General features: G+C 64.1%; 43 protein-coding genes and 1 pseudogene (2 of these 44 running past the window's edge). 9 read left to right on the top strand and 35 right to left on the bottom strand.

From position 1 onward, the window contains the following. From ilvC to HUN39_RS08280, 5 genes are all read right to left on the bottom strand, one after another. Nucleotides 1-784, bottom strand: partial view of a ketol-acid reductoisomerase gene (gene ilvC / locus HUN39_RS08300; protein ID WP_175093980.1) — the 5' portion only. The gene continues 236 nt to the left of window position 1, outside the view; only the first 784 of its 1020 coding nucleotides appear in the window; the start codon lies at nucleotides 782-784; its stop codon lies off the left edge, out of view. Nucleotides 785-901: 117 nt separating this feature from the next. Beyond that, a complete protein-coding gene (gene ilvN, locus HUN39_RS08295; protein ID WP_123174283.1) occupies nucleotides 902-1453 on the bottom strand; it encodes an acetolactate synthase small subunit in 552 nt (183 codons plus the stop codon). An 81-nt stretch (nucleotides 1454-1534) separates the two neighbouring features. Then, nucleotides 1535-3307, bottom strand: coding sequence for an acetolactate synthase 3 large subunit (locus HUN39_RS08290; protein ID WP_175093979.1), 1773 nt, complete (start codon nucleotides 3305-3307; stop codon nucleotides 1535-1537). A gap of 236 nt (nucleotides 3308-3543) precedes the next feature. Beyond that, nucleotides 3544-4308, bottom strand: coding sequence for a glucose 1-dehydrogenase (locus HUN39_RS08285; RefSeq protein WP_175093978.1), 765 nt, complete (start codon nucleotides 4306-4308; stop codon nucleotides 3544-3546). A gap of 92 nt (nucleotides 4309-4400) precedes the next feature. Further along, complete coding sequence (locus HUN39_RS08280) at nucleotides 4401-5201, bottom strand: DUF5765 domain-containing protein (RefSeq protein ID WP_210266888.1); 801 nt, start codon at nucleotides 5199-5201, stop codon at nucleotides 4401-4403. Nucleotides 5202-5363: 162 nt separating this feature from the next. On the opposite strand from HUN39_RS08280, the pseudogene HUN39_RS08275 reads away from it, so the two are divergent. Then, nucleotides 5364-5536, top strand: a pseudogene (locus HUN39_RS08275) (IS5/IS1182 family transposase); the annotation flags it as partial. A 53-nt stretch (nucleotides 5537-5589) separates the two neighbouring features. Here HUN39_RS08275 and HUN39_RS08270 read toward each other — a convergent pair. From HUN39_RS08270 to HUN39_RS08255, 4 genes are all read right to left on the bottom strand, one after another. After that, nucleotides 5590-6207, bottom strand: a complete 618-nt coding sequence (locus HUN39_RS08270; protein ID WP_175093977.1) for a glutathione S-transferase family protein — start codon at nucleotides 6205-6207, stop codon at nucleotides 5590-5592. 62 nt (nucleotides 6208-6269) lie between these two features. Next, nucleotides 6270-6701: a hypothetical protein gene (locus HUN39_RS08265; RefSeq protein ID WP_175093976.1), complete on the bottom strand. Its 432-nt coding sequence runs from the start codon at nucleotides 6699-6701 to the stop codon at nucleotides 6270-6272. Nucleotides 6702-7154: 453 nt separating this feature from the next. Next, nucleotides 7155-7406, bottom strand: coding sequence for a DUF2442 domain-containing protein (locus HUN39_RS08260; RefSeq protein ID WP_175093975.1), 252 nt, complete (start codon nucleotides 7404-7406; stop codon nucleotides 7155-7157). A 40-nt stretch (nucleotides 7407-7446) separates the two neighbouring features. Then, complete coding sequence (locus HUN39_RS08255) at nucleotides 7447-9120, bottom strand: acyl-CoA dehydrogenase family protein (protein ID WP_175093974.1); 1674 nt, start codon at nucleotides 9118-9120, stop codon at nucleotides 7447-7449. A 587-nt stretch (nucleotides 9121-9707) separates the two neighbouring features. Between HUN39_RS08255 and HUN39_RS08250 the strand changes: the two genes are divergently transcribed. Further along, nucleotides 9708-10859, top strand: a complete 1152-nt coding sequence (locus HUN39_RS08250; RefSeq protein WP_232365984.1) for a DUF1835 domain-containing protein — start codon at nucleotides 9708-9710, stop codon at nucleotides 10857-10859. 125 nt (nucleotides 10860-10984) lie between these two features. On the opposite strand, the gene HUN39_RS08245 is transcribed toward HUN39_RS08250, so the two are convergent. The 5 genes from HUN39_RS08245 to ccrA form a co-directional block, all read right to left on the bottom strand. Then, nucleotides 10985-12343, bottom strand: a complete 1359-nt coding sequence (locus tag HUN39_RS08245; RefSeq protein ID WP_175093972.1) for a cytochrome P450 — start codon at nucleotides 12341-12343, stop codon at nucleotides 10985-10987. A gap of 95 nt (nucleotides 12344-12438) precedes the next feature. Further along, nucleotides 12439-13890: a DUF3526 domain-containing protein gene (locus HUN39_RS08240; RefSeq protein ID WP_232365983.1), complete on the bottom strand. Its 1452-nt coding sequence runs from the start codon at nucleotides 13888-13890 to the stop codon at nucleotides 12439-12441. 8 nt (nucleotides 13891-13898) lie between these two features. Beyond that, nucleotides 13899-15377, bottom strand: a complete 1479-nt coding sequence (locus HUN39_RS08235) for an ABC transporter permease subunit (protein WP_175093970.1) — start codon at nucleotides 15375-15377, stop codon at nucleotides 13899-13901. After that, on the bottom strand, nucleotides 15374-16090 hold the full coding sequence (locus HUN39_RS08230) for an ABC transporter ATP-binding protein (protein ID WP_175093969.1): 717 nt from the start codon (nucleotides 16088-16090) through the stop codon (nucleotides 15374-15376). The genes HUN39_RS08235 and HUN39_RS08230 overlap by 4 nt, the downstream gene beginning before the upstream one ends. 107 nt (nucleotides 16091-16197) lie before the next feature. Continuing rightward, nucleotides 16198-17451, bottom strand: a complete 1254-nt coding sequence (gene ccrA, locus HUN39_RS08225) for a crotonyl-CoA carboxylase/reductase (protein ID WP_175093968.1) — start codon at nucleotides 17449-17451, stop codon at nucleotides 16198-16200. Nucleotides 17452-17633: 182 nt separating this feature from the next. Between ccrA and HUN39_RS19570 the strand changes: the two genes are divergently transcribed. The 3 genes from HUN39_RS19570 to HUN39_RS08210 all read left to right on the top strand — a co-directional run bounded on the left by HUN39_RS19570 (nucleotide 17634) and on the right by HUN39_RS08210 (nucleotide 22258). Next, nucleotides 17634-18212 carry an HPF/RaiA family ribosome-associated protein gene (locus HUN39_RS19570; protein ID WP_175093967.1) on the top strand — a complete coding sequence of 193 codons (579 nt, stop codon included), beginning with the start codon at nucleotides 17634-17636 and terminating at the stop codon, nucleotides 18210-18212. A 125-nt stretch (nucleotides 18213-18337) separates the two neighbouring features. Then, the gene (locus HUN39_RS08215; RefSeq protein ID WP_175093966.1) at nucleotides 18338-20311 is read left to right on the top strand and encodes a protein meaA; all 1974 of its coding nucleotides are present in this window, start codon (nucleotides 18338-18340) and stop codon (nucleotides 20309-20311) included. A gap of 222 nt (nucleotides 20312-20533) precedes the next feature. Next, on the top strand, nucleotides 20534-22258 hold the full coding sequence (locus HUN39_RS08210) for an OFA family MFS transporter (protein ID WP_175093965.1): 1725 nt from the start codon (nucleotides 20534-20536) through the stop codon (nucleotides 22256-22258). A gap of 37 nt (nucleotides 22259-22295) precedes the next feature. Here the strand turns inward: HUN39_RS08210 and HUN39_RS08205 are convergent, their stop codons facing one another. Further along, a complete protein-coding gene (locus tag HUN39_RS08205) occupies nucleotides 22296-24107 on the bottom strand; it encodes an autotransporter outer membrane beta-barrel domain-containing protein (protein ID WP_175093964.1) in 1812 nt (603 codons plus the stop codon). A 374-nt stretch (nucleotides 24108-24481) separates the two neighbouring features. On the opposite strand from HUN39_RS08205, the gene uppP reads away from it, so the two are divergent. Next, nucleotides 24482-25354, top strand: a complete 873-nt coding sequence (uppP, locus tag HUN39_RS08200) for an undecaprenyl-diphosphatase UppP (protein WP_175093963.1) — start codon at nucleotides 24482-24484, stop codon at nucleotides 25352-25354. A gap of 93 nt (nucleotides 25355-25447) precedes the next feature. Here the strand turns inward: uppP and HUN39_RS08195 are convergent, their stop codons facing one another. The 5 genes from HUN39_RS08195 to HUN39_RS08175 form a co-directional block, all read right to left on the bottom strand. After that, nucleotides 25448-26620 (bottom strand): site-specific DNA-methyltransferase, encoded by a 1173-nt coding sequence (locus tag HUN39_RS08195; protein ID WP_269750312.1) that lies wholly within the window; start codon nucleotides 26618-26620, stop codon nucleotides 25448-25450. Nucleotides 26621-26766: 146 nt separating this feature from the next. Beyond that, entirely contained in the window at nucleotides 26767-27507 is a 741-nt protein-coding gene (locus HUN39_RS08190) for a ribonuclease HII (RefSeq protein ID WP_175094032.1), read from the bottom strand. Nucleotides 27508-27563: 56 nt separating this feature from the next. Next, entirely contained in the window at nucleotides 27564-28688 is a 1125-nt protein-coding gene (locus tag HUN39_RS08185) for a PA0069 family radical SAM protein (protein WP_175093962.1), read from the bottom strand. 171 nt (nucleotides 28689-28859) lie between these two features. Beyond that, complete coding sequence (locus HUN39_RS08180; RefSeq protein ID WP_175093961.1) at nucleotides 28860-30293, bottom strand: homospermidine synthase; 1434 nt, start codon at nucleotides 30291-30293, stop codon at nucleotides 28860-28862. A 442-nt stretch (nucleotides 30294-30735) separates the two neighbouring features. Next, the gene (locus HUN39_RS08175; protein WP_175093960.1) at nucleotides 30736-34194 is read right to left on the bottom strand and encodes an acyl-[ACP]--phospholipid O-acyltransferase; all 3459 of its coding nucleotides are present in this window, start codon (nucleotides 34192-34194) and stop codon (nucleotides 30736-30738) included. 201 nt (nucleotides 34195-34395) lie between these two features. On the opposite strand from HUN39_RS08175, the gene HUN39_RS08170 reads away from it, so the two are divergent. Then, nucleotides 34396-35022 (top strand): TetR/AcrR family transcriptional regulator, encoded by a 627-nt coding sequence (locus tag HUN39_RS08170; protein WP_232365982.1) that lies wholly within the window; start codon nucleotides 34396-34398, stop codon nucleotides 35020-35022. Between the two features lie 25 nt (nucleotides 35023-35047). Further along, entirely contained in the window at nucleotides 35048-35788 is a 741-nt protein-coding gene (locus HUN39_RS08165) for a sulfite exporter TauE/SafE family protein (RefSeq protein ID WP_175093958.1), read from the top strand. Nucleotides 35789-35806: 18 nt separating this feature from the next. On the opposite strand, the gene HUN39_RS08160 is transcribed toward HUN39_RS08165, so the two are convergent. From HUN39_RS08160 to HUN39_RS08095, 14 genes are all read right to left on the bottom strand, one after another. Next, on the bottom strand, nucleotides 35807-36403 hold the full coding sequence (locus tag HUN39_RS08160) for a DsbE family thiol:disulfide interchange protein (RefSeq protein WP_175093957.1): 597 nt from the start codon (nucleotides 36401-36403) through the stop codon (nucleotides 35807-35809). After that, entirely contained in the window at nucleotides 36400-36558 is a 159-nt protein-coding gene (gene ccmD, locus HUN39_RS08155; protein WP_175093956.1) for a heme exporter protein CcmD, read from the bottom strand. The genes HUN39_RS08160 and ccmD overlap by 4 nt, the downstream gene beginning before the upstream one ends. After that, nucleotides 36555-37319, bottom strand: coding sequence for a heme ABC transporter permease (locus HUN39_RS08150; RefSeq protein ID WP_175093955.1), 765 nt, complete (start codon nucleotides 37317-37319; stop codon nucleotides 36555-36557). The genes ccmD and HUN39_RS08150 overlap by 4 nt, the downstream gene beginning before the upstream one ends. A 49-nt stretch (nucleotides 37320-37368) precedes the next feature. Beyond that, nucleotides 37369-38733, bottom strand: a complete 1365-nt coding sequence (locus HUN39_RS08145; RefSeq protein WP_175093954.1) for a S41 family peptidase — start codon at nucleotides 38731-38733, stop codon at nucleotides 37369-37371. Next, nucleotides 38730-40082: a murein hydrolase activator EnvC family protein gene (locus HUN39_RS08140; protein ID WP_232365981.1), complete on the bottom strand. Its 1353-nt coding sequence runs from the start codon at nucleotides 40080-40082 to the stop codon at nucleotides 38730-38732. The genes HUN39_RS08145 and HUN39_RS08140 overlap by 4 nt, the downstream gene beginning before the upstream one ends. After that, nucleotides 40057-44274, bottom strand: coding sequence for a glycogen debranching protein GlgX (glgX, locus tag HUN39_RS08135; protein ID WP_175093952.1), 4218 nt, complete (start codon nucleotides 44272-44274; stop codon nucleotides 40057-40059). The genes HUN39_RS08140 and glgX overlap by 26 nt, the downstream gene beginning before the upstream one ends. Before the next feature lie 154 nt (nucleotides 44275-44428). Continuing rightward, complete coding sequence (glgA, locus tag HUN39_RS08130; protein WP_175093951.1) at nucleotides 44429-45886, bottom strand: glycogen synthase GlgA; 1458 nt, start codon at nucleotides 45884-45886, stop codon at nucleotides 44429-44431. After that, nucleotides 45883-47145: a glucose-1-phosphate adenylyltransferase gene (glgC, locus tag HUN39_RS08125; protein ID WP_175093950.1), complete on the bottom strand. Its 1263-nt coding sequence runs from the start codon at nucleotides 47143-47145 to the stop codon at nucleotides 45883-45885. The genes glgA and glgC overlap by 4 nt, the downstream gene beginning before the upstream one ends. A 35-nt stretch (nucleotides 47146-47180) precedes the next feature. Further along, on the bottom strand, nucleotides 47181-49388 hold the full coding sequence (glgB, locus tag HUN39_RS08120; protein ID WP_175093949.1) for a 1,4-alpha-glucan branching protein GlgB: 2208 nt from the start codon (nucleotides 49386-49388) through the stop codon (nucleotides 47181-47183). Between the two features lie 113 nt (nucleotides 49389-49501). Further along, nucleotides 49502-51955 (bottom strand): glycogen/starch/alpha-glucan phosphorylase, encoded by a 2454-nt coding sequence (locus tag HUN39_RS08115; RefSeq protein ID WP_210266887.1) that lies wholly within the window; start codon nucleotides 51953-51955, stop codon nucleotides 49502-49504. Nucleotides 51956-52114: 159 nt separating this feature from the next. Next, nucleotides 52115-52966 carry an OmpA family protein gene (locus HUN39_RS19565; protein ID WP_175093948.1) on the bottom strand — a complete coding sequence of 284 codons (852 nt, stop codon included), beginning with the start codon at nucleotides 52964-52966 and terminating at the stop codon, nucleotides 52115-52117. A 59-nt stretch (nucleotides 52967-53025) separates the two neighbouring features. Next, complete coding sequence (dnaN, locus tag HUN39_RS08105) at nucleotides 53026-54144, bottom strand: DNA polymerase III subunit beta (RefSeq protein WP_175094030.1); 1119 nt, start codon at nucleotides 54142-54144, stop codon at nucleotides 53026-53028. A gap of 258 nt (nucleotides 54145-54402) precedes the next feature. Continuing rightward, nucleotides 54403-54573, bottom strand: coding sequence for a type II toxin-antitoxin system RelE/ParE family toxin (locus HUN39_RS19220; protein WP_332310734.1), 171 nt, complete (start codon nucleotides 54571-54573; stop codon nucleotides 54403-54405). After that, complete coding sequence (locus HUN39_RS08095) at nucleotides 54566-54817, bottom strand: type II toxin-antitoxin system ParD family antitoxin (RefSeq protein ID WP_332310735.1); 252 nt, start codon at nucleotides 54815-54817, stop codon at nucleotides 54566-54568. Before HUN39_RS08095 ends, HUN39_RS19220 begins: the two co-directional genes overlap by 8 nt. A 163-nt stretch (nucleotides 54818-54980) precedes the next feature. On the opposite strand from HUN39_RS08095, the gene HUN39_RS08090 reads away from it, so the two are divergent. Next, complete coding sequence (locus HUN39_RS08090) at nucleotides 54981-57236, top strand: transglycosylase domain-containing protein (RefSeq protein WP_175093946.1); 2256 nt, start codon at nucleotides 54981-54983, stop codon at nucleotides 57234-57236. 38 nt (nucleotides 57237-57274) lie between these two features. Here HUN39_RS08090 and HUN39_RS08085 read toward each other — a convergent pair whose 3' ends face one another. Further along, nucleotides 57275-57671, bottom strand: the end of a protein-coding gene (locus HUN39_RS08085) for an FTR1 family iron permease (protein ID WP_175093945.1). The gene runs 437 nt beyond the window's last position; the window shows 397 of its 834 coding nt (coding positions 438-834); its start codon lies beyond the right edge, outside the window; its stop codon occupies nucleotides 57275-57277.

Below are 57671 nucleotides of genomic sequence, written 5' to 3'. Positions count from 1 at the left end.
TGACATATTCGCCGTACTCGGCGGTGTTCGACACCGAATAGTTCATATTGGCGATGCCGCCCTCATAGATGAGGTCGACGATCAGCTTCACTTCATGAAGACATTCAAAATACGCCATTTCCGGCGCATAGCCGGCTTCGACCAGCGTCTCGAATCCGGCGCGGATCAATTCCACGAGACCGCCGCAGAGCACGACCTGCTCGCCGAAAAGATCCGTTTCGCATTCTTCGCGAAAGGTCGTTTCGATGATGCCGGCGCGGCCGCCGCCGATCGCCGCAGCATAGGACAGCGCAATCTGCTTGGCGTTGCCGGAAGCGTCCTGATGCACCGCGATCAGGCAGGGCACGCCGCCGCCCTTGAGATATTCGCCGCGCACCGTATGGCCCGGGCCTTTCGGCGCGATCATGGCGACGTCGATATCCTTGCGCGGCTCGATCAGGTTGAAATGGATGTTGAGGCCGTGGGCGAAGAGCAGCAGCGCGCCCGGCTTCAAGTTCGGCGCCATCTCATTGGCGTAGATCTCGCCCTGCAGCTCGTCGGGCGTCAGCATCATGATGACGTCCGCCCATTTGGAGGCCTCGGCGACGGTCATGACCTTAAGGCCAGCGCCTTCCGCTTTGGCGGCCGAGGCGGAGCCGGGGCGCAGCGCGACCGCCACTACCTGGACGCCGGACTCCTTGAGATTGAGCGCATGCGCGAAGCCCTGGCTGCCGTAGCCGACGATGGCGACTTTCTTGCCTTTGATCAGATTGATGTCGGCGTCCCGATCGTAATAAACGCGCATGTGCTCTGCTTCCTTGATGTGCGTGCGCTCTTGGGGGAACGGCGCGCCTCGCGCCGTCGAATTCGCTGGCGGGCTCCTTCTACGCGGGCCGCCCGGCCAGGTCAAAATTCTCGCGCCTTAGATCGGATCTGGCCCGCGCGAGATGGCGGCGACGCCCGTGCGGGAGACCTCGACGAGCCCGATCGGACGCATCAGGTCGATGAATTCATCGATCTTGTGCGGTTTGCCGGTCAATTCGAAAATGAAGCTCTCCGTGGTCGCATCGACAATGCGGGCGCGAAAGGCTTCGGCGAGCTGTAGCGCGAAGGTGCGGTGGTCGCCGCGACCTTTGACTTTGACCATGGCGAGTTCGCGTTCGAGCGAGCGCATCGACATGGTGAGGTCGGTCACCTGATGCACGGGGACGAGTCGCTCGAGCTGGTGATGGATCTGGTCGATCGTCTCCGGCGCGCCGGAGGTCAATATGGTGATGCGCGAGAGATGTTCGGCGTGGGCGACTTCGGCGACCGTGAGGCTCTCGATATTGTAGCCGCGGCCGGAAAACAGGCCGACGACGCGCGCCAAGACGCCCGGCTCATTGTCGACGAGCACGGAGAGCGTATGCGACTCGACCTTGGAGTTCGTCGTCGCGGCGGCGTAGGGCGATGGCGGAGAAGCGGGAGCGTTCATCTTTTTTCCTGGGCGGTCGGCAAATCGGCAGTCGGCAGTCGATTGCAGCGCCACGACTGCCGATCGCCGAAACCCGACCGCCTAAACAAGCATCTTGCCTTTTTCGTCGATGATCGCGCCGATCTCTATCCCAGCGTCGTCGGAAAGATCGGCGAGCAGCATGTCGTTGTGCGCCTTGCCGGAGGGGATCATCGGGAAGCAATTTTCGACCTTGTCGACGACGCAGTCGAAGATCACCGGCCCGTCATAATCGATCATCTCCTGGATCGCGGCGTCGAGCGACGCGGGATCAGAGCAGCGGATGCCCTTGGCGCCGAAGGCTTCAGCGAGCTTGACGAAATCGGGAAGCGCCTCGGAATAGCTATGGGAATAGCGCCCGCCATGCAGCAACTCCTGCCACTGGCGCACCATGCCCATATATTCATTGTTGAGGATGAAGATCTTCACCGGCAGGCGATATTGGATCGCCGTCGACATTTCCTGAATGCACATCAGGATCGAGGCTTCGCCGGCGATGTCGATCACGAGTGAACCGGGGTGCGCGAGCTGCGCGCCGATCGCCGCCGGCAGGCCATAGCCCATGGTGCCGAGTCCGCCCGAGGTCATCCAGCGGTTCGGCTCTTCAAAATGATAATGCTGGGCGGCCCACATCTGATGCTGCCCGACTTCGGTGGTGACATAGACGTCACGATCCTTGGTCAGCGCATAGAGCCGCTGCACCGCATGCTGTGGCTTGATCGCCGTTTCCGAATTGCGGAAGGCCAGCGATCTGCGCGCCCGCCACTCGTTGATCTTCGCCCACCAATCGTCGAGCGGCTGCTTGTCGGCGCTCATCGCCTCGGCGCGCCACAGGCGCACCATGGCTTCGAGCACATGGGCGCAATCGCCGACGATGGCGAGATCGACCTTGACGTTCTTGTTGATGGACGAACGATCGATATCGATGTGGATCTTTTTCGAGCCCGGCGAAAAGGCGTCGAGACGTCCGGTGATGCGGTCGTCGAAACGCGCGCCGACCGCGATCATCAGATCGCAGTCATGCATGGCGTGATTGGCTTCCCAGGTGCCGTGCATGCCGAGCATGCCGAGCCAGTTTTCGCCCGACCCCGGATAGGCGCCGAGCCCCATCAGCGTCGAGGTGATGGGAAAGCCCGTCAGGCCGACGAGTTCGCGCAGCAGCGTCGACGCCGCGGGTCCGGAATTGATGACGCCGCCGCCCGTGTAAAAGATCGGACGCTTCGCCGCCGCCATCATCCGCACGGCCTGCTGCATCGCCTCCATGTCGGCGTCGAGCTTGGGATGATAGGTCTTGTGCGCGGCGCTGCGCGGCGGGGCGTAGACGCCGCGCGCAAACTGCACGTCCTTGGGAATGTCGATGACCACGGGTCCGGGCCGGCCGGACGAAGCCACATAAAAGGCTTCATGCAGCACGCGCGGCAGATCGGCGATGTTCTTGACGAGATAATTATGCTTCGTGCAGTGGCGGGTGATGCCGACCGTGTCGCATTCCTGGAAGGCGTCGGAGCCGATGAGATGCGTCGGCACCTGCCCGGTGATGCAGACGATCGGGATCGAATCCATCAGCGCGTCGGTGAGGCCCGTCACCGTATTGGTGGCGCCAGGTCCCGAGGTGACGAGCAGCACGCCGACCTTGCCCGAGGAGCGCGCATAACCCTCCGCGGCATGGGCGGCCCCCTGCTCATGGCGCACGAGAATGTGCTGCACCTTCTCCTGCTGGAAGAGCACGTCATAGATCGGAAGGACGGCGCCGCCCGGATAGCCGAAAAGAATCTCCACGCCCTGGTCGTTCAGGGCTTCGACCACCATTTCGGCGCCGGACATTTCCTTCGACATCATCATTTTCCGTCTTGCTTCTCGCGGCGGGCGACTAGGATGTTTTTCGTCTTCGGGCAACAAAAAAGGCCCTCTTGGGGCCTTGGGTCAAGCGCCATTGGCGGAGGCCGGGCCTAGCCCAGCTCCATCCTTGGCGCTTCAAATACGAGAATTGCGCGCATTCCGCGTTCCGCCCTTTTGTTCACAGCCGACGTTACGGGAGGCGCGGCGGAGAATCAAGGGCGGAGAGCGAAACTTCAGCGGGCGATCCATCCGCCGTCGACGACGAGGAGGTGGCCCACGATGAAGCGCGCCTGTTCGGAGCACAGGAACAGCACGGCCTCCGTCAGCTCCTCGGCCTTGCCCATCCGCCCGATCGGAAAAAGCTTCCCCGCCTGCTCAGGGCTGATGTGCTCCTTCTCCATCCATTGATGGAAGACGTCGCCAGGGGCGTCGATGCCGCAGGCGCAAATGGCGTTGACGCTGATATTGTCCTTGGCGACCTCGAGCGCGACCGTCTTTGTCAAACCGTCGACGCCGCCCTTGGAGGCTGCATAAGCGCCTTCCGCGGGGTTGCCGGTGAGGCTGCCGGTGATCGACGACTGATTGACGATGGCGCCGCCGCCGTTTTGGCGCATCTGGCGGATCTCATGCTTCATGCAGAAGAACACGCCGCGCAGATTCACATCGATGTGGAAATTGAAGCCCTCCTCGCTCTCCTCGGCGATGGGCTTGAAGCGCACGACGCCGGCGTTGTTCACCGCGCAGTCGAGGCGACCATAGGCCTTGACCGTCTCCGCGACCATGGCTTCGACGTCCCGCTCGATCCGCATGTCGGCGCGCGTGAAGACCCCCTCGCCGCCCGCCGCGTGGATCATGTCGAGAGTCTCGCGCCCGCCAGCCTCGTCGATATCGGCGAGCGCAACGCTCGCCCCCTCGCGGGCGAAGGCGAGCGCCGTCACCCGGCCGAGACCTCTCGCCGCGCCGGTGACGAGCGCAACTTTTCCATCAAACCGAGCCATGAGCTTATCCTAAACCCGAACGCTCGCTTAGGGCGCATCCGCGACGCAGTCGCATCAGAAGCCGGGGGCGAGTTCGCTCCCAATAGGGCGAATTACCTTCGACAATGTCCTGTAGTTCCCTGCTGAGGAGCGACGCCAATACACTCAGCCTCGATTTCAGACGATTGTCTTGGCCATAACCACCAAGACTTCACAAACATGAACTGTCTTATCGGTGTTTCAACGACAAGAAGCAGAATTCCTATCGACAACAGGCACCAGATTGCAGCCACTTCATTAGGGTTGCTGGTCAGCAACATGGCCAATCGTGGTCCAACCAGGAAGTGGTACACGGTAAATCGCCAAGAGCCGTAAACAAATGGCAACAAAATCCCGACGACGAAATAGCTGGGATACAGGCTCAGGAAAGAGGCCCAGGAATCGACTGTTATAAAGTTCAGCATACCGTTTGTCGGCACTTCCCAAGCTATATGCCATTCTCCGGACACTGAGCATAGTCGGTGAGCACACAGTCCGTATCCCAGCGGACATGACCCGGCCCATTCAAACGGATAAATCTGCACAAGCATGACTACTGCCGAAATAAAACACACTGTATAAACCGGCCACTGAATTTTCTCACGCACATAGCTCGGTATAAAGTACATAGACAACATATTGATAAAGAATGGTTGGAACGAGATATGCAAGTAACCAAGGAGAGTGGCGATTTGATTGGAAGGCAGCGAGCATTGATCAATTACCGAGTACGTAAAAGCCTGCAAAAGCTCCATTGAAGAGAAATAACCGAGGGCCATCCACAACGGCGCTGGTTCTTTCTTGTAAGCTGCGTAAGCTGTTGTCCCTATTACTACCACTGCCAGTACTGCCGACGCTTCACCACTCCAACACATTAAATCTCCTCTTGATATGCAAAATGATTAAACTGACATTACACTTTCTGATGGCCCTTGGCGGCCCTATGCGCTTCGCCGATCAAGCACCGAGGTCAGCCCCCTCTTTTCGTCTGTGGTGCAGATAGGGTTTTTAGGACGGACGGCCAGCACAAAACGTATGGCCCTCCCGCGCAAATCCTCATCGACAGTTCGGCCGTAACGGCGCATCGCTGCGCGTCGGGGGGCTAAAAGGGGGGAGCAACATATGAGGCGAACAGCGCTCGCGCGACGGGCGCACCACAAAAATCTACGCCCTGACCGACGCCGAGCGTCGTCCGATCGCGTTCTTGCTGTTCTAGCCCGGTCAGTGTCGCAGTCACGGCAAGAGGCGATTGTCTGCGGTGATTCACGCCCCTTCGGCGGCGAGCACGCGCTTGACCGCTTCGTCCGCCGCCATCATGTCGTGGTGTTTCTGAACATTGGGGTATTTCGACAGCCCGTCCTCCAGCAACGACGCGCCCCAGCGCTCCATCGGAAAGATATAGGCATCGAGATAGCTGCGCTTCTCGCCGACCATGAAGCGACGACCGGCAAGATGCGCTTCGACAATATCGAATTTCTTGCGCACGAGCGCCTTGGCGGCTTCGCGCACATTGTCGAACGCCTCCTTTTCCCGGGCGCGGGTATAACGATTGGGCGAGAAAAGCGGGAAAAAAGCCGGGTGGAGATCGCCGGTGATGAAGGAGGACCAGCGGTCGGCCTCGGCCTCGTCGCGCGGCGAACCGTCGGGGGCGATCCCCGCCTGCGGGAAGCGGTCGGCGAGATAGCGCAACACGGCCGCGGCCTGAGTCAGGATCCAGCCTTCGCCGGTGTCGAGCGCCGGCACCGCCCCCGCGGGATTGATCTTCAAATATTCCTTATCGCCGAACTCGACCGCCTTAGTTTCGTAAGGCTCGCCAATCCATTCGAGCGCGATATGCGGCGCAAGCGAGCACGCGCCTGTATGATAATAGAGCGTGAGCATGAAGGCCTCCGGTTGAGAACGTCGCTCTTAGAATAGGGCGGCGGCCTGCGGGAGGGTCTCGTCTACCCCTCGCCGCAGTCCAGAATCCAGGTCTTGTCGCAGAAGGCGACATAGAGGCGCTCCTGCCCGAGCGCCGCGCCGAGTTCGCCGGCGAGTTCGTTCAGCATCGCTTCGATTTGCGCGTCGGGAAGCCCGCCGAGATAGGCGTGCACCGCTTCGCCGGTGAGGATCGCGACCGGCTCGCGGTCCGAACCGACCGTGCCGTCGTCCCTGGGCCAGGCGTAGGTCACCTCGCCGCGGGTGAACATGCCGGAGAGCGCGGGCTGGCCCGCTTCGACGCGGCGGCGCATCCAGGCGTGCGCGCAGCGCACCGCTTCGGAAAGATCATAGACGCGGCCCTCCGCCTCCCAGCCCTCGCGCAGCCCGACGGTGATGCGGAAATCCCGCCGCGGCCCGCGCGAGCCGTCAACGAGGCGATAGACGCGCTTGCTCATGAGCGGAAGGTAAGGCGCCGGACGCCCGCGAGAAAGGCTGTGAACCGAGATAGCGGCGCGCAGCCTACGGATCTTCGAGCGCGCCCGTGGCGATGTCGAATGCGCTTTACCCTTCGTCGAGGTCGCGCGGGCGCGATGGCTTGGTCAGCGCTTGCCCGTCCATGTGGACGCGAGCTTTTGCAGCGCCTTATCCGCTTCCTGCTCAGCTTCGCGCTTGGTTGCGTAGGAATGCGGGGAGCGCAGATGAATCTGTGACCCCTCGCAGACAGTCCAACGGAACCGCCCCGCGTAGAGAGGGTCAGGCTCAATTCTGGATGTAAACAGATCTGTTTCGCGCATGGCTACACTATGCGCGCGGACGCCGGTTTATTCCAGAGCGCTCACGAATGCGCGATGAAAAGCTTCAGTCGTTGAGCCGACAGCTCATGAGAGCGCGTCAGTGCTGCTCGCGCCCTACTGCGCCGCGACCGGCGTGTGTCGCGTCTCGTCGCCGCGGCCGGCGAGCAGCCCTTCGATGGAGATGTCCTCGTCGAGTTCGTCCCAATGCAGCCCTTTGCGGCTGATCTCGTAAGCGAGTCGCTGCGCCCGTGTCGCATGCAGAAGACGCGGGAACCAAACGAGCGGCACGCCGAGCATGCGTCCGTCGGACAGTTCGACCCACATGCTGTCGTCGTCAAAGCGCAGGGACTTAGCCGAAATGCTCATGCCAGGCCCTTTCTATGAAGGTTGCGCGATCCTGTCGCCTCTACCCCTCCAGCAACCGCCGCGCGATCACCTGCGCCTGAATCTCAGCCGCGCCCTCGAAAATATTGAGGATGCGCGCGTCGCAGAGCACGCGCGAGACCGGATATTCGAGCGCGAAGCCGTTGCCGCCGTGGATCTGCAGCGCATTGTCCGCCGCCGCCCAGGCGACGCGGGCGCCGAGCAGCTTGGCCATGCCCGCTTCGAGGTCGCAGCGCTTGCCCTCGTCCTTCTCGCGCGCGGCGAAATAGGTGATCTGGCGGGCGACATGGATCTCGATCGCCATCGAGACGATCTTGTTGAAGACGCGCGGGAAGGAGAACAGCGGCTTGCCGAACTGAATGCGCTCCTTGGCGTATTTCAGTCCGAGATCGAGGGCGCATTGGGCGACGCCGAGCGCGCGCGCCGCCGTCTGGATGCGGGCGGATTCGAAGGTCTCCATGAGCTGCTTGAAGCCCTTGCCCTCCTCGCCGCCGAGAAGATTTTCGGCCGGCACTTCGAAATTGTCGAAGCCGATCTCGAACTCCTTCATGCCGCGATAGCCGAGCACTTCGATCTCGCCGCCGGTCATGCCCTTGGCGGGGAAAGGATCGCTGTCGGTGCCGCGCGGCTTTTCGGCGAGCAGCATCGAGAGGCCCTTGTAGCCCTTCTCATTCGGGTTGGTGCGCACGAGCAGCGTCATCACATCGGCGCGGACCGGATGGGTGATCCAGGTCTTGTTGCCGAAGACCTTGTAGACGCCGCCCTCCAGCGTCGCACGGGTGCGCAGCCCCGCGAGGTCGGAGCCGTTGTTGGGCTCGGTGAAGACAGCGGTTGGAAGGATTTCGCCAGAGGCGATCTTGGGGAGATATTTCTCCTTCTGCGCCTCTGTCCCGCCGACCAGGATCAGTTCGGCCGCGATTTCCGAGCGCGTGCCGAGCGAGCCGACGCCGATATAGGCGCGCGACAATTCCTCGGAGACGACGCACATGGCGATCTTGCCCATGCCGGAGCCGCCATATTCCTCCGGAATCGTCAGGCCGAAGACGCCGAGTTCGGCGAGGCCGGAGATGACGTCGAGCGGGATGTAGTCATTCTTCGAATGCCAGTCGTGCGCATAGGGCGTGACATTGGCGGAAGCGAATTTGCGCATTTCGCTGCGGATGGCCTCGAGAGTATCGTCGAGGCCCGACGCGCCGATGGTCTCCGCCGCCGCGTGATGGTCGATGAGTTCGGCGAGTCGGGCGCGGTTCGTGGGCGTGTTGCCGGTAAGGATCAGCCGGTCGACGCAAGCGGGACGTCGCGCGGCGATCTGCTGGGAGGTGAGGCCGAAATCCGAGAGCCGGACGATCTCGCCCTGGCTCATCGGAATGCCGCCATAGACTTGCGCGAGGAATTCGGCGAAGCCGATCTGGTTCAAAAGCTCTTCGGTCTCGCCATAGGCGCCCTCGGCGGCGAGGCGCTCGGCGTAGTCGATGAGTTCGCGAAGCCCCTGCACATAGGTCGCGAGCCAGGCGAGCCCGTGCGCGGCGTGCTGGTCGGCCTCGATCAGTTCGCTGGAAAGCTTGCCGTCTTTCGTGACGCGGGCGCGCACGCTCGCGAGCGCATCCTTGTAAAGCGCCTCGACGGCGGCGAGCGCCTCTTTCGCGTCACTCGTCCAATCGGCGGCTTCAAGTTTCGTCGCGACGGCTGCGGTCATTCTCTCTTTCCGGAATGTGAGTCCCTAGGAGGCTGGCGCCACCCTCCCCTTCAGGGAGAGGTGTTTGCGCCTACATGCCGACATTTGGCCTGAGACGCAACCGGTCCCCAAGTGGGGTAGCGTTTAAATTGCATCTCAGCTTCGGGTGAACAACAAAACCTTTCTCGACCAGGTGGGATAGCCGTTTCGCGCTACTTGCAGACATTTCACAGGCTCGAATGTGAAAGGCCAGGCCGACCAACAGCCGCCATTCTTGACGGATTTGAAGCTTTTTGTTTGAGTGCGGACACGGCTTGATCGGAGCCTCCGTGTCCGCGGAAAGGGCTGCGCCCACGATCGCTTGAGAGTGGCATCATCGATCACCCACCCTTTCCTGTCTGATCGGCGGACGCAGACGCGAGGAAGGGGTTCCCATGTCCCGCAATCCACGGGCCGCACATGCTGCCGCTGTCAGCCGTGCCGCATCGCCATTTCGTCTGAATCTAGAACAACAGAGCAAGCGCGCCAAAGAGCTGCTGAAGGGCATGCGCGCCGGTGACGGCGAAGCCGTTGCCCGATTTCGGCTCCATCACCCACAGGCGTCGGGATTGCGCGACGCCGTACTGCCGGAGCCGCTCACCCAGCTGAGCGAGGCGCAACTCGTTGTCGCGCGCGAGCTCGGGCTGCCAAGTTGGCCCAAGCTGAAAGCTCACATAGAGGCCATGGACCGAAGCTGGCGTCGCATCGTGCGAGGTGACGCCGCGCCAGACCGCGATATGGCGACGCTGCACATCCGCTGTGGCGAAGACATCGCGTCGACCCTGCAGGAAGCCGGGTTCGTCGGCGACTTCCTCGAATATTCCGATCCCCTGTGCCAAGGCCCGGTGCTCGACGAGCCAGAATGGCTGACGCGGCGCGCTTCTTTCCTCGCGAAAAACTATGGAGCCGGAACGGGACAGAGTTACGAACAGATCGCCGCCAAACTGTTCCTCGCGGAGGAGCGATTGCGCTCGGCGGCGTCGCGCTACGAGCGCATTGTGCTGTGGTTCGAGCACGACACCTACGACCAGCTCATTCTCGCGCGATGCCTAGCGCAGTTTGCCGAGACGCCTGCGCCGCGGCTCGAGCTGATCTCGCCAGCACGCTATCCGGGCGGCATGCGCTTCATCGGTCTGGGGCAACTGCCCCCGGAGGCGCTACGTCTTCTGTGGGCCGAACGGACGCTTGTTTCCGAGGAGGCGCTACAAGCCGGGCGGTCGGTCTGGGAGATGTTGCGCTCATCAGACCCACGGCCGCTCGCAGAACTCAGCAGAGCGGGTACGCCCGCCCTTCCTCAACTCGGAAGAGCGGTTCAGCGTCATTGTCAGGAATTGCCCTGGAGGGGAAACGGCCTGAGCCTGACCGAGCAACTGATCCTGCAACTTCTGGCAGAGCATCCGCGAACGGTCGCCGAAATGTACAGTCGACTGATGATGGAGCGAGAGCCGCTTCCATGGCTCACCGATCTGATGATCCTGTTCATGGTAGAGCGCATGAAGCGCGTGACGGAGCCCGTGTTCACAGGCGCTTTCGAAGGCGAGGAGCGACGCTGGCCGAAGGAGCGCCTTACCATCACCCCCTTGGGTCGCGCTGTCCTGACCGGGAGCGTCGATTGGCTGTCGCTGCGGCCGCCGGCGCGATGGCTCGGAGGCGTCTTCGTCCCGGGCTCCTCGCCCTGCTGGCGTTGGAGCCATGCCGCGGCCTCAGTCGTGAACCGTTGAGCGGCCCAGCGCCGTCATGGCTACGACGGGTCAAATCGAGCCGTTCATCATCCACTCTGCGGGCGACTGCTAAAGGTGAGCCGAAATTCAAACTGAGGACAATATCGATGGCGCAAGCAGCGCCTTTATAGCGGCTGGACGTGAAGCGGCAGCCCGCCCTTGGGCCGCGTCGTGAAATCGGGGGCAAGCTCCAGCCGATGGCCCTCGACCGGCGTGAACCGGAAGTCGCGAACGAGCGTCGCAAGAATCGCGATCATCTCCAGCATCGCGAACCCCATGCCGATGCAAATGCGCGGGCCGGCGCCGAACGGCAGGTAAGCGCAGCGATGGCGCGCCTTGGCTTTTTCCGGCGCGAAGCGGTCGGGGTCGAAAGAGTTGGGCGCGTCCCATAATTTCTCGTGACGATGCAGCGCCCAGAGCGCCGCATAGACCGGTTCGTCCTTCGAAATTTCATGCGGGCCGAGCGTCATGTCTTCGCGCGGCTGTCGCCCGATCGCGGCGGCCGGCGGAAAGAGACGCATCGATTCCTGTATCGCCTGCTTTGTAAATTGCAGTTTTTCAATTGTGTCGCCGCTGATGTCGGCGTCGCCGGCGATCGCGCGCACCTCGTCGCGCAGGCGCGCCTGCGACGCCTGATCCTTGGCCAGCAGCCATAGGCTCCAGCCGAGCGCGACAGCCGATGTTTCATGCCCCGCGACCAGAAAGCCGTAGAGATTGGCGATGAGTTCGGCGTCGGTCATGGACCGGCCGCTTTCGGGGTCCTTGGCGGCCAGCAGTCGATCGATGATCGCCTGCCTTTGCCCGCCCGATGCGCGTCGCGCCGCCAGCAGGCGCGCGGTCTCGTCATAGAGGTAGCGCATGTCGCGATTGATTTTCGAAGACCCCGGAAACGGCAGCCATGTCGGCAGTCGAAGCAGGGTGAAGATCCGCGACCAGGAGATAGCGGCGAAACTCTCCTGCAAGGCGGCGACAAACTTTCCGCGATCGAACGCGCCTGTGACGCCCAGGACGGCGTTCTCGATGACCGCGAAAGTGATGTTCGACGTCGCGTTCATCACATCGATTGGCGCAGCGTGAGACGAGGCGCGCCACGCCTCCGCCTGGGCTTTGGCGCAATCGACGAATGTCGGCGTGAGGGCCAGAAGATTGTCGTGTCGGAAGGCGGGCGCCAAAGCGCGCCGCTGCCATTTCCAATCCGCGCCTTCAACAAAGAACAGCGCATCGCGGTTGATGACGGACGACAGCGCGCCGACCGTGATGAAGTCGCGCGTAAAACTGTCCGCGCGCGTGATCAGCATGTCTTCGATGAGTTCGGGGTCGGTGAGATAATGCGTGCGCCTGACAAACGGCCAGACGCCGTCGAGTGCGAAATAGTGTTCGCGATAGGCGACAGGCGGCCAGTTTTCGAGAAAATTGCGCTTGGCCGCGCTCCAGGACGGGCGCTCATTGGGCGCAAAGGGCGTGAAATCCGGATCATGAAACATGGCGGCTCCTGGCCGGGCAATAGGATTTCATCTCAATGACGAGGTCGAACCAGCGGCAACGAAATCGCCGCAGAAAAAGAAGTCGGCAGCGCCGGTCAAATCCTGCAACGGCGGAAGCCGCGCCAAGCAAAAATAGCAAGAATCAGCATCGGCAGCGCGACGCCAATGAGCGGGCCGCCGAGTCCGGCCGGCGTTCGCGCCATCAGCTCTTCATCCGCCTGGGTGAATTTCGGCATTGCCGCGTAATCCTGCGCGGTCAGCGATGCGCCGGCCCTGGCGCGGGACAGGAAGAATTCGCGCCAGACGACGTGAAAGGCGCGGATGCGGTCGAGAAAGGCGCGATAGCGCTTCTCCCCGGCGCCGGCGACATCCGCCATCGCCTGATAGGTCAGATAGGCGGGCGAGAGATAGCCGAGCCTCTCCGCCATGTCGCGCTGGCGCGCAAGCTGCGCGTCATGCTCGGCGACGATCGCTTCGACGCGCTGAAACGCCGCCTCCTGCGTCGCCAGACGCCGCAGCGTCATCTCCTGCGGACCGCTGGCTGGCTTTTCCGCGTCGCCATGTTCCTGGGCGTAGCGCGCGAGCGAGGCGTCGCGGGCGCGATCGGCGTCGGTCGAGGCGGCGCGCGCCGCCAGCACCATGTCGATGCGCGACGGCGCGGGATGCGCGAAAGCGGCGAGGCTGTTGATCGCGGCCGGCAGGATCATGGTGATCGCCACCCATGCCCCGATCAGCGTCAGCGCGTTGAAGGCCGAGCCGCGGCCGAGCCCGTCGACGGCGGCCGCGAGCGCCGCCCAGAACAGACCATAGAGCAGCACCACGATGAGCAATGCGCCAAAGCCCGGCGAGGCGAGCCGCTCCCAGCCGGCGAAGATCCAGACGCCCGCGGCGACGGCCAGCAGCGTCGCGGCGATCGGCGCCGCGACGCGCGCCGTCAGCTTGCCGGCGAGCGCGGCGGCGGGCCGGCGCGCCGAGGCCAGCGTCATCGCCAACGTGCCCTGCTCGCGCTCGCCGGCGAGCAGATTGAAGGCCATCGCCAGAACGACGAGCGGATAGACGAAGACCACGACGAAGGCGAGATCGGTCGCGCCCGACATCAGATTGGCCGGATTGTCGATCTCGTCGGCGAAGAGAAAACTGTCTTTCGAGCCCGTCGTCACCCGGACCGCAGGCGGAAGCAGGTCGCTCTGCCCGGTCGCGACGAGCGCCAAGGGCGCGGGCTGCAGCGCCGCGACCGCCGCGGCGGGGCCTCCGCCCATGAAGGCGGCGTTGCGCGGATCGCGATAGGGCGGCGGCTCCGGCGCGGGCTTTCCCTGCGTCTCGCCCTGCTGCAATTGCGCCAGCGTCTTCTGAAGGTTCGACAGGCGCTGCGTCTCATCGGCGCGGGCGCCCGCGATCGCCGCCTGTTGCGCCGCGACGCGCGACGCCCCCATCGCGAGGGCGAAAAGCGTCACGCCCGCCAAAGCCAGCAGCGCGAACCAGATCGCGCCGTCACGGCGCATCATGCGCGCCTCGAACCGCACGCCCGCGAGGAACGTGGAAGACATGGGCGCGCTCATACCGGCCGCAGACGCCGCGCCGCGAAGAGCGCGAAAGCGCAAGCGAGCGCGAGCCAAGCGAACAGGCCGATCATCGGGAGGGCGCTGTAGCCGAGGGCGAAGACCGCGCCGGGCGCCCGATAGGCGAAGGCGGCGATCTTTCGCCACAGCTCGGGGCCCGCGACGTAATGGTTGTCGTGGGCGAAATGGATGAGGTTGTCGCTGACCTGGTTTTGGATATCGCGCCGATGCGCCTCGGCGGCGGTCGCGAAATCGAACTGACTGCGGCTGTCGACCCCCGCGAAGGCCATCGAGATCGGCCGCAGCGCCAGCAGCGGAAACAGGAATCCGGGCGCGGCGCGCAGCGCGTCCTGCCGGTCGAAGGCCGACTGCAGCGCGCCAAAGTGGCGATCGAAGATCGCATAGCCGGCTTCGTCGTCCTTGCGGAGCGCAAGCCCGCGGAAGCTGACCGGCAGATCCGCGATCCGCGACACGCCGTATGTCTTGAGCGTCTCATCGCGGAAGGCGACGAAGGCGGGGTGGCTCTCGTCATGGCCGAATGTCTTCGCCTTGTCCTGCGCGACGCCGGCCCGAAACTCCTGCCATGTCGGCGTCGGCGCGAAGGCGCGCGCGGCGTCCGTGGCGAGGCGCGGCGCGAGAAAGGAATTGGCGAGCCAGAAGGCGAGCAGCGTCACGAGCGCGGCGCGCGAGCTTCTGGCGAGCGCCGAAACCCCGAGCGCCAGAAAGGCGAAGCCCGCCAGATAGGCCGCATAGGCGGCGCCAAGCGCGCCGAGACGAATCAATTGATCGACGAGCGACAGGCGTTCGCGATCGACGAAGAAGAAGAGGGCGAGCGCCGCGCCGACGAAGGCCGGCGCGAGCAGCGCGAAGATTGCGCCGATGAGCGCCATCGCCTTGCCGGCGAGAATGTCGCGCGGCCGCGCGCCGACGCTGAGCAGCTGTTTCAGCGTGCCGCTTTCGCGCTCGCCCGAGAAGCTTGCGAAGCCCATCAGGATGACGATGAGCGGCGCGATCGTCTGCAGGATGAAGGCGAGCGACAGCGAACCGAGCCGCGCGCCGACGCCGCCGTCGCGCGCCTGTTTGAACTGGGTCTCGTTCTGCTTATGCGCCTCGAGCCACACGGCCGAGCCGACATAGGCGTCAACGCCGGGATCGGCGAGCGCCAGCGGGCTCAACGGCTTGAAGGCGTATTGGCCAAAATGCGCGGCGGCGTGCGGATTCTTGGCGCTCTGTCCCACCCAAAGCTCGCGATCGGCTTGCGCCGCCGCGTCGCGCGCGCGCAGAACACGGGCGTTCTCGACATAGCCAAAGGCGAGCGCGGCGAGCATCAGCGCCATAATGAAGGCGCAGAGCCAGACGAGGCGCCGGTCGCGGAAAAGCTCCAGCCATTCCTTGCCGGCGACGGCGCGCACGACGCGCCAGCGGCTCTTCGCCGGCGCAGTCGTGGCGAGCGGGGCGAGAGCGAGATCGCTCACGCCGCCGCGCTCGCGAAGAGATCGAGATAGGCGCGCTCCAGCCCCAGATGATCGACGTCGTCGGCGCCGAAGACCGATGCGAGACGCCCCTGCGCCATGATGCCGATCTTCGTGCCGCATTGCTTGGCGAGGAAGAGGTCGTGCGTGACCATGAGCACCGCCATGCCCTCCTTGCGCAGCCGCTCGATCAGCGCCGCGAACTCATTGGCCGCGAGAGGATCGAGGCCCGAGGTCGGCTCATCGAGCACAAGCGCCTGCGCCCGCCTTGCGAGGGCGATGGCGACGCCGACCTTCTGGCGCATGCCCTTGGAATAGAAGCTCACGGGACGTTCGAAGGCGTCGCGCGGCAGGCCGGCGGCGGCGAGCAGCGAGAGCAGCGTCTCGCGCGGCGCCTCGGCGCCGGAGATTTCGGTAAAATATTGCAGATTCTCGAGACCGGTGAGCGCGCCATAGAGCATCACCTGTTCGGGGATATAGGCGAGACGCGCGCGCGCTGCGGAGGGATCAACCGCGGCGTCGATCCCGCAGACGAGCGCCTGGCCTGCGGTCGGCTGGATAAAATTCAGGAAGAGATTGACGGTTGTCGTTTTGCCGGCGCCGTTCGGGCCGAGCAGGCAAAACACCTCGCCCGCCGGCACGGTCAGATTGAGACGGTCGAGCGCCGGCGCGTCGGCGCCGTCATAACGCTTGGTGAGATTACGCGCTTCGAGCATGGCCGCATCCGCCTTACGGCTCGCAGCCGGCGCGCGTGGCCCGCGCCGGCTTTGATGTTCACGCAAGACTGCCTTCTAACGCGCCGACGGTCAAGCGAACGGCGGCGCTACTTCTGCTTATAGGCGTCCGTCACATCCTCGACCGTGCGCAAGCCGGGTTTCGGCGCCATCACCAGCACCGCCATATTGCCGGGCGCATGCTCGTTCTTCCACATTTTCGTGTGCGCTACCGGGATTTTCTCCCAGGCGAACACTTCCGACATGCAGGGGTCGACGCGTCGGTCCAGCACGAAGCGATTGGCGGCGGACGCCTGCTTCAGATGCGCGAAATGCGAACCCTGGATGCGCTTCTGGCGCATCCACACATAGCGGGCGTCAAAGGTGAGGTTGAAGCCGGTGGTGCCGGCGCAGAACACCACCATGCCGCCGCGCTTCACCACGAGGCAGGAGACCGGGAAGGTCGCTTCGCCCGGATGTTCAAAGACGATGTCGACGTCCTTTTTGCCGGTGATGTCCCAGATCGCCTTGCCGAAGGCGCGCGCGTTCTTGGTCCATTCGACATATTCGGGCGTGTTGACCTTCGGCAGCTGCCCCCAGCACTTGAAATCCTTGCGGTTGATGACGCCCTTGGCGCCAAGCGAGAGCACGTAGTCGCGCTTGCTCTCATCCGAGATCACGCCGATGGCGTTGGCGCCCGAGGCGGCGCAGAGCTGCACGGCGAAGACGCCGAGGCCGCCGGAGGCGCCCCACACCAGCACATTGTCGCCCGGCTTCAATTGGTGCGGCGCATGGCCGAAGAGCATGCGATAGGCGGTCGCGAGCGTTAAGGTGTAGCAGGCCGCCTCTTCCCAGCTCAGGTGCTTCGGGCGCTCCATCAGCTGGCGGTCCTGGACGCGGCAGAACTGGGCGAAGGATCCGTCCGGCGTCTCATAGCCCCAGATGCGCTGCGAGGGCGAGAACATCGGGTCGCCGCCGTTGCACTCCTCGTCGTCCCCGTCGTCCTGGTTGCAGTGGACGACCACCTCGTCGCCGACCTTCCAGCGCTTCACCTTGGAGCCGACCGCCCAGACGATGCCGGAAGCGTCGGAGCCGGCGATGTGAAAGGGATTCTTGTGCGCATCGAGCACGGAGATGGGCTCGCCCAGCGAGGCCCAGACGCCATTGTAATTGACGCCCGCCGCCATCACGAGCACCAGCACGTCGTGGCTGTCGAGCTCCCAGGTCGGCAAGACCTCGAGCTGCATGGCGGTTTCCGGCGGCCCATGCCGCTCCTTGCGGATCGCCCAGGCGTACATGTTCTTGGGAACATGCCCGAGCGGCGGAATCTCGCCCATCTCATAGAGGTCTTTCTTCTCACTCAAGGTTTCGCTCCCTCCGGCTTTGAATCTCGCGCCGATAAAGTTTTGGCGGAGCTTATAATAGGCCGACGACGCGCTTCATAGCGCGAAATTCCTATGGATCGGCAAGTGTTTCTCTATAGCTGCAGGAAGCCTTTCGGCGCCCGCGCATTATTTATCTGCGCTTGGGGGCAGAAAGAGACCCGATGGAAACCGCGCCCGAGATCGATTTCATCGATATGGAGCCGCGCCCGGAGTTGGGCGCCAAGATCGTCGCCAAGCTGGCTCAGCTGGAGAAGGTTTATGGGCGCATGACCGCCTGTCGCGTCGTCGCCAAGGGGCCGAGCGGCCATCATCGGACGGGCGGCCAACATCATTTCACGATCTACATCGCTCTCCCCGACGGTCGCGAAGTGTCAGTGGAGCGCACGCCCGACGCAGACGAGCGCTTCATGGACGCTGAGTTTGCGCTCAACGACGCCTTCAGGCGGGCGCGGCGGCAATTGCGCGACCAGTCCCGCCAGATACGCGGCAAGATCAAGCATCACGAGACGGCGCCCACGGCCGTGGTGAAAAGCGTCTTTCGCGCCGACGGCTTCGGCTTCCTCGAAAGCGAGGATGGACGCGAGATCTATTTTCACCGCAACAGCGTGGCCGAACCAGGCTTTGACGCGCTCGAAATCGGCGAGCGGGTGGAGTTTCTGGAAGGCCAAGGCCGGGAGGGGCCTCAGGCCAGGCGCGTGCAGTCGCTGAACGAAATCGCGCCGCGCCCCGCCTCGGGATAGGTCGCGAAGTCCAAGGCCGGGTTTGTGGCCGGGCGGCGTCGTCAACGCCACGCTGCGGCCGGGCGTCCGTCCGTCTTCCGCCTGCGCCCACCCCATGCTAAGCGCAACGGCGGAGGAGAGGCTATATGAACGACATGTCCGCCCCGCGCCGCGACAAGCCCTGGATGTTTCGCACCTACGCCGGCCATTCGACCGCCAGCGAGTCCAACAAGCTCTATCGCTCCAATCTCGCCAAGGGCCAGACGGGTCTCTCCATCGCCTTCGATCTGCCGACGCAGACTGGCTACGACTGCGACCATATTCTCTCGCGCGGCGAGGTCGGCAAGGTGGGCGTGCCGGTCTCGCATCTTGGCGACATGCGCGCGCTCTTTGATGGCATTCCGATCGGCGAGATGAACACGTCGATGACCATCAACGCCACCGCCGTGTGGCTGATGGCGCTCTATATCGCCGCCGCCGAGGAACAGGGCGCGCCGCGCGCAAAACTGCAGGGCACGACGCAAAACGACATCATCAAGGAATATCTCTCGCGCGGCTCCTATGTCTTTCCGCCGACGCAGTCGCTGCGCCTCACGCAGGACCTCATTCTCTTCACCACGAAGGAATGCCCCAAGTTCAATCCGATGAACGTCTGCTCCTACCATCTGCAGGAAGCCGGCGCGACGCCGTCGCAGGAGCTCGCCTACGCGCTCGCGACCGCCGTCGCCATTCTCGACGGCGTGAAAGCCGCGGGAATGCCTGAGGAAGACTTCGCTCAGGTCGTCGGCCGCATCTCCTTCTTCGTCAACGCCGGCATGCGCTTCGTCACTGAGCTCTGCAAAATGCGGGCGTTCGCGGAGCTTTGGGAAGAGATCACGCGCGAGCGCTACGGGGTGAAGGACGAAAAGCTCCGCCGCTTCCGCTACGGCGTGCAGGTCAATTCGCTGGGCCTGACCGAGCAGCAGCCGGAAAACAACGTCTATCGCATCCTGATCGAGATGCTCGCCGTCGTTCTCTCCAAGAACGCCCGCGCCCGCGCCGTGCAGCTTCCAGCCTGGAACGAAGCGCTCGGCCTGCCCCGGCCCTTCGACCAGCAATGGTCGCTGCGCATGCAGCAGATCATGGCCTATGAGACGGATCTGCTCGAATATGGCGACATCTTCGACGGCAATCCCGAGATCGCCCGCAAAGTCGCCGAACTGAAGGCCGAGGCGATGGCCGAACTCAAGAAGATCGAAGATCTCGGCGGCGCGGCCGCGGCGGTCGAGATCGGCTATATGAAGGGCAAGCTCGTCGAAGCCAACACCGCGCGCCTCGAGTCGATCGAGGCCGGCGAGCAGATCGTCGTCGGCGTCAACAAATTCACTGGCGGCGAGCCGTCGCCGCTCGCCTCGGGCGACGACCAGATCATGGTCGTGCCGGAACATGTCGAAGCCGAGCAGATTTCGCGGCTGAAGGCCTGGCGCGAAGCCCGCGACCAGAAGGCCGCCCAGGCCGCCATCGAAGAGCTGGCGCGCGCCGCCAAGGAAGGCCGCAACATGGTCGAGCCGTCCATCGCCGCGGCGAGGGCGGGCGTCACCACCGGCGAATGGGGCAATGTCCTACGCGGCGTGTTCGGGGAGTATCGCGCGCCGACGGGCGTCTCATCCACGGCGCGTCAGGTCGGCGGCGCGCTCGACGCCGTGCGCGGCGAAGTCGAACGCGTGTCGCAAAAACTCGGCAAACGGGCGAAATTCCTGGTCGGTAAACCGGGCCTCGACGGCCATTCCAACGGCGCCGAACAGATCGCGGTGCGCGCCCGCGACGCGGGGTTCGACGTGATCTACGCCGGCATCCGCTCGACGCCGGCTGAACTTGTCGAGGCCGCGAAGAGGGAAGGCGCGCATTGCATCGGCCTTTCCATTCTCTCAGGTTCGCATGTGACGCTCGCCCATGAGGTCATCAAGCTGATGAAGCAGGAAGGCGTCGACGCGCCGCTCGTCGTCGGCGGCATCATCCCGCCGGCCGACGAGAAGCTCCTGCGCGAAGCGGGCGTCGCGGCGGTCTATACGCCGAAGAATTACGACCTCAACGCCATCATGACCGACCTCGCCCATATCATCGAGAAGGCGGCGGTTTAAGGCGCCAATGGAAGGTCCCTCATCCTGAGGAGCGTGCGGAGCGCGCATCTCGAAGGACGAGGGGCCGACTCCAGAATTCACGGCCTCCTGGCAGCGCAATCCTCGTCCTTCGAGACGCCGCCTTTGGCGGCTCCTCAGGATGAGGAGCTTTGGGCAGCCCGGACTTGTGCCGCGCACAGCGCTTGCGCAATATTGCGCCGCAACATCGCCGCAGGAGCGTTCATGTCCGCCGCCGACGCTATCGCCCGATCCGATTTTTTCAGCCGCGAGCGAACCGTCGCTTCTCCCGCCTTCAATCGCTGGCTCGTGCCGCCGGCCGCGCTGGCCATTCATCTGTGCATCGGCATGGCCTATGGCTTTTCCGTCTTCTGGCTGCCGCTGTCGCGGATCATTGGCGGCGCGCAGCCGAAGGAATGCCCCGAGACGCTCGGGTTTCTCGCGACGCTCGTCGCCACCGACTGCGACTGGAAGATCAGCTGGCTTGGCTGGACGTTCACGCTATTCTTCGTGTTTCTGGGCTCCTCGGCGGCGGTCTTCGGCCATTGGCTCGAAACGGCCGGACCCCGCAAGGCCGGTCTCGCGGCCGCCTGCTGCTGGTGCGGCGGCCTGCTCGTCTCGGCGCTCGGGGTCTATCTCCATCAGATCTGGATGTTGTGGATCGGCTCCGGCGTGATCGGCGGCATCGGTTTGGGGCTCGGATATATCTCGCCCGTCTCGACGCTCATCAAATGGTTCCCGGACCGGCGCGGCCTGGCGACCGGTCTCGCCATCATGGGCTTTGGAGGCGGCGCGATGATTGGCGCGCCGCTCGCCGACCGGCTGATGAGCTTCTACGCCACGCCGGCTTCACCGGGCGTCTGGCAGACCTTCGTGACGCTGGCGGCGATCTATTTCGCCTTCATGGTCGCCGGCGCGCTCAGCTACCGGGTGCCGTCCGAAGGTTGGGCGCCGGAAGGATTCACGCCGCCCGCGGCGGCCAAGAACGCCATGGTGACGCATCGTCACGTGCATCTCGACGTCGCATGGAAGACGCCGCAATTCTGGCTGCTCTGGGCCGTGCTCTGTCTCAACGTGTCGGCAGGCATCGGCGTTCTGGGCATGGCCTCGCCAATGCTGCAGGAAGTCTTCGGCGGCAGACTGATCGGCCTGGACTTGGGGTTCGATCAGCTCAATGCCGATCAGAAAAAGCAGATCGCAGCGATCGCGGCGGGCTTCACCGGCCTCTTGAGCCTCTGCAATATCGGCGGGCGCATCGGCTGGGCCTCGGCGTCCGATAAGTTTGGCCGCAAGATCACTTATGCGATCTTTTTCATCGTCGGCATCGCGCTGTATTCGGCGATCCCCTTCGCCGCGAGCGGGGCGATCGTCGGCCTCTTCGTCCTGCTCTTTGCAGTCATCATCACCATGTATGGCGGCGGCTTCGCGACGATCCCCGCCTATCTCGCCGACATCTTCGGCACGCATCATGTCGGCGCCATCCACGGCCGGCTGCTGACCGCCTGGTCGACGGCGGGCGTGCTCGGGCCGGTGCTCGTCAATTACATTCGCGAATATCAGCTAAGCGTCGGCGTCCCGCGCGAAGCCGCCTATAATCAGACGATGTATGTGCTCGCGGGCCTGCTGCTCTGCGGTCTCGTCTGCAATCTGCTGGTGCGGCCCTGCGCCGAGAAATATTACATGAGCGATGAAGAGGTCGCGGCGCAAAAGCACATCACGGTCGCTGAGGTCGTCAAGGCGGATGACGACATCCACGCCGATTTCGAGGATTTTGTCGAGGAAGGATTGGACCCCGCCGCGCCCGACGCCGATCCGCCGGCCGCCGCGGGCGCGCCGCCCGGCTCAAAGGGCGGATCGCTGCTGCTGGTTTTCGCCTGGGCCGCCGTCGGCGTCCCCCTCGCCTGGGGGGTCTGGATCACCCTGCTCAAAACCGCCACGCTGTTTCGCTGATTTTGGCGCGGAAGAGGGCCTTAAGGCGTAAGCGCCTTCAAAATCTTACCGCCACGCCGCCTGTCGCGCTAAAGATGTCCGCATTATTCGAAAACAGGCCATCGCAACGAATAAAGAGATCGGCTTGAGCCACAGGGAGGGATAGCTTGACCCCAACCGCCGCGGCATTACGCGGCCAGCGCGCGCCCTCAACCCAAAAATCGGTACGCAGCGCGCCCTGGAAATTTTGCATGACCTTCCGGTTCACATCAGCGAAATCATGCGCCCAACCGGCTCGCCCAGAGAGAGTCAAGGGAGCGCTCCAGCCTAGCGGCAGGTCATAGGATAGCTCCGCGCCCAAAGCGCTCATTGCCGTAGCAGCCGTTCGCCCAGCGACATTAAGGCTGACGGCCCCGGCTCCCTGCTCCGAAAAACGTCTCGCGAAAACCACGATGCTTTGGAACGAAGCAAAAGGCGTGGCTCTCAGCCTATCGCTCAACTGAAAATTATAGCCGACTTCCGCCGTGGAAAGCAGAGAATCGTTGTTAAAGCTCGCGGACGCCGCTCGCGCGAGCCCAGGGAAAGCAATGCTGCGGCCAACCCCTGTTTGGTTGTAGGAGTATCCCACAGCCGCGTCGATATAGACATTGCCTGAGGCATATCCCGCATAAGATCCTATGGAATAGCTATCAAGATTTCCCGAGCCGGAAACACCACTCACAGCAAATGCGCTACGTGAGTAGGCTGCGCTCAGACCAAACAGAAGCGCCGGACTGAAAAGGTAATCCGCTCCGACCGCCGCTCCACCGCCGGAGAAGCGCAATCCTTCAAAATCTTGGCTTCCGTAGAGCGAGGCAGCTCCTCCAAACCCGCTGATCCAGGGCCGCCAACCATTTGGTAAGCGCGGAACCGTTGGGACACGCGCCAAATGTGTTTGATCTCGCACAACCTGAGCAAACATGCGTCCGGCCCCAATCACAACCGACGCGACGTTAGCGTAAACCTCACCGTCCAGCTGCCTCAAGGCGTAACGCAAGGCGCCCGAATCGCCGTAGTTGAGGAGATCGAGCGAGTTATAAACGCCATCCATATCGGTGAACTGCGCGGGAAAAATCGCGTGGTCGAGGGCGAAGGCGACCGCCCCAGGATTGCCGCCGCCCGCCCGAGGACCATAAGCCAGCGCGAAAAGTCCGATGGATTGACGATTGACGAAAATGTCTCGGTCTAAAAACCGTGGATCGGAACCCGGCCCACATCCGCTTGGGCTTTGTCCGATTAAGTAGCCTTGAATTGCGCCGCCATTTCCCCAGAAGCCCAATGGTTGGACTTGTTGCGAGTTCGTAATGGGACCCGCTTGCCCGAGGATCATACACGTGTGGGCGGGCAGCAATGCAATGGTCTGCATTGTCGGAGTTGTGGGCAGAGCCAAAACGTCTTTGATTTGCTCCGCGGTCAACCCCCGCACTTGGTTGGACGGCACAACCCAGCTCCCTGCCGGATTGCTCGTAGCGTCGTAAAAACGCACATATTGCGTTGGCGTTGAGGTCCAAACCACAGCTGCGGCGGCGAGCGTTGAATCGACGAATGGCGGCGTCGTCGTCGATGGCCAAGTATAAGGCAACAGGTAAGTGTCGGCGTCGTGCCCGTTCGTAATCGACGGGTACACCTGGCCCTGACATTTCGTCACCGTCTGATTTGGAGGGCAATTTGCGTTCCAAAGCGACTGACCATAGGCGACAGGACCGGAGACGATCTGCCCGGGGGGCAGCGGCAACGAACTCAAGCTCTGAGCGTATGCCGAAGCGCTGATCGCGGCAGCGATTATTGCGGCCGGATAAATAATCCACCTTCCAGGAAAAGGATTTCCCATGCGGCCGCCCTGGTCCGATATTGCCTATCGGTAGGATGAATAAACATTCACATATGGCCACTTACCGTGACTATGGCTTTTGCCAGTCGGAAGTTCTTTCGGAGCCGAGTGTGGCGCCTCAGCCACAGTCAGCGTCCGCTCTCGCACAAGGCTAAACGGACGCCGAGCCAGCCCTCGCGGATTTGGGCGCATGGACGACGCGTGATCGCCCGGGGGCGAACGCCCAGAGCGCTTGATGAAATGGAGAAGAGCATTGCCGGCCAGCCGAACTTCCCCGCATCGCCTTGATCGCGGCCGGCTTGTTTGCCAGAAGTCGGAGTCGCTTGGCGCCTTCGTGATTCGTCGCGGGGCCGACAAACGAGACGAGGGCCTCTATGGCGACCGCTTGCACGAATGGGCTCGACACCGGTTTTGTCGATCTCGGTTATATGAAAGTCGCCGTTCTTGGCGTGGTGCAGGGCATCACCGAGCTTCTGCCGATCTCCTCGACCGCGCATATGCGCATCGTGCCGGCGCTGCTCGGCTGGAAGGACCCTGGCTCCGCCTTCTCCGCGGCGATGCAGCTCGCGGCGCTCGCCGCCGTCGTCAGCTATTTCTGGAGCGACATCCGCGCGCTTGCCGAGGGGTCCGTGCGGGCGCTGGTGCGGCGCGATTTCAACGCCTGGACCTTTCGCTTCGTCGTCTGGATCGCGCTCGCGACCGTGCCTATCGGCATCGCCGGCCTCGCGCTGTCGCATACGCTCAACACCTGCGGCTCGCCGCTGCGCTCGCTGCCGGTGATCGGGATTTCCTCGATCGTGATGGCGGCGCTGCTCGCCATCGCCGAGCTCTATTGCAATCACAAGCGCACGCTCGAACATGTCAGCCTGAAGGACGCGATGATCGTCGGCTTCGCGCAGGTCGGCGCGCTCATTCCGGGCGTCTCGCGCTCGGGCTCGACTCTGACGGCGGCGCTATTCCTCGACCTCAAGCGCGAGGAAGCGGCGCGCTTTTCCTTCCTGCTCGGCCTGCCGGCGATCGCCCTTGCGGGCCTGAAGGAGCTGTGGGAGCTGCATAAGGCGCAGCTCGATTTTCACGGCTGGGCGGTGCTGACGCTCGGGCTTTTCGTCGCCTCGATCTCCGCCTTTGTCGCAATCTGGGGCTTGTTGCGGATTCTCGAACGCTTCTCCGCTTGGCCCTTTGTCTTCTATCGCGCCTTCATCGGAATCGTGCTGCTCGTCGGCTTCTACGCAGGCTTTTTGGCATAAGGCCGTCATTGCGAGCGAAGCGAAGCAATCCAGAGTCGCGCCCACGGCTCTGGATTGCTTCGTCGCTCCGCTCCTCGCAATGACGGATATTAGTTATTCCGCGGCCACCTTGAGACGCTCGCGCGCCTCGGCCCGCAGATCGTCGATCGGCGCGAGGGCGCCCTTTTCTTCGTAATGCCAGAAGGTCCAGCCGTTGCAGGCCGGCAGGCCCTGCGCCAGCGCCCCAGTCTTGTGGATCGAGCCGACGAAGCCGGAGAGCGACAGCGCGCCGTCGGCGCGCACCACCGCGCGATGGCGCCGCTTCGCGTCGACGAGCGTCGCGCCCGGCGCGATGAGCCCCGCTTCGACGAGACTCGCGAAGGCGATGCGCGGCTCCGTGCGCTTCGACGGGGCCGTCGCGAGCGTTTCATCCGGCAAGGGTTCGATCGCCGCGATCCGCGCACGCGCCGCGGCTCTGTAGTCGCCGTCGCGCTCGATGCCGAGCCAGTCTCGGCCGAGGCGCTTGGCGACGGCGCCCGTCGTTCCCGTGCCAAAGAATGGATCGAGCACCAGATCACCCGGGCTCGAGGCGGCGAGAATGACGCGCGCGAGCAGCGCTTCCGGCTTTTGCGTCGGGTGGGTCTTGCGGCCCGCGCCATCCTTGAGACGCTCTGTCCCGCCGCAAATCGGCAGCAGCCAGTCGGAGCGAACCTGGCAATCCTCGTTCGCCGCCTTCAGCGCCTCGTAATTGAACGTGTAGTTTTTGGCGCTTTGGTCGCGCGCCGCCCAGATCATCGTCTCATGGGCGTTGGTGAAGCGACGGCCGCGAAAGTTCGGCATTGGATTGTTCTTGCGCCAGACGATGTCGTTCAGGATCCAGAACCCCAGATCCTGCATGATCGCGCCGACGCGGAAAATATTGTGGTAGGAGCCGATCACGAAAATCGTCGCCGACGGCTTCATCACCCGGCGCGCCTGCGCGAGCCAGTCGCGCGTGAAGGCGTCATAGGCGGCGAAATTCGCGAATTTGTCCCAGTCATTATCGACCGCGTCGACGAGACTTTGATCCGGGCGATGCAAAGGATTGGCGAGCTGCAGATTATAGGGCGGATCGGCGAAGACGAGATCGACGCTCTCCTGCGCCAGTCGCTCCATCGATGCGACGCAGTCGCCGCACAGGATTTCGTTGCGCGCCGTCGCGCGGAGCGGCCCTTCATTTGTGCGCCCGATACGCGTGACCTGATTTCGGGCTTTGAGGCGAGCCGCCCCGACGCGCGCGCTACGCATGAACTGAACACCATCAACGCAACCAACATGCGAGATAGTGAAGGAGGGAGGTAAAGGGGGCGTTTAGATTGGCAAAACGCCGGCGTCTCTTTTTCGAACGGAAGTCTTAAAGAAATAAAAAGGTTAGCGAATAGTTGACGAAGGCCTCACGCCTCCCGCACGGGCGCGAAGCTGACGCGGTGCGCCGGGCTCGCGCCGTGCAGCGCCAGCGCGTCAAGGTGACGCTGCACGGCGTAGCCGACATTGGTCTCAAAACCATAGTGGGGATAGTGGACGGCGAGGCGGCGCATCATGGCGTCGCGCGCGACCTTGGCGACGATCGAGGCTGCGGCGATGGACAGCGCGGTCGCGTCGCCCTTGATGATCAGCTGGCAGGGGCAGTTGACCGGCGGCCGGTCGTTGCCGTCGATGAGAAGATAGGCAGGCGTATGGGAAAGGCCGGCGACGGCCCGCGCCATCGCCGCGAGCGACGCCTGGCGGATATTGATGCGGTCGATTTCGGCGGGGGCGACGAAGGCGACGCTCACGGCGAGCGCGCTGGCCATGATGCGCTCAAACGCTTCTTCGCGCTGCGCCTGGTTCAGCGCCTTCGAATCATCGAGGCCCCGCGGCCGTCGTTCGGGATCGAGAATCACCGCCGCCGCAGCCACCGGACCCGCGAGCGGCCCGCGTCCGACCTCGTCGACGCCGGCGATCGGCCAGACGCCTTTGCGGCGCAGCTGCGCTTCCAGCCGAAAATGGGGTCCCTTGGCCGTCACAAACGCTCCCTCGCGCGGATCGCTAAGGGTTCTGCGCGACGGTGGCGTCAGCGCAGGACCGCGCAGCGAATAAAGCGCCGAGGGTGGGCGGCTGGCAACCGGAAAGACGGCGCTTGCGGCGGCGTCCAGAGAATTCTCGGCCGCGCAGGCGCGATAAGCTTGCCGGAGACCAGCCCGAGATGGGCTCAGAAGAGTGTGAGCTGCTGCGGCGCGCGGCGCGGCGGCTCGAACAGATCCGTTCGCAATCTTGTTTTCTGCGCAAAGCCGAGCCGGGCGACCGCAAGCTCAAAACGCCGGCCGATCATCCAGGCGTAGGGCCCCTCGCCTTTCATGCGGGTTCCGAAGGACGCATCGTAAAGCTTGCCGTCCCGCGTCGAGCGCATAAGCGCGAGGGCTCGGCGGGCCCTGTCAGGAAAATGCGTCGCCAGCCATTCGGTGAAGAGATCGCGCAATTCGAGCGGCAGGCGCAGCATCACATAGCCCGCTTCCCGAGCGCCGGCGGCGTGGGCCCGCGTCAAGATTCGCTCGATCTCGTCGTCATTGATGGCGGGAATGATCGGCGCCGTCATCAGCGCCGTCGGCACGCCGGCGGCGCTGAGCTTTTCGATGGTTTCGAGCCGCAGCTCGGGCGTCGCGGCGAGCGGCTCCATGAGGCGCGCGAGCTTGCGGTCGAGCGTCGTCACCGAGATCGCGACCTTCGCGAGGCCCTTGGCCGCCATTGGCGCAAGCAGATCGAGGTCGCGCAGGACGAGCGCTGACTTCGTCACGATGCCGACGGGATGATTGGCGCGCGCCAGCACTTCGAGGATCGAACGCATGATTCGATGGCTCTTCTCGGCGGGCTGATAGGGATCGGTGTTGGTGCCGATGGCGATCGTCTTGGGGACATAGCGCGGCGCCGATAATTCGCGTTCGAGAAGCTGCGCCGCGCCGTCCTTGACGAAGATCTCGGTCTCGAAATCGAGGCCGGGCGAAAAGCCCATATAGGCGTGCGTCGGCCGCGCGAAGCAATAGACGCAGCCATGCTCGCAGCCGCGATAGGGATTGATCGAGCGATCGAAGGAAATGTCCGGCGAATCATTCCTGGTGATGATTGTGCGCGGCTTCTCTATGTGAAAATTCGTCTCGAGCGCCGCAAGGCTCTCCAGCGAGCCCCAACCGTCGTCGGCCTCCTCGCGAGTCTCCTTTTCGAAGCGGCCGCTGCGCTTAGACAGCGCGCCGCGTCCGCGCCGGCGATCAGCGTCGATGATCGCGGCGCCGTCGATCCGCGGGGCGCCCTTTATCTCTGCCGATGCCTGAGCCGCACCCATGTTCGCAACCTCTGCCCAGCGTTGCCCCGAGCATCGCCTGGCGACCGCTCAGAACTGACGCTAGTCAGAACATATAGAGAACATTAGAGTGAGGCAAGCGGCTTTCCGAACGAAAAAAGCGCGCCGAGTCCCTCGGCGCGCGTCTTTGGGTTCCCGATCTGATGTGCGCCCCTAGCGCACCAGAATATTCCTGAACTGCCACGGATCGCTTTCGTCGATGTCTTCCGGAAAGAGGCCCGGACGTCCCTCGAGCGGCGTCCAATCCGTGTAGTAGCCCTTCACCGGGCCGAGATAGGGCAGCTGCACTTCGAGGCAGCGCTTGTAGTCGACCTCGTCGGCTTCGACGATTCCCGCCTGCGGATTCTCCAGCGCCCAGACCATGCCGGCGAGCGCCGCCGAACTCACCTGCAGTCCGGTGGCGTTCTGATAGGGCGCAAGATCACGGGTCTCCTCGATCGAGAGCTGCGACCCGTACCAATAGGCGTTCTTGGCGTGGCCATAGAGCAGCACGCCAAGTTCGTCGATTCCATCGACGATCTCGTGTTCGTCGAGGATCGTCCAGCTCTCCTGCATCTTGCCGGCGGCGCCGAACATCTCGTGCAGGGAAAGCACGGCGTCGTCGGCGGGATGATAGGCGTAATGACAGGTCGGACGATAGATCGCCTGACCCTTCTCGTCGCGCAGGGTGAGATAGTCCGCGATCGAGATCGACTCATTGTGGGTGACGAGGAAGCCATATTGCGGCCCCGGCGTCGGGCACCATGAGCGCACACGCGTATTGGCGCCGGGCGACAGCAGATAGATCGCCGCGCCGCATCCGGTCGGATGCGTGCGGCCGATGTCGGGCAACGCCTTCTCATGCGTGCCCCAGCCGAGTTCGGCGGGCTGCAGGCCCTCGGAGACAAAGCCTTCGACCGACCAGGTGTTGACGAAGACGTCGCGCGGTTTCGGATTGCGCGCGCGCTGCGTGTCGCGTTCGGCGATGTGAACGCCCTTGACCCCGAGCTTTTGGGCAAGCGCGCCCCATTCGGCGCGCGTTTCCGGCTCCTTGTCGAGCGTTCCCGTGTCGCGCGCGATATCGACGAGCGCCTGCTTGACGAACCAGGACACCATGCCGGGATTGGCGCCGACGCAGGAGACCGCCGTCGATCCGCCGGGATTTTTGCGGCGCTCTTCGAGCACCGTCTCGCGCAGCGCATAATTGGTGCGCGCTTCATTGGACATGCTCTTGTCGAAGTAGAAGCCCGGCCATGGCTCCACCACCGTGTCGACGCATAGCGCGTTCAATTCGCGCGCGAGTTTCATGATCGCGAGCGAAGAAACGTCGACCGAGAGATTGACGATAAAGCCCTGGCCTTCGCCCTTGGTCAGCAGCGGGGTCAAGACCTCGCGGTAGTTCTCCGGCGTCAGACTGGTTTTGAGAAAAGCGATGCCGCGCTCATCGAGCAGACGGCGATGCGTATCGACCGGGTCGATGACGGTGACGCGCGATTTGTCGAAATCGAAATGGCGCTCGATCAGCGGCAAAATGCCTCGGCCGATGGAGCCGAAGCCGATCAGCACGATCGGACCGGTGATTTTGCCGTAGTTTGGCCAAGTCGACATAAGGCGCAGCTCCCGAGAAAGTTATTGCGCCGCGATAAAGCAAGCGTGGACGTATTAATCAAGAGCTTGAGAGATTGGCGGCGGGCGCATGGCGTGGCCCTGCGCGCGCGCTTTTTGCCCAAAGGCCTGCTGGACCACACCCGCCGGCCGCCCGAGCTTCGGGCTTGGTCAGTGCTCCACGAACGTTGTAACGCCAGCGGCCCCTCGTCCTTCGAGACGGCCTCTTCGAGGCCTCCTCAGGATGAGGGGCCTTGGGGTTCTGGCGTCTTGGATGATGCAAACGACCATGTTGGGTAAGCGGTCCTCATCCTGAGGAGCCGCCCGCAAGTCGGGTTTACCCGACTTGCGAATTTGAATGTCGATCTCGGGCAAGCCCGAGATCGAATGGCGGCGTCTCGAAGGACGAGGACCGCAGCGCGACTGAAGTTAAATTCTTGGAATTTCACGCAGACGCAGCGGCGCTTCCGTCGATGCGCCCCTGCAGACCGTTGGGCAGGCGCGGGTTGGGCAGAATGTAGCGCCCGCGCTCGCGCACCATTTTGGTCACCGCCGCGAAATCGAGCTTGCCGGAGCCAAGAAGCGGCACACTCTCGACGATCATCATCTCCGCCGGAATCATCAGGTCGGAGGCGCCCTTCGATTTCGCATAGGCCTGGAAATCGGCGCGCGTCGCGTCCTTCCGCTGTGTGATGAGAATGATTCTCTCGCCCTTGCGCGGATCGATCTCGGTCGCCGCCGCCGACAGCGCGTCGGGCCAAAGTTCCGCCGCCAACTGTTCGATCGCCGCGAGCGACACCATCTCGCCGCCGACCTTGGCGAAGCGCTTGGCGCGCCCCTTGATCGTCACATAGCCCTGCGCGTCGATCGTGACGATATCGCCCGTATCATGCCAGCCGTTCTCCGGCGGCTGCACCACGCCGGGCTTGTCGATCTTGAGATAGCCCATCATTACATTGGGACCGCGCACCAAGAGCCTTCCGCCGTCCTCCACGCCCGGAACGGGCTCAAGCCGGTGTTCGACGCCTGGCATCAAACGTCCGACCGCGCCGAATCTGTTGAACATCGGCGTGTTGAGCGCGAGGACCGGCGAGGCTTCCGTCACGCCATAGCCTTCAAGGATGCGGACGCCGAACTTCTCCATCCACAGATCGCGCGTCGATTGCTTCACCGGCTCGGCGCCGGCGACCACATAACGGATCGACCGGAAGTCATAAGCGTGCGCCGGGCGCGCGTAACCGGCGAGAAAAGTGTCCGTCCCGAAAAGAATCGTGGCGTTTGAGCCGTAAACGAGCTCCGGAACGATGCGATAGTGCAACGGCGAGGGATAAAGATAGATCGGAACGCCGGAGGTGAGCGGCAGCGTGAAGCCGACCGTCAGACCGAAGGAATGGAACATCGGCAGCACGTTGAAGACCTTGTCGGTGCGTCCGAAGTCGATGCGCGCGGCGGCCTGCGCCGCATTGGCGAGCATGTTTCGATGCGACAAGGCGACGCCCTTGGGCGCGCCTTCCGACCCCGAGGTGAAAAGTATCGCTGCCATCTCGTCGGCCTTGCGCGGGGCGACGGGCTTACGGAACCGCCTGAAGGCGTCGAGCTTGTCGGCAAAGGAGATGCTCGCGCGCATGTCTTCGAGATAGACGAGCGCGACTTTCTCTTCGAGCGCTGCGACAAGCTTTTCGAGCTTGGCTTTCTCGATGAAGCCGCGCGACGTCAGAATCGTCCTCGCCTGCGCCGCCTCGCAGCCCGCCAGAATATTGGCGGCGCCGGCCGTGAAATTGATCATCGCCGGCGCGCGGCCGGCCGAAATGACCGCGAGGAACGCTATTCCCGCGCCATTGGCGTTCGGCAGCATCAATCCGATCGCGTCGCCCGGCCTCCCAATGCGCGCGATCTTGCCGGCGAGCGCGCGCGTCCCGATCAGCAGTCCGCGATAGCTGAGCTTGCCGGCGATCGGATCTTCGAGAGCGACGCGCGACAGCCCGTGCGTGCGCGCGGCTTCAACGACGGCGTCGAACAAAGTGCGATCGACGTTTGTAGCGCGGAAGACGAGATCCGACATGATCTGATAGAGCGCCGCGCCGGCCGCCATCCGCCGCGCCTTGCCTTTCAGCGCGTCATCGACCGTCAGCCGGATGGGTTCGAGCACGGTGAGCGTGAATTTCGGAAACCAGCGCCGGCGCGCCTGTTCGCGCGTCAGCCGCGAGAACATCGTCGCCTCAGCGCCATCGATGTGCACCGGGACGACCATCGCGCCGGATTTCTCCGCGATCAGCCCCGCCCCATCATAGACCTTCATCAGACTGCCGGTGACCGTAAGCCGGCCTTCCGGGAAGATGACGAGCGGGTTTCCGTCCTTGACCGCATTGATCAGCGCGCGCGCGCCAAGCGGATTGGCTGGGTCGAGCGGGATCACGCGCATGAATTTCAAAAACGGCTTCGCCCACCATGTCTTCGAGATCGCGCGGTCAACGGCGAAGACCGGCTGCTTTGGCATGACGGCGAAAATCGCCGCGGCGTCGAGAAAGCTCACATGGTTGAGCGCGACGATCGGATTGGGTCCCGCCTTCTCGAAATTTTCCAGTCCCTTCGCCTCGAGACGGTAGAAGGCGCGAAAGTAGATCGAGAGCAGATCCTGCAGCGGCGATGCGACGACCACGTTGACGATCCAGATCGAAGCGACGAGCGCGACGACGGCCAGGCCAATCAGAAGCGCCGCGAAAGAGACGCCCAAGCTCTGCAAACCCGCAACCCCGACGCCACCGAGCGCCATGAAGGCGGCGTTCTGCACATTCACGGCGGCGATGGTGCGGGCGCGCTGCTGAGGCGCGCTCTGCGCCTGAATGGCGGCGAAGGACGGAACGATCATCAGTCCGCCCGCGACCGCGAGCAGTGAAAGATCGATCGCGGCGCGCCAGGCGAGCGATTGAGCGAAATAGTCTTGCGGCGATAGCGCCGTCGCTGTGGCTGGCGCGGCCGAAAGGAGCAGCGCGAGGCCGAGGTCCGCGGACGCAAAAGCGACGAGCGCCGCGCCGACCGCACACGGCAGCAGCACGATCTTGCCCTTGAGCAGAAAGGCGGCGAGCCCCGATCCGATGGCGATGCCGACGGCGAACAGCGCCAGATGAATGCTGACGAGGATCTCCGCGCCATGCAGCGTCTGGGTGATGAGCGAGGGAGTGAGCGACATGGCGATGGAGCCGAACAGCCAGAAGAGGCTCGTCACCACGGCAAGCCGCCGCAGTGCTATTTGACCACGCAGATGCCGCAGCAATTTGAAGGTTGAGCGGAAGACGTTGGCGTCGATCGCAAGATCGGGATCGGCGCGCCCCGTTGGGGGAATCAGCCACGCCGCGCCAAGAGCCAGCGCCGCGACGCCCATGACTCCCGCGGCGAGGATCACCCCGTCGCCGACATGCAACGCCATGCCGCCGGCGACCGTGCCGCTGAGAATTGCGAAAAAGGTCGCGCTCTCGACGAGCGCATTGCCCGCCGGAAGTTCCTCGCGCGTCAGATGGTCGGGCAAGATGCCGTATTTGACAGGGCCGAACAGCGCGCCAGTGACGCCAAAAAGAATGAGCGCGCCAAAGAGCGTCGGGATATTGGCGAACAGAAAGCCGGTCGCGGACAATGCTGCGACGGCGATCTCCGCGACGCTAAGCCAGCGCACGACCCGCGCCTTGTCATATTTGTCGGCGAATTCGCCGCCGATCGCCGACAGAAGAAAAAACGGCGCGATGAAGGCCGCGCCGGCGAGCGTAACAAGCGACGCGCCGCCTTCGGCCGCGTGCGCCAGGATCAAGAGCACCAGGGCGTTCTTCAGGAAATTGTCGTTGAAGGCCGCGAAGAACTGACGCCAAAACAATGGCGCGAAACGCCGCGAAGCGAGAAGCGAATGCGTCATGTCGAAGCTTCCGGGAGGTGCGTCGTGACTTTCGCCGATGACCCTTAAGGATCGGTCAAGTCGGGCGCGTTGCAATGGGCGTTGCGATCGGTTGAAGGTCAGCCTTTCGCCATGAACTATGTTCAATATGGAGACTGCAGCGCTTTTGCTCTGCCGTCAATCGAAAAATGAACGATGTTCATGCCGAATTGGGAGAGTTCCTTGAACGAGAAGAACGCCGACGCGGGAGCCGACCGCCGGACGCACTTGCGTGACCGGCTTATCGACATCGCGCAGGAGACGGTCGCGGCGCAGGGTCTCGCCGGACTTAAGGCGCGCGATCTCGCCGCCGCGGCCGGTTGCGCGCTCGGCGCGATCTATACCGCTTTTCACGACCTCGACGAGCTGGTCCTGCGGGTAAACGCGCGCACCCTGGCGCGCCTGGAGGCCGCGCTCGACGCGGCGTTCGTGGACGCAGAGGCGGAGCAGGCGCTGGAAGCCATGGCGCGGGCCTATCTGAGCTTCGCGAGAAAAGACGAGCCGAGCTGGCGCGCGCTGTTCGAGCACCGATTGCCCCCTGGCGCGCCCGTGCCGGCCTGGTATGCGGACGCGCGCAACCGCCTGTTCAGTCGGTTGGACGCGCCGCTTGCGCAACTGTTGCCGGGCAGGGACGCGATGGCGCGCGCCGCGCTCGCGCGCACGCTGTTTTCGGCCGTGCACGGAGTCGTGGCGCTGGGGCTCGAGGAGAAGATCGCTGAGACCCCGCCAAAATTGCTGGATGAGCAGCTCGGCGTGCTGATCCGGCTTCTCGCGGCGGGACTGATGATGGAGTCGGCCCGCTTGATTTGAGCCGCCCGAGCTGACATAGGCGCGCATGACTTTCATTCTGCTGTTTGCCGTAGCGACCTGGGCGGGCGCGCAGAATGCGCTTGCCGGCGGCGGCTCCTTCCTCACGCTTCCCACCCTGATGTTTACGGGCATGGACGCGCTCGCGGCCAATATCACGTCATGCGCGGCGCTGTTTCCGGCGCAGGTCGCGACCGGCTGGACCGGCCGCAAGCTTGCGAAGGGCGCCAATGGGCTTTCGCTCCGCACGCTGTTCGTGATCAGCATCGTCGGCGGCGCCGTCGGCGCCGCGGTGTTGCTTGGCACGCCGCGGGGACTCTTCGCGCGTCTCGTGCCATGGCTCGTGCTGTTTGCGACGGTGGTCTTCGCCTGGGGCAGCTTCTTTCGCAAGTCAGGCGACAGGCATACGCATCTCAGCGCGCCGGGAGCGGCGCTGGCGCAATTTCTGATTTCGGTTTACGGCGGCTATTTCGGCGGCGGCATCGGCTTCCTCATGGTGGCCGCGCTGACCATGGCCGGACAGGGCGTGCGCGTCGCCAGCGCCACCAAGAACGTATTGGCCGGCGTCATGAACGCCTCCGCCGTCGCGATCTTTCTGTTCTCGCCGGATCTGCACTGGCCGCAGGCGCTGGTGACGAGCGCGGGCGCGACGATCGGCGGCGTCGCCGGCGCCCGCCTGATCCATCACATCGACGAAAAAATCCTGCGCATCTTCATCATCGTGGTCGGCGCGGCGCTGACCGTCGGCCTCTTCCTCAGAGCGCCGTAATCCGGGCGCCCGACGCGTTCAGCGCGTCGTGGCCGCCCCGCCCGCCATCGCCTTTTCGATCTCGGGAATGAGCGTCGTCGCAATGGCGGAAGGCGTCAGCGGCCCGACGAATTTATAGGCGATGGTGCCGTCGCCCTTGATCACGAACGTCTCCGGCACGCCATAAACGCCGAAGTCGATCGCCGTGCGGCCGGCAGGATCGACGCCGACGCGCGCGAAAGGATTGCCGCCCTCCTCAAGGAAACCTAAGGCCTTCGCCGTCTCATCCTTGTAGGAAAGCCCGTAGAGCTCGACGCCTTTGGCCTTGAGCGCTTGATCGCCGGCGATCGCCATGAGCGCCGGATGCTCCTGTCGACAGGGCCCGCACCAGCTGGCGAAGACATTGACGAGGCTCACGTGACCCTTGCGCAAATCGCCGGTTGAGAGACCGGGAACGCCGGCCAGACCTTCAAGCGCCGGCAGATCGAAATCCGGCGCCGGCCTGCCGATCAGCGCCGAGGGGATGCGCGAAGCGTCGCCCGAGAAGAGCCGCACAAGGAAGACCAGCGCCAGCAGCGCGAAGAGCGCCAGCGGCAGAAAGCGCAGCGCCGAGCGCGGCGCGACGGCGTCGCTCACGCGCCCTCTCCTTCATCGCGCGCGCCAGCCGCGCCAAAGCGCGCCAGCGCCGAGCGCAGGCGGCGATAGTCGAGGACGATGCGCAAGATCACGACGCCGAGCGTCGCGGCCGTCACGCCATAGGCGGCGGCGATATAGAACCAGTGGCCGCTCATTCCGCCGCCTCCATGCTCTCATCGCCGGCGATTTCGCCGGCGCGGACGGCTTGCATCGAGAGGCGCGCGAGGCGCCGGCGCAGGATTTCGTTGCGGATCGCCATGATATGCAGCGTCAAAAACAGCAGCGTCGCGGCGAGCGCCATGACGATGAGCGGCCACAGCATCGATCCGGAGATCGCCGGCCCGTCAATGCGAAACACCGATGCCGGCTGGTGCAAGGTGTTCCACCAATCGACCGAATATTTGATGATCGGGATGTCGATGGCGCCGACGAGCGTCATGATCGCCGCGATGCGCGCGCCGCGCGGCGTGTCGTCCATCGTCTGCCTTACGGCGATGAGACCGAGATAGAGAAGAAAAAGAACCAGCATCGAGGTGAGGCGCGCGTCCCACACCCAGAACGTCCCCCACATCGGCTTGCCCCAAAGCGAGCCCGTGACGAGGCAGATGAAGGTGAAGGCGGCCCCGAGATTGGCGGCGGTTTTCTGCGCCGCGTCGGCGAGGGGATGACGCCACACCAGAACGCCGAGCGACGCCGAGGTCATCACAACATAAGCGAAGATCGCGAGCCAGGCGGACGGCACATGGATGTACATGATCCGCACCGTTGCGCCCTGCTGATAATCGGGCGGCGCCGTGAAGGCGCCGTAGAGCCCGATCGCCAGCAGAAGCGCCGTGGCGCCCGAAAGCCAAGGCAACGCGCGTTCTGCAAAACGCAGAAAGCGCGTTGGATTAGCGTAAGTGGACAGAAAGCTCATCGACGGACGGAAACTCCCGCCGACTGCCTAAGCCGCATGGCCGACCCCGTCAATTGGCGGCTTTGGACGGCGGCTTGGTCGTGTCCTTGGCGACTTCCTTGGTCTGCTCGGCGAGAATTTGCGCCCTCGGCTTGCCGTGCAGAAGCTCCACCGCCGCGATGAGCTGCTTGTCCTTCGCCTCATCCGGCGGAACATAGGCCTGCGAGCCGGTCTTTTCCTCGTCGCCGGTCTTGAGATGGCCCTTCAGCGACGCTTCGCCCTTGGTGTCGTCCTTGCCTTTGAGCTCGTCCGGCACGTCCTGCAGGATGATCATGTCCGGATCAATGCCCTTGGCCTGGATCGTGCGGCCGGACGGTGTGTAATAGCGCGCCGTCGTCAGCCGCAGCGCGCCGCTGGAGCCGCCGAGCGGGATAATCGTCTGCACGCTGCCCTTGCCGAAGGAGCGCGTTCCGATCAGCGTTGCGCGCTTGTGATCCTGCAAAGCGCCGGCGACGATTTCGGACGCCGAGGCCGAACCGCCGTTGATCAGCACGACGACGGGCTTGCCCTTCGACAGATCGCCGGAGCCGCGGGCGTTGTAGCGCTGGGTTTCATCGGCGTTGCGGCCGCGCGTCGACACGATCTCGCCCTTGTCGATGAAGGAGTTGACGACCTGGATCGACTGATCCAGCAAACCGCCCGGATTATTGCGCAGATCGAGGATGTAGCCTTTGAACTTGTCAGCCGGGATGTCCTGCTGCGCCTTGGCCATGGCGGTCCGCAGGCCTTCCGCGGTCTCTTCATTGAACTGCGAAATGCGGACATAGGCGATGTCGTCGCCCTGTTTACGCGAGCGTACGGATTTGATGTGGATCTCGGCGCGGACCAGCTTGACCTCGACCTTATCCTTGTTCTTGCCGCGGAACAGCGTCAGCTTGACAGGCGTGTTGATCGCGCCGCGCATTTTGTCGACGGCCTGATTGAGGGTCATGCCCTGCACCGTCTCGTCGTCGATGGCGCCGATGAGATCGCCGGACATGATCCCGGCGCGCGACGCCGGCGTGTCGTCGATCGGCGTGACGACCTTCACGAGTCCGTCTTCCTGCGTGACCTCAATGCCCAAGCCGCCGAACTTGCCCTCGGTCTGCGTCCGCATGTCCTTGAAGGCCTTGGCGTCAAGGTAGCTCGAATGCGGATCGAGCGAGGTCAGCATGCCGTTAATGGCGTTTTCGACGAGCTTCTGCTCATCGGGCTTCTCGACATAGTCGGCGCGCACCTTGTCGAACACGTCGCCAAACAGGCTGAGGTTCTTATAGGTGTCGGCGGAAGCGGCTTGAGCTGGAGCGCCGATGACGGCGCGCGCCTGCTGGCCCAGCGTGGCGCATCCCGCTCCAATTGCAATTCCTGTGGCGATAAGGGCTGTTTTGCGAATCATCCGCCGACCTTCCGACTGTCTGACTTTGCCCACCATGGGCCCGAGTCGATTGACGCTCCGTCCTTGCGGAACTCAACATAAAGAATGGGTTGTTTCGCGCCGATTGCGATGGTCGCCGCGGTTTGCGCGGCTCCGTCTCCCATGCTGGCAACCGGCTCACCTGCGAGAACGAACTGTCCCGCGTTCACATTGGTGCGACTCATGCCGGCCAGGACCACATAATAACCGCCGCCGGCATTAATGATCAAGAGTTGTCCATAACTTCGGTAAGGCCCTGAAAAAGCGATCCATCCGTCGCAGGGGGCGATAACGACCCCGTTTTCCCGCGCCGCGATCGACAGGCCCTTCTCCTTGCCGCCAAAACCGTCGGGCGCGCCGAAACGCCGCACGACCGATCCCGCGGCCGGGGCCGGCAGCCGGCCTTTAAGATCAATGAAAGCGACGGCAGGCGCAAGCCGCGCTGGATCCTTGAACGGCGCAGACAACGCTTTGAGCCGCTCTCGCTCGGAAAGCATCGCTTGAGCTTTGGCGCGCTCGTCATCGGCCCTGCGCGCCGCCTCCGCCGCGCGCCGCGCAGCCGCGCTGTCCGCCTCCATGCGCGAGATCAGATCCTTGAGGCTTGTGGCGCGCTGCGCCAGCGCGCGCGCGCGCTCCGTCTCCGCCTGCAGGGCGCTTTGCGCGGAGGAAAGCGCCTCCTGACGTTCTCCGATCATCGGCGCGAGCCTTTCGCGCTGAGCTTTGAGACTAGCTTGCTGCTCCGCGAGGCGTTCCCGCTCGCGCCGCACGCCATCGCGCACTTGCTCCAGCTCCGAAAGATCGCGCTGCAGCTGGCGCGCTTCGGCGCGCATTTGCGGCAACAGGGCGCCGAGCGCGAGCGACGCTCGGACGGCCTCGAGAATCTCGTTCGGACGCGCGATCAGCGCCGGCGGCGGCTTACGGCCCATCCGTTGCAGGACGGTAAGGATCTCCATGATCAATCCGCGGCGGCTCTCGAGCGAAGAGACGATCTTGCGCTCGTTCTCGGTGAGCGCCGAAAGCCGCTCTTCGATCTCGGCCGCGCGCCCTTCCGTCTCCTGCAGCCGCTGCGTCGCTTCGATGAGCGCGCCATTCAGCCTTTCGCGCGCGGCGGCGTGATCGACAAGCTGCTCTTCAAGTCGACGCGCGCGCTCCTGGGCGGCGCCCATCGTGTCTTCGACGCCGCGCAATTCTTGTTGCTTTGACGAGATGTCTTTGGCGTCCGGACCTTGTTGTTCGGCATGGGCGGAAAACGCGACAGAAATCGCAAGGAGCGCCGCAGAGATGAGCCCGCGCTCGGTGGCTTCGTTACCCGCCATGCTCGAAACGCTCATGTCCATCCGCGGCATCAATTTCGCCCGGAGGCCGATATGCGCCGGCAATCGCGTCCACATTGCGGCAAAGCCCGGCGAGGATCGCGCGGGCGCGGCGCGAATCAAAGAGCGCGTTGACCGATTCTGGCAGTCTGCGGCGCCAGTTCAAGCGTTCGCGATCGGTGCCGGGCAAGTTGATCGCCTGCGTTTCGCCCGCGAGATCGTCGAGTTGCGACATGGCGAGCAAAGCCGGCGTGCGCGCGATGAAGGCATGGAGCGCCCGAGCCAAGGCGTCGTCGAAGACGCTTGATGCGTGATGCGCGCCGTCGATCAGCGACTGCGCGCGCAATGCGTCGAGAAGCGCGTCCTTTTCCGCGCTGCGCGCGGCGCGAGCGGCTTCGGCCCCGTCGGACGCGATCAGCCCTAAGGCTTGCTTCTCGGCGATGTCCGCCGCCGCCCACCAGCCTTCGAGCGTCGGCAAATCATGCGTCGAAACGCAGGCCATGGCTTTCCTGGGATAGAACGCCGGCGGCGCGAAGCCCGCGCCCGAACGTTCGAACCATGGAACCCGGTAGCTCAGCACGTCGACGCGCGCGATGCGCTCGCAAAAACCCCAGGGCGCCGTGCCGAGATCTTCGCCAACGACGACGCATCGCGCGCGTCGGCTTTCGAGCGCGAGCTGACCCATCAAGGTCTCGAACGGGTAATTGACATAGGCGCCGGCGGCGGGCTTTTCGCCGTCCGGAATGACGAAAAGCCGCGCGAGACCCATGACGTGATCGATGCGCAACGCGCCCGCATGACGCATATTTACGCGCAGCAACTCCGCGAAATCGGCGCCGCCGCTTTTCTCCATCTCGATCGGATTTGGCGGCGGCAAGCCCCAATTCTGGCCTTCCCGACTGAAGGCGTCGGGCGGCGCGCCGATCGAGAAGCCGTCCACGAAACTTGCCGCGCGGCTCCAGCACTCGGCGCCATCGGGCGCCGCGCCAATGGCGAGGTCGCGGCAGAAGCCGAGCGACAGTCCCGCTGCGCGCGCATCCTGCGCCGCATGTGCGAATTGCGCATCGGCGAGCCATTGCAGAAATTGATGGAATTGGACGCGCGTCGCATGTTCGCTCGCGGAGGCGGTCACCGCCGCATCGCGCGCCTCCCGCAGCTCTTGCGGCCACATCCGCCAGCTTTGGCCGTTGCGCGCCTCGCTGATCGCCTCGAACTGGCAGAAACGCGCGAGCGCCGTCCCGCCTTGGTCGATGAAGCGTTGGAACGATGCGGCGGGCGCGGCGTTCGGCTGGCGGCGCGAGAGTTCAAGGAAGACAGCGAAGGCGCGTTCGAGCGCCGCCATCTTCAGCGCATGAACGCCGGGATAGTCGACATCCGCGGCGGCGCTGAGAACCACTGCGGTCTTCTCGTCGAAATCAATCGGCGCGCCGAGCATGCGCCCCAGCTCAGCCACATCGATATAGAGCGGATCGACGAAACGCCGGTCGGACGGATAGTACGGACTGACGCGCGTGCGATCTTGCGCAAACAAGGCGTGCAGCGGATTGATCGCGATAAGCGCCGCGCCGGCTTTAGCGCCGGCGCGCCCGAACGCCGCGAGCGTCGAGAAGTCGCCGATCCCCTGATCGCCATCACGGCGCACGGAATAAAGCTGCGCCGAGAGGCCGAATTCGCGGCGCGCGTCGTCTGGCAAAAAACAGCCCGACGGCGCGACGGTGAGCGCACAGTCTTCGCCACGCTCGATCGACACATGATAACGTCCGACGGGAAGCGGCGGCAGACGCGCTTCGACGCCGTCGCACCGCCGGCCATCCAGTCCGCGCCATGCGACTGGCGCGGCGTTCTCTCGAAGGGCGATGCGCGAACAGCTTCCGTCTTCCTGCGTGACGCCGAGCCAGCCCGGCGTACGACCGTTGCGCGCGGCGAGCCGAAGGGCGAAGGACTTTCCTTCCTTCGCCGACAGACTCGCTGGCAACACGCGTCTGTCGCGAAAGTCGGAAAGCCGCGCGAGACTGTCGCGCGCGTCATCGAGCGTGTTTGCCGGAAAGCCCAATTGCGCTAGCAGCGCGCAGACCGTCTCGCGGGGAACGTCATGCAGAGCGCCGTCAACGTCGCGCCATTGTTTTTCGACGCCAGCCGCCTCGGCGAGACGCGAGAGGATGTCTTCCGAAGCAGGCGCAATAGAGCGGCACGATGCGCGCTTTTCCTCGACGAGAAGCGCGACAGAGCGCGGCGTCATACGCAGGATTTCTTCAATGTCTTCGCTCGCGCCGTCCTTCGCCGAATTAAACGCCAATGTCCAACCGTGATTGTCCCGGGCAAGCGGCGGCCGCACGACAATTTCGTCAGGACCGCGATGCAGAATGACGATGACGCGATCGCCTTCGGCATTAAACCCGACGACAAGCGTTTGCGCCTCGTTGTCACGCCAGTCCTCATCGCGCATCGGCACGCCGTCGGGACGCAACCATTCGACGTCGGGGATGAGCGTCGCGTCATGCGGCTCTCCGTCGAGAAAACGATCTTCGCTTAAGGTGAGGTGTCGCTTGCGCAGCGCGATGAGCTTCGCCGTCGTCTCGATCAGTCCATCGTCGGCGCGCGCCCAATCGATCCAGGAGAGGGCGTTGTTCTGCGCATAGGCGTTATTATTGCCGGACTGCGTCTTACCCAACTCCGCGCCCATGGCCAGCATCGGCGTTCCGCGCGAGAAAAGCAGCGTGCCGAGCAGATTGCGCGCATCCCGCGCGCGCGCCGCATGGATCGCGGCGTCTTCGCTCTCGCCTTCAACGCCATTGTTCCAGGAAAGATTGTGGTCGGCGCCGTCGCGGTTCTCTTCGCCATTCGCTTCATTGTGCTTATGCGCGTAGGAAACGAGATCGCGCAGAGTGAAGCCGTCATGCGCGGCAATATAATTGACGCTGCGCGAAGGACCCCGTCGTGCGAAGATATCCTGCGAGCCCGAAAGGCGCGTCGCGAGTTCCGCGACGCCGCAGCTATCGCCGCGCCAGAAGCGTCGCGCGCCATCCCGATAGCGATCGTTCCATTCGACGAAAGGCTCAGGAAAGTCGCCGAGCCGATAGCCGCCTGGGCCCATGTCCCAGGGTTCGGCGATGAGCTTTAAATCCCGAAGCACGGGATCTTGCAGGAGCGCCGAAAGCAATGGCGCGTCGCGATCGAACCCCGAGGAACGACGCGCGAGCGTCGTCGCCAAATCGAAGCGAAAGCCGTCGACGCCGCCATAGAGCGCCCAGGCGCGCAGCGCATCCATGATGAGCCGCACGACAGGCGCGCGCCCGCAATCGAGAACATTGCCGCAGGCCGAGTCATTGACGTAACGCGCGCGGTCGTCGGCGAGCCGGTAATAGCTGGCGTTGTCGAGCCCCCGGAATGAAACGGTCGGCCCGAACTCGTCGCCTTCGCCCGTATGGTTGAAGACAACGTCGAGAATGACTTCGAGCCCGGCGTCGTGAAGTCTGGCGACGACTTCGCGAACTTCACGCCAGCCGCCCGGCGCAAGCCGTGGGTCGGGCGCCATCATGGCGATGGGATTGTAGCCCCAGTAATTGGAAAGCCCGAGCGGCGGCAGATGGCGCTCGTCGATCCACGCCGCGCAAGGCAGAAGCTCCAGCGTCGTGACGCCGAGCCGCGTCAGATGCGCGATCGCCGCGTCATGCGCGAGACCGGCGAAGGTCCCGCGCAGATGTTGCGGGATGTCGGGATGGGTCGCGGTGAAACCCTTGACGTGAAGCTCGTAGATGACCGTATCGCGCCAGAAATGCTTTGGCCGCGGCGCCTCCGCAGGGACTGGCTTCGTGACAATCGCTTTCGGCAGATGCGCGGCGCTGTCGGCGTTCGCGGCGTCGCCATAAGCGAATAGCGAAGGATGCAGCGTGAAGACGCGATCGAGCGCGAGCGCGTAAGGATCGACGAGCAGCTTCGCCGGATTAAAGCGATGGCCCGCCTCCGGCGCGTCGGGTCCGTAAGCGCGAAAGCCATAGCGCTGGCCTTCTTTGAGGCCCTCGATATAGCCATGAAAAACGTCCCCGCTGCGCGCGGGCAATTTTATGCGGGCGAGCTCTTCGTCGGCGTCATCGAAGAGACAAAGCTCGATCGCCTGGGCGTGAGCGGAAAACACCGCGACATTCGCGCCGCTCGCATCCGGCGTGACGCCGAGCGATTCTGACGCGCCATCGGAAACTCGGCCGATCATGCCCCCTCCCCAACCCTCCCCCGCTGCGCTTCGCTTGCGGGAGAGGGAGGAAGACGCGGCGCAGGTCGCGAAACCCGCGCTACGCCAATCGTTAGGGTTCCCTCTCCCGCGAGAGCGGGGGAGGGACAGGGAGGGGACTTTGTTACCGAAACAATCACACAACTCTCGCGGCAGCCGCGTCCCGAAAGAGCGTCGCGTAGCGGCGCGCCGGATTGCGCCAGGAGACGTCCGTTCTCATGCCGTTGACCTGAATCTTGCGCCACGTCTCGGCGTCCTCGAACAAACGTTCGGCTTCGCGCAGCGTGAGGGCGAGCGCCTCGGCGGTCGTCGGCGAAAATTGCAGGCCGGTCGCGACGTCGGCCTGCAGCGCCATCTCATTAGCGTCGACGATCGTATCTTTCAGCCCGCCGACGCGCGAGACGATCGGCACGGCGCCGTAGCGCAGCGCATAGAGCTGCGTCAGTCCGCATGGCTCGAAGCGCGACGGAACGAGGAAGGCGTCGGCGCCCGCCTGGACCATATGCGCAAGCTCTTCGCTATAGCCGATATGAACGCCCACGCGGCCCGGATGCGCCGCCTCCGCGGCGACAAATCCTTCTTCAAGCGTCTTATCTCCAGCGCCGAGCAGCGCGAGTTGCGCGCGTCCGCGCATCAGCTGCGGCAAGACCTCGAGCAGCAGGTCGAGCCCCTTCTGCCACGACAGCCGGCTGACGACGCCGATGAGAAAGGCGTCGGGATCGACGCGCAGTCGCAGACGTTTCTGCAAAGCCGCCTTGTTCCTGGCGCGCGACGGCAGGCTCCAATGATCATAGCGCGTTCCAAGATGCGCGTCGGTCGCCGGATCCCACGTCTCTTCATCGACGCCATTCAATATGCCGCTCACGCGATCCGCGCGCGCGCGCAACAGGCCCTCGAGGCCCATGCCGAATTCCGGCGTCTCGATCTCGCGCGCATAGCTTGGCGACACCGTGGTGATGCGGTCGGCGAGTTGCAGCCCAGCCTTCAGGAAGCCGATCGCGCCGTAATATTCGACGCCGTCGATATCGAACGCGCGCGGCGGCAGCCGCAAAAACTCCAGCAGTTCTTTGGGGAATTGCCCCTGGAAGGCGATGTTGTGGATGCTGACGATCGTCGCCGGGCGCGGCCTGTCCGCATAATGCATATAGGCCGGCGCGAGCGCCGCCTGCCAGTCATGCGCATGCACGACATCGGGCGTAAATCCATCAAGCGCGCCGAGCCCGATCTGCGCGCCGGCCCAGGCGAGCGCGGCGAAGCGGAAGGCGTTGTCGGGATAATCGGCGCCGTCCGGTCCCGTATAGAGTCCGCCTTCGCGCGCATAAAGATGTGGCGCGATCAACGTATAGATCGCGACTCCGTTATGCCGCGCCGCGTGAATCCAGGCCGGGCCGCCGAAGAGATCATCGAACTCGAGAACCGTTTCGCCCACGCCCAGCGTGGCGCGTACGTCGGGATAGCCCGGAATGAGCGTGCGCAGCTCGATGTTTTCGGCGGCGAGCGCATGCGGCAGCGCGCCGACGACATCGGCAAGTCCGCCGGTCTTGACCAAAGGCGCCATCTCCGAAGCGATGGCGAGCGCGCGCAGCGAACTCATGCGCCGAGCCTGTCGATCATCGGTTGCGTGATGAGACAGACGCCGCCCTCGGTGCGGCGAAAACGCGCGGCGTCGAACTCCGGGTCCTCCCCGACGATAAGTCCCTGCGGAATCTGGACGCCGCGGTCAACGACGACATTGGTGAGTCGCGCCGAGCGGCCGACGTCGACATAGGGCAGGACGACGGCGTTCTCGACGGTCGCGTAGGAATTCACGCGAACGCCGGTAAAGAGCAGCGTTCGGCGCAGCGTCGAACCGGAAACGATGCAGCCGCCCGAGACGAGCGAGGACAGCGCCTGTCCGCGCCGTCCGACCTGATCATGCACGAATTTCGCCGGCGGGGTGATTTCGGCATATGTCCAGATCGGCCAGTTGCGATCGTAAAGATCGAGCTGCGGCGTGAAGTCGGTGAGATCGATGTTGGCCGCCCAATAGGCGTCCACCGTGCCGACGTCGCGCCAATAGGCGTTCGGCTCGCTCGCCGCGCGCACGCAGGAGCGCTCGAAATGATGCGCGACCGCCCTGCCGTGCGAGACGATGTAGGGGATCACATCCTTGCCGAAGTCATGCGTCGAGAGCGTCTCAGCGGCGTCGCGGCGCAATTGCTCGTAGAGAAACTTCGCCTCGAAAACATAGATGCCCATGCTGACGAGCGCGCGGTCGGGATGTCCCGGCATCGGAGGCGGATCGCGCGGCTTTTCGATGAAGGAGATGATGCGGTCGCTGTCGTCGACATGCATGACGCCGAAACCGGACGCCTCGGCGCGCGGAACTTCAAGACAGCCGATCGTCACGTCGGCGCCGGAGTCCACATGCTGCTGCAGCATGGGCTCATAGTCCATCTTGTAGACGTGATCGCCCGCGAGCAGCACGATATATTTGGGATCATAGCTCTCGACGATGTCGAGGTTCTGATAGACCGCATCCGCCGTGCCGAGATACCAGTGGTCTTCGGACACGCGCTGGCTCGCCGGCAGAATGTCGAAGCTCTCGTTGCGCTCGGTGCGAAAGAAGCTCCAGCCGCGCTGCAAATGGCGGATGAGGCTGTGCGCCTTGTATTGGGTCGCGACGCAAATGCGTCTGATGCCGGAGTTGAGCGCATTGGAGAGCGCGAAGTCGATGATGCGCGACTTGCCGCCGAAATAAACCGCGGGCTTAGCGCGCCTGTCAGTCAATTCCATCAGCCGCGCGCCGCGGCCGCCGGCAAGGACATAGGCCATGGCGTGGCGCGCCAGGGGCGGATTTTCAAAGGCGGACATCGCCAGTTCCCATCGACGGCGGCGCGATTCGCCGCTTATTGTAGAGCATCGCTTTCGAATGCGAAGAAGAGAGTCGAAAGCGGCGGCAGAAGAATATCGGCGCTCGCGGGAAAGTCGCGGAACGCCTCGGCGCGCGCATGAATGGCGCCGAGATTGCCAAGTCCCGAGCCGCCATAGATCGCAGCGTCGGAATTGACGAGTTCACGCCAGCGTCCCGCGCGCGGCAAGCCGAGCCGATAGGCGCTGCGCGTCACCGGCGTGAAATTCGTTACGACGACGATCGCGCGGGAACGATCCGCGCCAAAGCGCGCGAAGGCGAATACCGAGCTCTCCGCGTCATCCGCGACGATCCACTGAAAGCCTTCGGCCTCGCAGTCGCGCGCATAGAGCGCTTCGTGATCGCGATAGATGCGGTTGAGATCGCGGATCAACGCCTGAAGTCCCCGATGCGGGGGAAAATCGAGCAGGCGCCAGTCGAGGCCGCTTGCGAAATTCCATTCGCCCGTCTGACCAAACTCCTGGCCCATGAACAGGAGCTTCTTGCCCGGATGGCCCCACATGAATCCGTAATAGGCGCGCGCGGTCGCGAAGCGGCGCCATTCGTCGCCGGGAATCTTGCCGACGATCGCGCCCTTGCCGTGCACGACCTCGTCATGGGAGATCGGCAGCACGAAATTCTCGGTGAAGGCGTAAAGCAGACCAAAGGTCAGCTCGTTATGACGCCATTTGCGATGGACAGGGTCGGATGAGAGATAGCGCAGCGTGTCGTTCATCCACCCCATGTTCCATTTGAAGCCGAAGCCGAGTCCGCCCGCATATGTCGGCCGCGTCACGCCGCCCCAGGCGGTGGATTCCTCGGCGATGGTCACGACGCCGGGATAAAGCGCGTAGACGCGTTCATTGAACCTTTGAAGAAAGGCGACGGCGTCGCGATTGTCGTTGGAGCCGTCGGGATTGGGCGACCATTCTCCCGGCTTTCGCGAATAATCGAGATAGAGCATGGAGGCGACAGCGTCGACGCGCAGCCCATCGATGTGGAAGCGATCGAGCCAATAGAGCGCGCTGGCGATGAGAAAATTCGCCACTTCGCGCCGCCCGAAATCATAGATCGCGGTGTTCCAGTCGGGATGAAAACCGCGCTTGGGATCGGCATGCTCATAGAGCGGCCCGCCGTCGAATTGCGCGAGGCCATGTTCGTCGGTCGGAAAATGCGCCGGAACCCAGTCGAGAATGACGCTCACGCCCGCCTGATGCGCGCGATCGACGAAGCGGCGAAAGCCATAGGAATCGCCGTGCCGCCGCGTCGGCGCAAAGAGCCCGATCGGCTGATAGCCCCAGGAAGCGTCGAGCGGATGTTCATTGATCGGCATCAGCTCGATATGGGTGAAGCCGAGATCGGCGACATAGGGCACGAGCTGATCGGCAAGCTCGTCATAGGTCAGGAAGCGTCCGTTTTCGCCGCGCCGCCACGACGGCAGATGAACCTCATAAATCGACATCGGCGAACGTCGCGGGTCATATTGGGTCCGCTCGCGCATGTGAATCGCGTCGCCCCATTGATAGGGCGCGTTCGACGCGACGACGGAAGCGGTCGAGGGCCGCAGCTCCGCCTCGAACCCGAGCGGATCGGCTTTGAGCGGCAAGAGTTCGCCGTGCCGCCCGATGATTTCATATTTGTAATTCGCGCCGGCGCCGACGCGAGGAATGAAGATCTCCCAGACGCCGCTGTCGATCCGCTTGCGCATCTGCGCGCGGCGGCCGTCCCATTGGTTGAAGTCGCCGACGACGGAGACGCGCCTGGCGTTCGGCGCCCAGACGGCGAAATGCGTTCCTTCCACGCCCTCATGCGTCAGCTCATGCGCGCCGAGCTTTTCATAGAGCTTCTGATGCGCGCCCTCGACGAGCAGATGGTCGTCTGTGGGACCAAGCACCGGCGAAAATGCGTAAGGGTCGGCGAATTCCCATCGCGCCGCGTCGTGAGAGGCGACAAGGCGATAGGGCGCGCGCGCCTTCAGCGGCGTCACCCCTTCAAAGAAGCCATCGGCGTGAACGCGTTCGAGCGGCGCGATCATGGCGCCGTTGGGCGCAACCGCCTCCACTCGCGTCGCGCCAGGAATGAAAGCGCGTATGACGTAGCCTGCGGGCGTTTCATGCAGGCCGAGCACGGCGAACGGGTCGCCATGACGCGCGCCAAGGATGGCGTCGATGTCGTCTGCGGAAGCGCGCCAGTCGGCTTTTGTCACTCTCTCGTCCTTGAAGCCGCATCGTCATTGCGAGGAGCGAAGCGACGAAGCAAACTAGATATGATCGAACGACGCTGGATTGCTTCGCTTCGCTCGCAATGACGCAGTCTTACTCAGACAGCGACATTCCAGATCTCTTGCGCATATTCGCGGATCGTGCGGTCGGAGGAAAACCATGCAACACGCGCCGTGTTGAGAATGCTCGACCGCCGCCACGCCTTCTGGTCCCGCCAGCGCGCGTCGACGCGCCGCTGCGCCTCCCAATAGGCGTCGAAGTCCTTGGCGACGAGAAAGTGATCGTAATAGGTGAGCGTATCGACAAGCTGCGCATAGCGGTGGGGATCGTCGGGCGAAAAGACGCCGGCGGCGATGGCCCGCAGCGCCTCGGCGAGACGCGGACTCGCGGCGATCGTCTCGCGCGCGTCGATGCCCTTCGCGCGGCTTTGCTCCACCTCCTGCGCCGTAAGGCCGAAGATGAAAATATTGTCATCGCCGACGCGCTCCCTTATTTCGACATTGGCGCCGTCCAGCGTGCCGATGGTGAGCGCGCCGTTGAGCGCGAATTTCATATTGCCGGTGCCGGACGCCTCCATGCCGGCGGTCGAAATCTGCTCGGAAAGATCGGCCGCCGGAATGATCGTCTCGGCGAGGCTCACATTGTAGTTCGGCAGGAACACGATCTTCAAAAGGCCGCGCGTCGCTGGATCGGCGTTCACGACCTTCGCCACATCGTTCGCGAGCTTGATGATGAGCTTCGCCTGATGATAGCTCGCCGCCGCCTTGCCGGCGAAGACCTTCACCCGCGGCGCAAAATCGCGCGCCGGCTGCGCGATGATGTCCTGATAGAGCGCGACGGCTTCAAGCACGTTCAAAAGCTGGCGCTTATATTCATGGATGCGCTTGATCTGCGCGTCAAAGAGCGCGGCAGGATCGACGCTGACGCCGACGCGCTCGAAGACTGTCGCCGAAAGGCGCGACTTGTTTTCGCGCTTGGCCGCCGCGAACCGGTTCTGGAACTCGACGTCGTCGGCGAATTTTTCAAGTTCGATCAGTCTTTCCGGCTCATCGAAAACGCCCGCGCCAATCGTGTCGGCGAGCAATCGCGACAGCGGCGGATTGGCCTCGAGCAGCCAGCGGCGGAAGGTGACGCCATTCGTCTTGTTGACGATGCGGTCGGGATAGAGCCGGTGGAAATCCTTGAACACCGTCTCCTTGACCAGCGCGCTATGCAACGCCGAGACGCCATTCACCTTGTGCGAACCCAGAAACGCCAGATGGCCCATACGGACATGCCGACCGTTACGTTCGTCGATGAGCGACACGGAGGAAAGCGTCGCCGGGTCGCTCTCGCCCTTCGCACGCAATGCATCGAGGTGCATGGCGTTGATGAGATAGATGATCTGCATATGGCGCGGCAGCAGCCGCTCCATCAGCTGCACCGGCCAGGTTTCGAGCGCTTCCGGCAAGAGCGTGTGATTGGTGTAGGAGAAGGTCGCCTGGGTGATGCGCCAGGCCTCCTTCCATTCAACGCCGTGGACGTCAACGAGAAGCCGCATCAGCTCGGCGACGCCGATCGCCGGATGCGTGTCGTTGAGCTGGATCGCCACCTTGTCGGCGAGCCTGTGGATGTCGCCGGTCTGCCTCAGGTGACGGCGGATCAGATCCTGCAGCGAGGCCGAGGCGAAGAAATATTCCTGCCGCAGCCGCAGCTCCTGTCCCGCGGGCGTCGAGTCGCTTGGATAAAGAACCTTGGAAATCGCTTCGGCGCGCGCCTGCTCCGATTGCGCGCCGACATGATCGCCCTGATTGAAGGCGTCGAGGCGCAGCGCGTCAGGCGCTCTCGCCGACCACAGGCGCAGCGTGTTGACATGTTTGCCGCGCCACCCGACGACGGGCGTGTCATAGGCGACGGCGACGATGGTTTCGCCCGGCCGCCACACATGCGCCAGCATGCCGTCGGCGAGGCGCGAACTTTCCACATGGCCGAAAAAGCCGACGTCATAGGTGATTTCCGGCCGCGGGAATTGCCAGGAATTGCCGAAGGAGAGCCAGTCTTCGGGATATTCATGCTGCCAGCCGTCCTTGAGCGTCTGGCGAAACAGGCCGTGGTCATAGCGAATGCCGTATCCCATGGCGGCGATTTCGAGAGTCGCCATGCTGTCCATGAAACAGGCGGCGAGGCGCCCGAGGCCGCCATTGCCGAGCGCCGCATCCGGCTCCAGCGCGCGCAGCATGTCGAGATCGACGCCAAGTTCGGCGAGCGCGTCGCGCATCGCCTCGGTCAGGCCGAGATTGGTCAGCGTGTCGATAAGCAGACGGCCAATGAGAAATTCGAGCGAGAGATAATAAACGCGACGCCGGTCTTCCCGATAATTGCGCTTCGTCGACGCGAGCCACGCAGGAACGAGCCGGTCGCGGGTCGCAAGCGCGGTCGCGACGAACCAGTCGCGCGGACTGGCGTCGGCGTTGTCCTTGCCAACCGTATAAGTGAGACGCCGCTGCACGTCGTCGCGCAGCGCAGCGACGACGGCCTTATGGGCGGCCTCGGGCGGGTCAAAAGCGTTCAAGGCGATCCTTTTCGCGACGGACCGGATTTCCGGTCCAAGACGTGTCTAAGACGGGCATGTCTCAGAAGGACATGCCTCAGAAGCGGCTGTTTTAGGTAGAATTGGAATTTGGCGCTACCGCGCCAGGTCGGCTCCTGAAGTTGAGGCGCCTAGGCACGATCATCGAACCTCAAAAGTGAGGGCGCGGTTTTCCGCCTGATCCGGTTCGCCGCGGGATGCGACGAGGCGGCGTCCGCCGACGCCCTGACCCTCGAGATAGCCCGTCGCCGCCTCCGCGCGCCTCTGCGCCAGCGCGTCATTGGCCGTTTTGGCGGCGGAACCGCGAACATGCCCCCGAACCTCGATCGTCGCGTATGCCGGGCACCGGCGAATGACCGCCGCCGTCTTGTCGAGCACGCGCGCCGACGAAGACGTCAGCCGCGCGCTGCCTTTGGCAAAGGCGAGTTCGCCCGGAGTCGACGATTGTTCAAGCGCCGCTTTGCAATCGGCGAGCGTCATGCCGCCGGATACAACTGCGGCTGGCGCGCTTGGCCCTTGCACGTGTACGGGCGATATGGTCGCGCCGGCGGTCGGTGTTTCGTCGGCAGGCGGCGACGTCGCGGGCGGCATGTCGGCGCCCGCGCTTTTTGTCGGCGCGGCAAAGCGGCGACCCTCTTCGCCGTCGGACTGGCCGATCACGACCGCTCCGACCCAAAGGAGCGAGGCGGCGACCAGCCCTACGGCCCAGCCCTCATGCGCCCAGATCGACCGGCGCCGCGCCAACGCGCCGAGGGCGGCGCCGATAATCAAGACGGCATAGGCCGCGAGCGCGCCCTCGACCAGAGGCGCGGCGGCGTCGAGCGCGCCGAGCCGGACAAGGAGCACGCCGACGCCGAAAGCGAGCGCGGTCCACACCAGCCAGCGCGCGACGAGGCCATTTTCAGGCGCGCGCCGAGTCAATGCCCCGGCGGCGGCGCCGATGGCGAAACAGGCGAGAAGCCATGGCCAGAGGCGAGAAAATTCAACAAGCACGCGCCGACCCTACCGGGCTGGAGGCGTCTCTCCAAGACTTAAAGGCGTCGTTCCGAGACTTAAACGCGCATCGGCATCAAGACGTAGAGAGCCGTCGCGCCGTCGCGGTCCTGAACCAGCGTCGGCGAGCCGGGGTCGGCGAGCTTGAAGAGCGCCGTGTCGCTGTCGAGCTGCTGGGTGATGTCCAAGAGGTAGCGGGCGTTGAAGCCGATATCAAGCGGCGGCCCGTCATAGTCGGCTTCGAGCTCCTCAACCGCCGAGCCCTGGTCTGGATTGGTGACAGACAGCACGAGCTTGCTGTCGGAGAGCGAGAGCTTGACGGCGCGTCCGCGTTCCGAGGAGATCGTCGAAACGCGATCGACCGCCTTGGCGAAGACGTCGCGCTCGACGGTGAGCCGCTTGTCGTTGCCGGCGGGAATGACGCGCCCGTAATCGGGGAACGTGCCGTCGATCAGTTTCGTCGTCAGCAGCGCGTCGCCGAAGGTGAAGCGCATCTTATTGATCGAAAGCTCGACTGAAACCTCACCTTGCGCGTCCTCGATGAGACGCTGCACTTCGGTGACGGCCTTGCGCGGCAGGATGACGCCCGGCATGCCCGCGCTGCCTTCAGGCGCCGGAAGCTCCAGCCGCGCCAGACGATGGCCGTCGGTCGCGACGGCCCGGAGCATCGGCCGGCCCTCGACGTCGAGCGTATGGAGATAGATGCCGTTGAGGTAATAGCGCGTCTCTTCGGAAGAAATCGCGAACTGGGTCTTTTCGATCAGCCGCTTGAGATCCGCCGGCGCGAGCGCGAACTTATGGCTGAAGTCGCCGGAGGTGACGTCGGGAAAGTCGCTCTCGGGAAGACTCGAGAGGTTGAACCGCGAACGTCCGGAGCGCAGCGTCAGCTGCCCCGCGTCGCCCGTCGCCTCCAGAGAAACCTGCGCGCCCTCCGGCAGTTTGCGCACGATGTCGTAGAGCGTATGCGCCGGCAGCGTCGTCGCGCCGGGTTGGGAGACCTCCGCCGGGGTCTTCTCGGTAATTTCCAGATCGAGATCGGTGGCCTTGAGCGTCAGCGCGCCGTCCGCGGCGGACAGCAGCACATTCGCCAGGATCGGAATGGTCGTGCGTCGCTCCACCACGCGGTGAACATGGCCGAGCGCCCGCAACAGCGCCGCTCTCTCGATGGTGACCTTCATCGCCGGGAAATCCGTCCGCATATTATTCTTGCGGCGCGGCAGGTCGCCGCGTCGGGGCGGAGACTTTGGCGCGGCAGGACGCGGAGCGCAAGGGCGGGGCGATGATCGGGGCCGCGATTGTGCATAAGTGTCGGCTCTCAGCTCAGCCAAGCAGCCGGGTCGCGCATGCCGTGAACGATCGCGATCAGCTTGGCGCCATCCGGCGGAGGCTCGTAAATGATCAGGTAGCGGCCTTCGACCAGAATCCGTGCAGTTGGACTAAGTTTCCGGTCGCGGCGCACCCATGCGCGGATTTTCGGCGGCGAGATGCGCCTTTTTCATTATGCGGCGAAAAAGCTTGTCCGCCGCGGCGGCATTGTCCATGGCGATCGTCGCCCAAATTTCGAAAAGGTCCGCTTCCGCGCGAGGCGTCAGCGTGAGTTTAGCCACGCGCCGAGGCTTTTTTCCGGAACTCCTTCAGCAGATCCTCCGCGCCTATCTCGCGGGCATCGCCGCTGGCAAGGCCCGCGTCGTAAGCCTTCTTCAGGCGCGCTAATTCAAGCGCGCGCAAATCCTCGCGCTGCTCCCATAGGCGAAGCGCGTCGCGCAAGACCTCGCTGTTCGAGGCGTATGCGCCTGTGTCGACCGCCTTTTTAATTCGGCTCGCCTGCTGCTGCGAAAGCGAGATCGTCATGGTTCGCATGGATTATCCTCTCCATCAGATTATCGGATGTTGTTAAATTTTCACGAGATCTCACGAGATAAAGCTCCGCTCTCTCTTTAACCCGCCCTTAAACGGCCTTCGTTACGCTTCAACAGGCATTTCAGGCCGTGCGGCGGCGACAGGCGAGTATCCGATGGCGCGCAGCAATAAGCGTCGCGAACCGCGGTTCGACGACGACGAAGACGGCGAATTGCGCGCCGAGCGCCGTCCGCCGCCCCGCCCGCGCGCGCGCAAAAAAACGCGGCGCTCGCGCTCGCTCTTTGGCGCGCTCATCTATTGGAGCTTCACGCTGGCGCTCTGGGGGGCCATCGCCGGGGGCGGCCTCGCCGTCTATTACGGCGCGCGACTGCCGCCGATCGACCAGCTCTCGGTGCCCAAGCGCCCGCCCAATATCGCGATCCTCGACATGAACGGCGAGCTCCTCGCCAACCGCGGCGACACCGGCGGCGCGGCGGTCCGGCTCGCGGACCTCCCGCCCTATGTCCCGAAGGCCTTCATCGCCATCGAGGATCGCCGCTTCTATTCGCATTGGGGGGTCGATCCGATCGGCATCGGCCGCGCCATCGTCCGCAACGTCACGGGGCGCGGCGGCATGCAAGGCGGCTCGACCCTGACGCAGCAGCTCGCCAAAAATCTGTTCCTGACCCAGGAGCGAACCATCTCGCGCAAGATCCAGGAGGCGATTCTCGCGCTCTGGCTTGAGCACAAATATTCCAAGGACCAGATCCTCGAACTCTATCTCAACCGCGTCTATTTCGGCTCCGGCGCCTATGGCGTCGAAGCCGCGGCCGAGCGCTACTTCGGCCATGGCGCGAAAACCATCACTTTGTCTGAAGCCGCCGTCCTCGCCGGGCTGATGAAGGCGCCGAGCAAGCTTGCGCCGGATCGCAATCCGGAGGGAGCGGCCGAGCGCGCGGCGCAGGTGATCGCCGCCATGGCGCAGGAGGGCCACATCACCGAGGCGATGGCGAAGGCGGCGCTTTCGCATCCGGCGCGCGCCCGCCAGGACATCGGCGGCGGGTCGATCAATTACGCCGCCGACTATGTCATGGACATGCTCGATGACACGATCGGCGCGATCGACCAGGACATCGTCGTCACGACGACCATCGACGCTCGCATGGAGATGGCGGCGGAAGGCGCGCTCAAGCAGGAGCTCGACGAGAAAGGCGCCAAATTCGGCGTCGCCCAGGGCGCGCTCGTCGCCCTCGATCCCACCGGCGCGATTCGGGCGCTCGTCGGCGGACGCGACTATTCGGCCAGCCAGTTCAATCGCGCGGTCTCCGCGAAACGCCAGCCAGGCTCCGCCTTCAAACCCTTTGTCTATCTGACGGGGCTCGAACAGGGGCTCACCCCAGAGTCCGTGCGCGAGGATGGTCCGCTCGACGTCAAAGGCTGGCGGCCCGAAAACTACAGTCATCAGTATCTCGGACCCGTCACCCTCGCCAAGGCGCTGTCGCTGTCGCTCAACACCGTCGCCGTGCGCGTGGGCCTCGAAGTCGGACCCAGGGCCGTGGCCAAGACCGCGCATCGCCTCGGCGTCCAGTCCGACCTGCAGGCGAACGCGTCGATCGCGCTGGGCACGTCGGAGGTGACGCCGCTGGAGCTCGTCGCCGCCTATACGCCTTTCGCCAATGGCGGGATCGGCGTCCAGCCGCATGTCATTCTCAAGGTGAAGACCGCCGCCGGCAAGACGCTCTATCAGCGCAAGAACGCGTCGCTCGGCCGCGTGATCGCGCCGCAATATGTGGCGATGATGAACGACATGATGCGGGAGACGCTGCTCACCGGCACCGCCCGCAAGGCCGAGCTTCCGGGATGGGACGCCGCCGGCAAAACCGGAACGAGCCAGGATTTCCGCGACGCCTGGTTCGTCGGCTACACGGGCCGGCTGGTCGCCGGCGTCTGGCTCGGCAATGACGACAACTCGCCGACGAAAAAAGCTTCCGGGGGCAATCTGCCGGTCGAAATCTGGAGCCGCTTCATGAGCGTCGCCTTGAAGGGCCAGCCGGTCGCCGGACTGCCCTCGGGCGCCTGGCGGTCGGAGAACATTGCGCTCCCCGAGGAGATCGCCAAGCCGATGGATGACCTCATCGGCTTGTTCACCGGGGAGTCGAGGCCCACGCCCCGGCCGCAATCCGCCAGAACGGCGCCGGCGCCGCGCCCGCCCGCGCCAATCCCCGCCAACCCGCCCGAGCAATCGCCTGTCGCGCAGGCGCAGCCGGCGTCGCCCGCGCCGCGCGACGCTCCGCCCAGGTCGCCGCCGCGCGCAATCGACGATCTTCTGCCGCCGGAAGACATCCCGACGGTCGGCTCGATCGAACGGCCGCGGCAGAGGCGCGGCGCGCCGGAAAGAAGCATTTTCGAGAACCTCTTCGGCGGCGGCTGAGACAGCGGTCGATTGCCGCGACCGCGACCGGCCGGACGCTATTCCGCGGGGGCGCGCACCGTCGTCGAGGGCGGCCGCGCGGCGAAAAATTTGGTGGCCGCGACGATCGCGACGAGCGTCGCGAGATAAACCGCGACCTGCATGGCGGAAGGCTGGTCGGCGTAGCCGATCAACGTATGCAGCACCCGGCCGACGATGCTCTTATCCGACAACATCCATGACGTGTCCCAGGCGGTGTCGGAGAGCGCCGTCACGAAGCCCGCCTGCTGCAGAAAAGCGACGCATTGCGCCGCAAGGCCGGCGGCGAGCAGCGTGATGAGCCATGTCGTTACGGCGAACAGGCGGCGCGGCGGGATGGCGACGAGCCCATAGAATGTCGCGACGCTGGTCACGGCGCCGAGCGCCAGTCCGGCGAGTCCCCCGGCGAAGACGTCC

The sequence above is a fragment of the Methylocystis silviterrae genome (genome assembly GCF_013350005.1).
Taxonomy (GTDB): domain Bacteria; phylum Pseudomonadota; class Alphaproteobacteria; order Rhizobiales; family Beijerinckiaceae; genus Methylocystis; species Methylocystis silviterrae.
This window is presented reverse-complemented; position numbering and strand designations above follow the sequence as displayed.

Bases quoted from the DNA above. Each gene is read 5' to 3' on its own strand.
- uppP (WP_175093963.1), top strand. From the start codon at position 24,482: ATGGCGACCGCTTGCACGAATGGGCTCGACACCGGTTTTGTCGATCTC.
- glgC (WP_175093950.1), bottom strand. From the start codon at position 47,145: ATGTCCGCCTTTGAAAATCCGCCCCTGGCGCGCCACGCCATGGCCTAT.
- HUN39_RS08090 (WP_175093946.1), top strand. From the start codon at position 54,981: ATGGCGCGCAGCAATAAGCGTCGCGAACCGCGGTTCGACGACGACGAA.
- HUN39_RS08290 (WP_175093979.1), bottom strand. From the start codon at position 3,307: ATGTCGAAGGAAATGTCCGGCGCCGAAATGGTGGTCGAAGCCCTGAAC.
- HUN39_RS08215 (WP_175093966.1), top strand. From the start codon at position 18,338: ATGAACGACATGTCCGCCCCGCGCCGCGACAAGCCCTGGATGTTTCGC.
- HUN39_RS08145 (WP_175093954.1), bottom strand. From the start codon at position 38,733: ATGATTCGCAAAACAGCCCTTATCGCCACAGGAATTGCAATTGGAGCG.
- HUN39_RS08265 (WP_175093976.1), bottom strand. From the start codon at position 6,701: ATGAGCAAGCGCGTCTATCGCCTCGTTGACGGCTCGCGCGGGCCGCGG.
- HUN39_RS08165 (WP_175093958.1), top strand. From the start codon at position 35,048: ATGACTTTCATTCTGCTGTTTGCCGTAGCGACCTGGGCGGGCGCGCAG.
- ccmD (WP_175093956.1), bottom strand. From the start codon at position 36,558: ATGAGCGGCCACTGGTTCTATATCGCCGCCGCCTATGGCGTGACGGCC.
- HUN39_RS08270 (WP_175093977.1), bottom strand. From the start codon at position 6,207: ATGCTCACGCTCTATTATCATACAGGCGCGTGCTCGCTTGCGCCGCAT.
- HUN39_RS08205 (WP_175093964.1), bottom strand. From the start codon at position 24,107: ATGGGAAATCCTTTTCCTGGAAGGTGGATTATTTATCCGGCCGCAATA.
- HUN39_RS19570 (WP_175093967.1), top strand. From the start codon at position 17,634: ATGGAAACCGCGCCCGAGATCGATTTCATCGATATGGAGCCGCGCCCG.
- HUN39_RS08230 (WP_175093969.1), bottom strand. From the start codon at position 16,090: ATGCTCGAAGCGCGTAATCTCACCAAGCGTTATGACGGCGCCGACGCG.
- HUN39_RS08195 (WP_269750312.1), bottom strand. From the start codon at position 26,620: ATGCGTAGCGCGCGCGTCGGGGCGGCTCGCCTCAAAGCCCGAAATCAG.
- dnaN (WP_175094030.1), bottom strand. From the start codon at position 54,144: ATGAAGGTCACCATCGAGAGAGCGGCGCTGTTGCGGGCGCTCGGCCAT.
- HUN39_RS08260 (WP_175093975.1), bottom strand. From the start codon at position 7,406: ATGAGCATTTCGGCTAAGTCCCTGCGCTTTGACGACGACAGCATGTGG.
- HUN39_RS08255 (WP_175093974.1), bottom strand. From the start codon at position 9,120: ATGACCGCAGCCGTCGCGACGAAACTTGAAGCCGCCGATTGGACGAGT.
- ilvN (WP_123174283.1), bottom strand. From the start codon at position 1,453: ATGAACGCTCCCGCTTCTCCGCCATCGCCCTACGCCGCCGCGACGACG.
- HUN39_RS08140 (WP_232365981.1), bottom strand. From the start codon at position 40,082: ATGAGCGTTTCGAGCATGGCGGGTAACGAAGCCACCGAGCGCGGGCTC.
- HUN39_RS08185 (WP_175093962.1), bottom strand. From the start codon at position 28,688: ATGGGTGCGGCTCAGGCATCGGCAGAGATAAAGGGCGCCCCGCGGATC.
- HUN39_RS08175 (WP_175093960.1), bottom strand. From the start codon at position 34,194: ATGACGCATTCGCTTCTCGCTTCGCGGCGTTTCGCGCCATTGTTTTGG.
- HUN39_RS08280 (WP_210266888.1), bottom strand. From the start codon at position 5,201: ATGTGTTGGAGTGGTGAAGCGTCGGCAGTACTGGCAGTGGTAGTAATA.
- glgA (WP_175093951.1), bottom strand. From the start codon at position 45,886: ATGAGTTCGCTGCGCGCGCTCGCCATCGCTTCGGAGATGGCGCCTTTG.
- glgX (WP_175093952.1), bottom strand. From the start codon at position 44,274: ATGATCGGCCGAGTTTCCGATGGCGCGTCAGAATCGCTCGGCGTCACG.
- HUN39_RS08245 (WP_175093972.1), bottom strand. From the start codon at position 12,343: ATGTTTCATGATCCGGATTTCACGCCCTTTGCGCCCAATGAGCGCCCG.
- HUN39_RS08240 (WP_232365983.1), bottom strand. From the start codon at position 13,890: ATGTCTTCCACGTTCCTCGCGGGCGTGCGGTTCGAGGCGCGCATGATG.
- HUN39_RS08150 (WP_175093955.1), bottom strand. From the start codon at position 37,319: ATGAGCTTTCTGTCCACTTACGCTAATCCAACGCGCTTTCTGCGTTTT.
- HUN39_RS08180 (WP_175093961.1), bottom strand. From the start codon at position 30,293: ATGTCGACTTGGCCAAACTACGGCAAAATCACCGGTCCGATCGTGCTG.
- HUN39_RS08210 (WP_175093965.1), top strand. From the start codon at position 20,534: ATGTCCGCCGCCGACGCTATCGCCCGATCCGATTTTTTCAGCCGCGAG.
- HUN39_RS08285 (WP_175093978.1), bottom strand. From the start codon at position 4,308: ATGGCTCGGTTTGATGGAAAAGTTGCGCTCGTCACCGGCGCGGCGAGA.
- HUN39_RS08095 (WP_332310735.1), bottom strand. From the start codon at position 54,817: ATGACGATCTCGCTTTCGCAGCAGCAGGCGAGCCGAATTAAAAAGGCG.